Origin of the sequence: Massilia sp. IC2-278 (assembly GCF_020708045.1) — a bacterium.
GTDB lineage: Bacteria > Pseudomonadota > Gammaproteobacteria > Burkholderiales > Burkholderiaceae_D > Telluria.
On sequence record NZ_JAJFES010000001.1, the window covers coordinates 228,545 to 285,055 of the forward strand.

Here is a 56,511-nt window from a genome sequence, read left to right on the forward strand (position 1 = left end):
GGCATGTCGGCCGGCCCGGCGCAGGGCTCCCTCGTCGTGACGCGGCCCTTCGCGGCCCTGATGTTCGGCCTCGGCGTGATCCTGTACGCGATGACGGCGGTCGGCCAGTACCTGGCGCTGGAATTCGAACGCGCGCGCAGCCTCGAGCGGCGCGAACTCGAAATGAAGCTGGCGGCCCAGGAAGCCGAACTGCGCATGCTGCGCACCCAGATCGACCCGCACTTCCTGTTCAACAGCCTGAATTCGATCAGCGCCCTGACCTCGATCGATCCGCCGGCGGCGCGCAGCATGACGCTGCAGCTGTCGGACTTCTTCCGCCGCAGCCTGGGCATGGATGCCCAGCGCAAGGTGCCGCTGGCGCAGGAGATCGCGCTGGTGCAGGCCTTTTTGGCGGTGGAGGGGGTGCGCTTCGGGCCGCGTCTTGCGTTCGAGGACGACGTCGCCGGCGATGCGGCCGACTGCCTGGTGCCGCCGATGATCCTGCAGCCGCTGGTGGAAAACGCGGTCAAGCACGGGATCGGCCACCGGCTAGAAGGCGGCGCGATCCGGATCGTGGCGCGGCGCGCGGGCTCGCTGTTGCGCATCCGCGTCGAGAACGATGCCGACGACGAGGAAGCGGTGGCGCCGGTCGCCGGCTGCGGGATTGGTCTGGCGAACGTGCGCCAGCGCCTGGCGGCGACCTATGCGCACGAGGCCAGCATCCACTGGCTGCGCGAGCCAGGGCGTTTTTATGTCGACCTGACGCTGCCTGCGGCCGGCATGGCGCGGCACGCACCGGATACGAACTGAGGAGAGGGGCATGCGGGTCATTATCGTGGACGACGAACACCTGGCGCGGGCGCTGCTGCGCGAATTCCTGGGCGCCTGGCCCGACATCGAGATCGTGGCCGAATGCGCCAACGGCTTCGAGGCGGTCAAGGCGATCGGCGAGCTGCAGCCGGACCTGGTCTTCCTCGACATCCAGATGCCGAAGCTCGACGGCTTCGAGGTGGTGGAGCTGGCGCAGGCTGGTATTGCTGCAGGCAGCGTCGCGCGCACCCGCTACGTCTTCGTCACCGCCTACGACCAGTTCGCGCTGAAGGCCTTCGAAGTGCGCGCCGTCGACTACCTGCTGAAGCCCTTCAGCCGCGAACGCCTGGCCCAGGCCCTGGACAGCGTGCGTAGCCGCGCCGTGCAGCCGGAACAGGTGGACGCGCTGGTGCAGGAGGCAGCGAAGCGCAACGGTTTCATCGAACGCGTGCTGGTGCGCGACGGCGCGCGCGTGCACGTGGTGCCGGCGTCGACCATCGACTGGATCGAGGCCCAGGACGATTACGTGGCGATCAGCGCCGCCGGCAAGACGCATCTGAAGAACGGCCGCATGGCGGAACTCGAAGGCGGGCTGGACCCGGCGCTGTTCCTGCGCGTGCACCGCTCGTATATCGTGAACATCGGCGCCATCGCGCGCATCGAGGCGCCGACCCGCGACAGCTGGTGCGCGGTGCTGAAGGACGGCAAACGGGTGCCGATCAGCCGCAGCGGTTACGCGAAGCTTAAGGAGCTGATGCGCTGAGTGTGTCCACTTGCCACCAGCGTGGCAGCAGTTCGCGGACCGCGGGCTGGCCGAAGCGGTCGTCGATCAGGTAGACGGTGCCGCGGTCCTGCTCGGTGCGGATCACGCGCCCGGCCGCCTGCACCACCTTCTGCAGGCCCGGATACAGATAGGTGTAGTCGTAGCCGGCGCCGAACATGGCCTGCATGCGCGCGCGCAGCTGCTCGTTGACGGGATTGAGCTGCGGCAGGCCGAGCGTCGCCACGAATGCCCCGATCAGGCGTGCGCCCGGCAAATCGACGCCTTCGCCGAACGAGCCGCCCAGCACCGCGAAGCCGATGCCGCGGCCTTCGGGCTGGAAGCGGTCCAGAAAAGCTGCCCGTTCCGCTTCGCTCATGCGCCGCTCCTGGCGCCACACCGGCACGGCGGGATGCAGCCGGGTGAAGAGATCGGCGGCCTGCTCCAAATAGTCGAAACTGCTGAAGAAGGCGAGGTAGTTGCCGGGCGCCTGCGCGTACTGGTCCGCCATGAGTTGCGCGATCGGCGCCAGCGATGCCGCGCGGTGCTGGTAGCGTGTCGAGATGCGGCTGGCGATGTGCACCGCCAGCTGGCCGGCGGAGAAGGGCGACTCGACGTCGACCCAACCGGTGCTCTCCGGCAGGCCGAGCAGGTCGGCGAAATAATGCCAGGGGCTGAGCGTGGCCGAGAACAGCGTCACCGAATGCGCGCCCTCGAAGCGCGGCTTGAGGAAAGGCGCCGGCACGACATTGCGGATGCAGACCGTTGTGTCCTTGCCGTCACGCGTGATGTCGCACAGCGAATGCTCGCCGAAGGATTCGGCCAGGCGCCCAAAGCCCAGGGCGTCGAAATGAAAGCGCTGCAGGTCCGGGTCGAGCGGTACCGCCTGCTCGGCCAGGTAATCGTTGATGGTGCTGGTGGCGTTCTGCAGGGCCGACAGCAGCTTTTCCGGCGGCGCGGCCAATAGCTGGTAGGGCGCGGGTGCATGCGCATCCATCTCGCCCCAGGCACGCGCGACCTTGGTCAAGGCCTTCTTGACGGTCTCGGAAGGCGCGGCGGCGCGCGCCATGCGAAGAAGCGCGCGATCGAGTTCGCCCGAATACATCGAGCGCGCACGCGACACCATGTTGTGCGCTTCGTCGACCAGCACGCTGGCGCGCCAGCCCTGTTCCTGGGCCAGCGCGTAGAGCATGGCGCCGCCGTCGAAATAATAGTTGTAGTCGCCGACGATCACGTCGCTCCAGCGCGTCATCTCGCCCCCCAGGTAATAGGGGCAGACATCGTAGGCCAGGCCGACCTCGCGCAGGGCGGCGCGGTCGAGCACCGGCACCTCCAGCGCTGCGGCGCGCGCGGCCGGCAGGCGGTCGTAGAAACCCTTGGCCAGCGGGCAGGAAGCGCCCTGGCAGGCCTTGTCGGGATGCTCGCAGGCCTTGTCGCGTGCCGTCAGTTCCAGCACGCGCAAGGGCAGGCGCGGATCGGCGGCGCGGATGGTGGCGGCGGCGTCGAGGGCAAGCTGGCGGCCCGGCGTTTTCGCGGCCAGGAAGTAGACCTTGTCGATGCGCTGGCCCGGGGCCGCTTTGAGTACCGGGAACAGGCTGCCGACGGTCTTGCCGATGCCGGTCGGCGCCTGGGCCAGCAGGCAGCGCCCGGTGCTGTTGGCCTTGAACACGGTTTCGGCGAGCTGGCGCTGGCCGGGGCGAAAACTAGCGTGCGGAAAGCGCAGCGCAACCAGGGCCGCATCGCGCGCCTCGCGGTGGCGCAGTTCCTGTTCGGCCCAGGCGATGAAGCGGCGGCATTGGTCGTCGAACATCGCCTGCAGTTCGGCGGCGCTGCGGGTTTCGCGCAGCACCGTCTCATGGCCGCTGCCGATCTCGTAGTAGACCAGGGCCAGGTTGACGCTGTCGAGCCCGAACTGGGCGCACAGCAGGTGGCCATACACGCGCACCTGGGCCCAGTGCAGGTGGCGGTGATTCTCCGGCATCGAGGAAAGCTTGCCGCGGTAGGTCTTGATTTCTTCCAGCAGGTTCTCGCGGGCGTCGTAACCGTCGGCGCGGCCGCGCACGTGCAGCAGCGCATAGTCGCCCGAAAGGGACACTTCTGTCCGGTAACCGTCGCCGCGGCGCGCCGTCACCACGGCATGGCCGGCGATGCCTTCCTGGGCCGTGGGCGAGGGCGTGAAGCGCAGGTCGAGGTCGCCCTGCTTGGCCGTGAACTCGCACAGGGCGCGCACAGCCACGGTGTACTTCGCCGGCTCGCTCAAGCAGCCTGCTCCCACTGCAGGTAACACACCGAGACCGGCATGCCGTGGGTGGCGCAGTACTCGATCCAGCGCAGCTGGTTGTCCTGCAGGCGGTCGCCCGGCCCTTTTACTTCGATCATGTTGTAGCGCTTTTCATGCGGCCAGAACTGGATCAGGTCGGGGAAGCCGGTGCGGTTTTCCTTGACGTCGGCCAGGATGCGCTCGCACCACTTCTTCAGGTGGGCGGCAGGGATGCAGTCCAGGGCCAGTTCGAGCAGGCCGGCGTCCAGGTATTCCCAGGACACGAAGGGCGAGGAGATGCCGGCTTTTTCCGCGAAGTGCCCGAGGATGGTGGCGCGGTAGCGGCCATCGTCGCACTGGGCCAGGCAGTCGGCGAACTCATTCGCGCGGCGCTGGTGGAAGTCGGGGCTGTACAAATCGGCCGGGCCGCGGTGGAAGGGGTGGAAGAAGGCGCCCGGAATCGCGGCGAAGATCGCGCGCCAGCACAACAGCCCGAACAGGGCGTTGGCCAGCATGTTCTCGACGTAGAACACGGGTGCGTGTTCGCCGGCCAGGTGTTCGCGCACCACGCCCTCGACCCACCAGTCGCCCGAGGGCATGGGCAGGCAAAGGTCGAGGCGCACCGGGTCGGGCCGGCGCGCGATGGTCTTCGGGTGGCCGAGGCGGCGCGCCAGGCGCGGGCCGATGCGCAGCAGGTGCTGGCGCTCGGCGTCGTTCTCCGGCGCTTCGCGCGCCGCCAGCAGCAGTTCCCAGGCCTCGTCGTAGCGCTCGGCCTTTTCCAGCACGCGGATGGCGCGGCCGCGCGCGCCGGGGAAGCGGCAGCGCGTGTAGACGGCGTGGGCGTTCGGCCAGTCCTTCCCCTTCTCATAGTGCTGGCCCATCTGGAACAGCAGCTTTTCGCGCCGGCTTTCCAGCCAGTCGTTGTGGAAGGCGTGCTGCGGCACGTCGCGCACGATGTCCTCGAGCGGCTCCAGGCCCTCGGCGAAGCGCGCGCGGCAAGCGTGCAGGACGAGGTAGTGCTCGATGTCGCTGCGCTCGCGGAAACCGCGCGAGGCCGGCGAGAACTCGACCTGCTCGTAGCGGAACAGGCCCAGGTCGGACAGCACGAACTCGGTCCAGTCCTGGCGCAAATTGCCGAAGAAGATCAGGCGCAGGCGGTCGCACAGGGGCTTGACGTGGATGCGCAAGGCGAGGTCGCCGCTGTCCTGGAACCAGCTGGAGAAGGAGCGGACGGGAAGCGCGGCCTCGACGTCGCCGGATTGGTTGGCAACTTCGCCCGCCGCTTCGCCCGCGACTTCCCCCGCAGTCTGCTGCGCAGTCGCGCCCATGCTGGCGCGCAGGGCTGCGAGCTGCTCGGCCTTGCGTGCGTTCTTGTGCTGGAGGCGGTCGCCAAAGGCGAGGACGAGTTCGGGCTTCGAGAGCAGGTCGAACAGTTCGTCGAGGGTGAGGTCGGGGTCGCCAGAGACCCAGCCGGTCGGGAACAGGTGTTGCGCCGCTTCCACCGGGCAGCCGATTTCCGCATAACGCAGTTTGCTGGCGCGAAACAGCTCGCCCTTGCGCATGACCATGCGCACGAACAGGGCGCGCGCCGGCTGCGGCAGCGCCGGGAAGGCTGCAATGAAGGCCTGTTCTTCGTCGGTCAGCAAATCCGGGTAGCGCTGCGCGATCCAGTCCAGGACGGCCTGGAAGTTATCCAGGTAATAAAACTCGTTTTCCAGAACCCTGTTCATCTCGAGACGCCACTGTGCTTATGTACAGTATAGCCTCGGGCGCCGCCTTCATCCCAGCATTTTCAGGCGCCGGGATGCCTGGCCGTGGTTTTTTGCCACATCAGGGGCGGGGCGGAGGCGAGGGCTGCGGCGGGCATTTCGGCCCGGTGCAGGGCGCCGGCTGTTCGCGCTCGCCGCGATGGCGTTCGGAATGCGCGATGATGGCCGAGATCAGGGCGACGTCGGTATCGACCGCGGATTCGCCGGCGGCGGGCGACGCCGCCTTGTTCCGGGCACGCGCCGCCGCGCCGGACTTGGCGGCGGCCGGGCGCGCCGCCTTTGCCGTGCGCGGGGGCGCTTTCTCGGCTTTCTCGGCCTTCTCGGCCTTGTTGCTCCTGTCGGCCTTGGTCAGTGCAGCCGACCTGTCCGCTTTCGCGGGCCTGGCTTCGGGCGGCGGCGCCGGCCTGGCCGGGGTGGGCGCCATAGCAGCCTGGACCGGCGCGGTCTCCTTCGGCGGCGTGACCGGTTTGGCTTTTGCCGCCCCTTCCGGCGGCAGCATCACCAGCGGCGGCGGCGGGGCGGCCGGCATGCTCTGCGGCTGGTCGACGATCACGGCCGGCGCCGGGGCTGGGGCTGGGGCTGCCGGAGCCGGGGCCGGTGCATCCGCCAGGACCGGCGTCACGGTGTCCGCCTCGGCTACGCGCTCGGCCTGCACCTGGACCTGCATCGCAGTCGCCGTTTCGTGGTTGTCGTAGGCCAGCCACGCCACCGCACCGACCAGGATGCCGGAAAAGGCCGCCGCCGCGCAGTACCAGGCCAGGCGCGGGCTGGTCATGCGCGTGCCGCTGCGCCGTGCGGCATCGCGTTCCAGCATCGCCAGGATGTTTTCTTCACCGGCCCCGCGGCGCGACGACATCAAATTCGGTCGCGTCGAGGGCCCTTGATTTTCGTCTGTAGGGCGCACGGCATTACTCCTAAGATATTCGTTTCCAATCCGATTAGAAACAATCTGGGAAAAACCATGCTGATTTTTCTCGCACTTCTGTACTTTTGCGTCGCCTGCAGCCTGATCTGGCTGGCCTGTTTTCCAACCGGAAGGGCGATGCTGGGCCAATTCGTCTTCAGCCTGCGCAGCCGCATGAAGCGGCGCGATACCGAATGGCGCGGGGCGCCCGCACGCGAGCGCGGGGCGTTTAGGCGCGGCCTGGCCGGCGGGCTGGCGGCGGCCGTGAAGCTGGCGCGCCGCAACTGGATCGTGTTCGCCATCGGGGTGCCGGTGATTGCGATCCCCTCGCTGCTGGCCCTGGTGCTGCGCTCGCCCGCCATGCTGCCCGACTACGTGCCGACCGCCGCGCTGCCCGACGCCCAGATCGCCGCATTGCTGGAGGGCGAGCAGCTGGTGCCGCCGGTGGCGCCACCGCCGCTGGCCTTCACGACCCAGGAAGTGGTGCTGGTGCGGCCGATGCTGGTGAGCGCCAGCCGCAACTGGGGCCTGCTGCACCCGGACTTCAATGCGCGCCTGCTGCTCGCCTTCAAGATCATGAAGGAGCAGCACGGCTATGAAATGGCCTTGCTGGAAGGCTACCGCAGCCCGGCGCGCCAGGACCTGCTGGCGCAGATGGGCGGCACCGTCACCAATGCGCGCGCCTTCCAGAGCTGGCACCAGTACGGCCTGGCCGCCGACTGCGCATTCTGGCGCGACGGCAAGCTGGTCATTTCCGAGAAAGACCCCTGGGCCATGCGCGGCTACCGGCTGTACGGCGAGGTGGCCGAGCAGCTCGGCCTGACCTGGGGCGGACGCTGGAAAATGATGGACCTTGGGCATACGGAATTGCGCCTCCCGGGGGTGATGCGCCGCTAGCACACCTTCCCCCGGAGCTTGATATTGGTCAAATTTTGCCGGTAGGAATGGTGCGAGCATTGCCTGTCCGACTCTTTCCATAACCCACACAAGCTCCCGCCATGGCCCGTCTCTGGAAGTTCCTCACCGACAGCCGCGTGCTCGTCGTGATCGGCATTACCGCACTGCTTGGCTTCCTGCTGCTGGGGGCCGATACCTTCGAAATCGGCCTGATCTGGGCACTCATCGCGGCGCTCAGCCTGCTGGCGCTGTGGGGCATGTTCTGGGGCGCGCGCAAGCTGTGGCGCATCCGCGCCGCGAAACGCCTGACCGCCAGCCTGGCGGCCGGCGAAGCGGGCGCAGGCGCAGGTACCGACAGCGGCGGCAACGAAGTCGCGGTGCTGCGCAAGAACATGCTGGAGGCGATCAATACCATCAAGACCTCGAAGCTGGGCCTGACGCGCGGCGCCGAAGCCTTGTACGAGCTGCCCTGGTACATGATCATCGGGAACCCGGCGGCCGGCAAGAGCAGCGCCATCGCCCATTCCGGCCTGACGTTCCCGATCCCGGGCAGCAAGGCGGTGCAGGGCGTGGGCGGCACCCGCAACTGCGACTGGTTCTTCACCACCGACGGCATCCTGCTCGACACGGCAGGGCGCTATTCGGTGCAGGACGGCGACCGCGACGAGTGGTTCAGCTTCCTCGACCTGTTGAAAAAACACCGCCGCCGCGCGCCGATCAACGGCATCCTGATTGCGGTCAGCGTGGCCGAGCTCACGGGCGGGTCGGCCAGCGCCTCGATGGAACTGGCCAAGAGCCTGCGCACCCGGGTCCAGGAATTGACCGAACGCCTGGGCGTGTATGCGCCGGTGTATGTGATCTTCACCAAGGCCGATTTGATCGCGGGCTTTGCCGACTTCTTCCACGACAGCGAACGCAGCGAGCGCGACCGCGTGTGGGGCGCCACGCTGCGCTACAACCGCCGCAGCACGCCGCAGGACGTGCTGGCCTTCTTCGACCAGCACTTCGACGAACTGCACGACGGCTTGAAGGAACTCAGCCTGGCGAACATGGCCGGCAACCGCAGCACGCAGATGCGGCCCGGTGTGTTCACCTTCCCGCTCGAATTCGCGTCGGTCCGCAGCCCGCTGCGCGCCTTCCTGTCGACCCTGTTCGAAGAAAATACCTACCAGTTCAAGCCGGTGTTCCGTGGGTTTTACTTTACAAGCGCGCTGCAGGAAGGCGCGGTGCAGGACCTGGCCTCGAAGCGCGTCGCCAACCGCTTCGACCTGGAATTGCGCGAGGGCCGCGCCGTGGAAGGCGAGAACCCGGCGAAAGAAGGCGAGGGCAACGGCTACTTCCTGCTCGAGCTGTTCAGGAAGGTGATCTTCGCCGACCGCGAACTGGTCAAGCGCTACACGAATCCGGCCAGCGCGCGCCTGAAGTACGCGGCCTTCTTTGCCGCCACCATCGCCCTCGGCGCCGCACTGGGCGGCTGGAGCTGGTCCTACATGGGCAACAGCCAGCTGGTGGCGAATGTCCAGGCCGACCTAGACAAGGTGATGCGCATGCAGGACAAGCGCATCGATCTGCAGTCGCGCCTGGAAGCGCTCGACATCCTGCAGGACCGCATCGAGCAGCTCGACAAGTACAAGCAGGACCAGCCCTGGGCGCTGTCGTTCGGTTTGTACCAGGGCGAGAAGGTCGAGCGCAAGCTGCGCGACGAATACTTCGCCGGGGCGCGTGCGGTGATGGTGGAGCCAGTCGCCGCCGCGCTGGAGACCATGCTGGCCGAGGTGAACGCGAATGCGGCGGCGCTCGATTCAAATGCACAGGCGCCGAATACACAGGTGCAGGACGTGCAGGCCGCGCCCGCCGTCAAAACCGGCCAGCCTTACCAGGACGTCTCGCCGACCAACGTGGCCGACGCCTATAACGCGCTGAAGACTTACCTGATGCTGGGCGATAAAAGCCATGCCGAGCCGGGCCACCTGAATGACCAGTTGACCCGCTACTGGCGCACCTGGCTGGAAGCGAACCGCGGCGCCATGCCGCGCGAGCAGATGATCCGCAGCGCCGAGCGCCTGCTGAGCTTTCACCTGGCCCAGATCAACGACCAGGCCTGGCCGCAGGTAACGCTCAAGCTCGGCCTGCTCGACGGCGTGCGCGAGAACCTGCGCCGCGTGGTGCGCGGCACGCCGGCGCGCGAACGCGTGTATGCCGACATCAAGACCCGCGCCGCCACGCGCTTCCCGGCAGTGACGGTGGCGCGCATCGTCGGCGAGCATGGCGATGGCCAGGACCGCGGCCTGCTCGCCGGCAGCCATGCGGTCAGCGGCGCATTCACCCGCGACGCCTGGGACAAGTACGTGCAGGGCGCGATCCGCGAAGCGTCGAACCGCGAGCTGTCGAGCACCGACTGGGTCCTGAAGACCGTGGCCAAGGACGACCTGACGCTCGAGGGCAGCCCCGAGCAGATCCAGAAGACCCTGGTCGACATGTACAAGGCCGAGTATGCAAAGGAGTGGGGCCGCTTCGTGCAGGGCGTGACGGTGGCCGACCTGAAGGGTTTCGAGGCCAGCGTGCAGGCCATGAACCGGCTCGGCGACCCGCAGAATTCGCCGCTGGCACGCCTGCTGAAGACGATCTACGACGAGACCTCCTGGGACAATCCCGGCGCCGTGCGCGCGAACCTGAGCAAGACCGAGCGCGGCGTGATCGGCTGGTTCAAGGAAGTGGTGCTGCGCCGCGCGCCGTCGGATGCGCGCACTCTGGCCGATGCCGTCGGGCCGCTGGCCCCTGGCGCTGCCGGCACCCCGGGCGCCATGGGTGTCATCGCCCGCGAGTTCGCCGGCGTGGCGCGCCTGGTCGGGCCGCGCGAGCAGCAAGCCTCGCTGATGAGCGGCTACCTGGATGCATTGTCGCGCCTGCGCACCCGCTTGAACCAGCTGAAGAACCAGGGCGACCCCGGTCCCGGCGCCAAGCAGTTCATGCAGCAGACCCTGGAGGGCAGCGGCTCGGAACTGGCCGACGCCCTGAAGTACGTCGACGAGCAGATGCTGACCGGGATGAGCGAGCCGCAAAAGGCTGCCCTGCGTCCGCTGCTGGTGCGCCCGCTGATCCAGACCTTCGCCATGATCGTCCAGCCGTCCGAGTCCGAGATCAACAAGACCTGGCAGGCGCAGGTGGTCGAGCCCTTCCAGAAGACCCTGGCCGACAAGTACCCGTTCGCGCCGGGCAGCAAGATCGAAGCCACCGGCACCGAGATCGGCCAGGTGTTCGGCCCGGAGGGCGCGGTGGCGAAGTTCGTGAACGCCTCGATGGGGCCGCTGGTGGTGCGGCGCGGCGACGTGCTCTCGCCGCGCACCTGGGCCGACATCGGCATCACGCTGGCGCCGGCGGCGGTGCAGTCCTTCCCCGGCTGGGTGGCGCCGTTATCGAGCAACGGCGTGGCCTCGCCCACGTCGTCCGGACCGCAGACGGTGTTCCAGCTGCAGGCCACGCCGGCGCCCGGCACCACCGAATACACGATCGAGATCGACGGCCAGCAGCTGCGCTACCGGAACACGCCGCCGGTGTGGTTCAACATGGTCCATCCGGGGCCAGGCACCTCGGGGGCGCGCATCACGGCCGTCACCTTCGACGGGCGCACGGTGGAGCTGTTCAACGAGCCCGGCCAGTTCGGCCTGAAGCGCATGATCGAGGCGGCGGCCAAGAAGCGCAAGGATGGCGGCGTGCACGAGCTGCGCTGGAGCGGGCCTGGGGGCGCGGTGTCGGTGGCGGTCGACCTGAAGATTACCAGCAGCGCCGAAGCGAATGCCGGCGGCTCGGCCGCCGGCGGCCAGGGCTTCAAGGGCATGCGCCTGCCGCCGGCCATCGTCGGCCGTGCGCTCGAGCACCGGACCGAAACCCCGGTCATGGCCGCCGCCGGAGGTGTGCAATGATGCGTGCGGCATCGAGCCGGATCGGCTACTTCGGCAAGATCCCGGCGCGCAGCGACTTCGTCAAGCTGGCCCACGACGCCGCGGCCATCAGCATGCTCGACGACTGGCTGGCCGCCGTCATGCAGCGCCTGCCCTCCAACGCGCGCTGGAAGATCGACTACGACGCCATGGCGCCGGTCAGCTTTGCCTTTGTCGGTCCGGCGCGCCGCCACGCCGTGGCCGGGCACCTGGTGGCCAGCCACGATGCGCCGGGACGGCGTTTCCCTTTTCTCACCATGCGCACGCTGGACGTGGCCGATCCGCCGGCCTTCCTGTCGCGCTGCGTGCTGGCCTTTGCGCCGCTCTGGACCTTCCTCGAAGCTGCGGCGCCGCAGGTACTGGCGGCCTGCGATCCGGCGCCGCACCTGCAGGGCATCAGCGAAGCGGCGATCGCGCTGGGCGAAACCGACGCCGCCTTGTCCGGCTTCCTCGCCGGCGCCACCGTCGGCTCGCTGTCGGACCTGCTGGGCGGCCTGGACGCCAGCCGCACCATCCTCGCGCTCGGCCTGCTGCTGCAGCCGGTCATGCACAGCAAACCGGCCCAGGTGGACAAGAGCCTGGTGCTGCCGCTGCCTGCAGACGCGGCCCTGCGCCCCCAGGTCGCCGCCTTCTGGCTGGAGCTGGTCGCGCCTTTCGTGCGCCGCACCGGCTTCGACCTGGCGCTGTTCCTCACCTGCCTGGACGGCCGGCCGGTGCTGGTGATCGGCTTTTGCGGGGCCGCCGCCCAGACCCTGCGCGCAATCGTCGACCCGCTGGCCGGCGCCGAGCAGCAGGTGCGTTTTGCCGACCTGGGCTGGATCGACGAACAGCTCGGCCTGGACGTCGACGTGCGCGCCCTGGCCAGCTACCTCGACCAGCCGCAGCTGCCGCTGAAAATGGCGCGCGAGCTGTTCCTGAAGACTTTCATTGGAGGCGCAGCGTGAAACTATCCTTGATCAGCATGGCGGCGCTGCTCGCCGCCGGGGCCGCAGCGGCCCAGGCGCCTGCCGGCGCGTCCGCTTCTGCAACGGCGCCGGTGCAGGGCGCAGCAGCGAACGCACCGATCGTCGTTGCCGGCACCGTTGCCGACGAAGCCAGCAAGGCGGCGCTGCTGGCGCGCCTGCGCGCGGTGTACGGCGCCGAACGCGTGATCGACCAGCTCGCGGTCGGCACCGTGGCCACGCCGGCCAACTGGAACGACTACGTGCAGCGCCTGATCGGCCCGAACCTGAAGATGATCAGCCGCGGCCAGCTGAAAATCGACGGCAACAACGTCAGCCTGCGCGGCGACGTCGCCAACGAGGCCCAGCGCCAGCAGATCGCCGGCGACATCGCCGGCACCCTGAACCCGACCTACACGGTGAACAACGGCCTGCGCGTGGCGGCGACCCAGCAGGGCGAGCTCGATGCCGTGCTGGCCAACCGCATCATCGAATTCGAGTCGGGCAAGGCGGCGCTCGCGCCCTCGGGCATGGAGATCCTCGACCAGATGAGCCAGGCGCTGAAAAAACTGGGCGGCGTCAAGGTCGAGGTGATCGGCCACACCGACAACGCCGGCTCGCGCGCCGGCAATCTGTCGCTGAGCCAGGCGCGCGCGGAAGCGGTGAAGACCTACGTGGCGTCGCGCGGTGTGAATCCCGAGCTGATCGCGGTGTCGGGCGAGGGACCGGACCGGCCGGTGGCGGATAATCGTACAATCGAGGGCCGCGCGCGCAATCGCCGCATCGAGTTCAAGGTTGTCCAGTGACCGCAGACCCCGCCAAACGCCACCTCCTTCCGCTCCTGATCCCCTTCCTCCTTGCCGCGCCGGTGCAGGCCAGCACTTGCTACGGCCGCCCCGGCGCCGGCAGCATCGCCGGCGCCGTCGCGCTGCCGGCGGACGGCGCCAACTTCGAAGCCTACAGCCGCCTTGGCGTGCAGATGGGACGCACCCATGTCCATGCCCACGTGCGCGAGGTCGTGCTCGATGCCTACGCGGCGCTGGCGCGTAGCGCGCCGGGCACGCAGTTCGTGTACGGCGAAACCGGTTTGAAGGAGGGCGGCAGGATGCGGCCGCATCGCACCCACCAGAACGGCCTGTCAATCGACTTCATGGTGCCGGTACTGGATGCGCGAGGGCGCTCGGTGCCGCTGCCGTCCTCGCCGCTGAACAAGTTCGGCTACGGTCTGGAGTTCGATACAGGCGGCAAGGCAGGCGAGCTGCGTATCGACTACCCGGCGCTGGCCGAGCACCTGTACGCACTGAAGGAAGCGGCAAAGAGGCACGAGGTCGGCATCGCACTCGTGATCTTCGACCCGGCCTTGATGCCGGCGCTCCTGAAGACGGCGCGCGGGAAGGAGTTGGAGGGCTTGCCCTTCATGAAGGGCAAGCCCTGGATACGGCACGACGAACATTATCACGTGGACTTCGACGTGCCCTGCCAACCGGTGAAGATCAAGGCAAGGTGATGGTCACGTTCGCCGCGCGCGGCGGCAGTTTCACCAGGTCGTTGTAGCTGGCCAGCGTGGTCTCGGTGTCGTGCGAGAGCTTGGCCCGAAAGCCCACGTAGGCCGCCAGCCCGGCCAGCGCGAACACGGCCGACAGCACCCACAACGACAGATCGCTGCGCAGGGTGTTGACGACCTGGTCCGGCCGCTCGGCATGCGGCGCAAAGCCGCGGCTTTTCCCGCGCATGCGCGCGATCTCGTCGCCGAGGCGCGCCACCAGGTAATTCAGCTTGTCCTGGCCATCGAGCGCGTAGCGGCCCTGGAAGCCGAGCAGCAGGCACATATGAAAGACTTCCAGTGCCTGCAGGTGCACGCTGCCTTTCGCGCGCAAATCCTCCAGCCGATGGAAGAAGTGTTCGCCGGCCAGCTGGTCGCCGAACACGCGCAGCTGCAGCGGCCGCGTTTCCCAGGCTTCGCGCACCTCGAAGTTCGAGCGCAGGATGATCTCGTCCACCGCCGAACAAAAGGCGTATTTGGCGGCGGTGACGTCTTCGGCCGCCACGCCGAGCGCCTTGGCGTTGCGGTCGACGTCGCCGAGGAAGGCCGTCATGTGGTCGGCAAAGGCGGTCTTGTCGTGCGGGCCGCAGCCGTTCTTCAGCAGGAACAAGGCATAGAAGCCTTCGTACATCAGGTCCACCAGGTTCTGAGGCGTGCTGCCTGCCGCCCCGCGGTTGCCGGCTTGTGGCGCGGCGCGCCGTTCGACGTGGCCGCTCATGCCGCCACCGCGATCAGGTCGAGCTGCAGGTCGCGGATCCCGTTCGGCACATAGATCGAGATGGCCTGCGCCTTGAGCATGTTGTCGTACAGCGTGCCGCGGTTTTCCAGCGCAAAGTAATAGGTATCGGGCCGCACCGGCAAGGCCGCCGGCACCTGCGGCGCGTGCACCAGGCGTACGCCGGGCATGGCCGAGAGCACGAACTTGTCGACGTCTTGGGGTGCGCCGAGCTTGAAGCGCAGCGGCACGATGTCGACCAGCTGCAGGGCCGGCATGTCGGCCGATACCGCCAGGTACAGCGTGGTCTGGCCGTTGATCTTGCCCGAGTCGAGGGCGCCCAGGTGGTAGGACGGGCGGTCGTTCGACAGCGGGATCGAGAAGTATTTCGAGGACACCACGGTGTCGAGCAAATCGCGCAGGATGTCGACCAGGCGCGCGAATGCCGGTCCCGGATCGAGGTGGGAATAGGCGGGCAGGTCTTCCAGCTTGTAGCTGCGCGAATAGGCCATCAGGCCGCCGGCGAGCGACAGCAGGTCGCCGAACAGGCGTTCCGGATGCAGCTCGGGGTGGTGCAGGTAATGCGACAGGGCGGCGTAGCCGGTGCTGGCCGTGTGCAGCAGCCAGAACGAGGACATGTCGCCGCCGCGGATTTCGACCACGTTGCGGCTTGGCTCGCGCATGTGGCCATATAAGGCGTTGACCTTGGCCAGCAGCTTTTCCATCAGGCGCGCCACCGCGTTGTGCAGGCCGGGCGCGCCCTCGATCGACACGCTCGGCGGCGTGAACGAGGGGTCGACTTCGAAGCCGCCGGTCGCCACGCGGCGCAGGCGCAGCAGCGGGAAGCTGTCGAAGGCTTCCAGCGCATCCAGGTCGGGCACCAGGCGCACGGTCTTGCGCAGGTAGACCACCGGCGCGTCAGCCGCGTGCGTGAACAGGTCCTGGGTGTCGCGCTCGTGCTGGGCGAAGCGGGCTTCGGCGGCGTCTTCGTCGGGCTCGGCGCAGTTGTCGCCGTGGGGTTTCAGCGCGGGCAGGGCGGCGTGGAAGGTGATGGTCTGGGTATTCGGAGGCAGCTCGCCGAGGCGCACCTGCAGCGGTAGCGGATCAGATTCCGGTGCGCGGTACAACTCGCCGTCGGGGAAGACCAGCGACAGCGCGTCGATGCGCAGCGTGTCGGACTTCAGGGCCTCGTGGTCGACGGCGATGCGCCGCACGCCCCAGCAATACGGATGCAGGGCGCGCGCGGTCTGGTTCAGGCGCGCCTCGTGGTAGCGGTCTTGCTGCTGGAAATGTTGGGGGCGCAGGAACAGGCCTTCGCCCCACAGCAATTTCGATGGCATGGTCACGATGTACCTCGCAGAAATTGATCCAAGAAAATATCGAGCTTGATGGAATGCCGCGCCCGCTTATTGACACCGCGCAGGGCCGAGGGGCTTGACATCCGCAAGCGTCGGGCTGGCACCGGCCCCGGCGGACAGGGCGCAGGCATGCAAGCCCACCGTCAGCCCGGCTTTCTCGGCCTCGGCCGCGGAGAAAGCCAGGCGCCAACGCCCTGGCGCGGGCGAGTGGAACAGCGCGACCACGCCCACGTAGCCGGCTTCGCGCGTCACCTTTTCCAGGGTTTCGTAGTGCCGGCCCGGCACCAGGGTCACGTCCTTGACCTCGACCAGGTCGGCACCGAAGGCTTCCTTCTCGGCGCCGGGCGTGAGGAAGGCGGAATAGGGCGCCGCTTCGAAGGCGGCGTTCTGGCGCAGCTTGTACACGCGCGCCACCAGGGCCAGCGGGCGCCCCTTGGCGTCGACGTTCAGCTTGGGCGCGGCATGCAGGCGGACCATCACATTGCGCGGCGGCTTTTGCGATTCAGGAATCTCGGGCGCCTTGCCGGCGATGGCGGCAAGGCCGCCGCAGCCGGCCAGCGGTGCTGCAAGGCTGAGAAAGATCAGGCAGCGAAGCGAAGGAATCGAGTGCATGGCGTTCTTGCCTTTCGTAAATAAAACCACCGCTCATTTAACAGCAGCGCCGTGCAGGACGGCTGCGGCAGCGCAAGCGGTGGCGACTTAATGCGCGGCGCCACAGAAGCGACCGCTAGTTGACTCGGCGCAACTCTTGCGAAATCGCTTCCCGAATAATGGCGGCTGGTTCAACGTACTGGAGAACGAGATGATGTTGAAACGATTGATTCCGGCCATCGCCTGCGCCGCCCTGCTGGCGGCCTGCGCCAGCACTGGCGACGGAAGCAGTGCGGCCAGGCCGGCCACGGTGGCTGCCGCCGTGGCCGAAGCCGACGCCGCCGTGGCCGCCGGACAGCGCGACAAGGCCTTTGCCCTGTTGAAGACCGCCAGCCTGGCTTTCCCGACCGACAAGACACCGCTGGTACGCATGGCGCAGATGCGCTTCGACGCCAACGACTACGGCGAGGCCATCGTCCATGCGCAGGACGCGCTGGAGCGCGATCCCGACGACCTGCTTGCCAACAGCATCGCCGCCGTCAGCGGCCTGCGCGTGAGCAGCAAGGCGCTGGGCGAGCTGACGCGCAAGAGCAAGCTCAATGGCGACGTCAAGTCCGAGGCGGAAGGCCTGGCCAAGCTGCTGCGCGCCAGCCTGGGCGAGGAGGTGCTGGTGCCCAATAAACCGAAGTCCCCGCCAAGGCCGGCGCCGAAACCGCCGGCCTCGAATACGTCAAAGACCGCGTCTTCCTCATCGAGCGACCCGTTCGGCGCACTCAAGTAAATCCCCGTGGACCGGCCCGCGCCGGTCCGTCTTCCCCACCCTGGAGTCGACATGTCAAAAAATGAAAGCGTACAAAAACGCCTGCAAAAGGTGCGTGCGCCGCGCGTGCAGATGACCTATGACGTCGAGATCGGCGACGCCATCGAAAACAAGGAGCTGCCCTTCGTGGTCGGCGTGATCGGCGATTTCGGCGCCGACCCCGAGGCCGAGAAGAAGCGCATCAAGGACCGCAAGTTCGTGAACGTCGACGCCGGCAACTTCGACGAGGTGCTGGGCGCGGTGGCCCCGGCGACCCAGTTCCGCGTGGAGAATCACCTGAGCGAGGAAGGCGGCCAGTTCGGCGTGCAGCTGCAGTTCCGCGAGATGGCCGACTTCCGCCCCGAAGCCGTGGTGCAGCAGGTCGCACCTTTGAAGGGCCTGCTGGAAGCGCGCACCAAGCTGGCCGATTTGCGCAACAAGCTGGCCGGGAACGACAAGCTCGACGACATCCTGAGCGAAGTGCTGGGCAATACCGAAAAACTCGACAGTCTGCGCAAGACGGAGGACAAATAAATGGCGGCCATTCTCGAACAAGCCGCCAAGCCGGCGGCCGTAGAACTGGACAACTCGCTGCTCGACCAGATCGTCGAGCAAAGCCGCGTGGCCTCGTCAAGCAGCGAACATGCGCGCGCGCGCGACCTGATCTCGGAGCTGGTGACCCAGGTGATGTCGGGCACGATGGTGGTGTCGAACAATCTGTCGGCGATGATCGATGCGCGCCTTGCGGAACTGGACCGCATGATCTCGAGCCAGCTGTCCGCCATCATGCACGCGCCGGAATTCCAGAAGCTCGAACGCAGCTGGACCGGCCTGCAATACCTGGTCAAGAACTCGTCGACGAGCGCCGGCCTGCAGATCCGCATGCTCAACGCCAGCAAGCGCGAACTGGTGAAGGACTTCCAGGCCGCCCTCGAATTCGACCAGAGCTCGCTCTTCAAGAAGATCTACGAAGAAGAATTCGGCACCTTCGGCGGCGCGCCCTACGGCGCCCTGATCGGCGACTTCGAGATGAGCCGCCAGCCCGAGGACATGTACTTCCTCGAGCAGATGTCGCACGTGGCCGCCGCCGCCCACGCACCCTTCATCGCATCGGCCGCGCCCGACATGTTCGGCGTCGAGAGCTTTGGCGACCTGGGCAAACCACGCGACCTGGCCAAGGTCTTCGACACCGTCGAATACGCCAAGTGGAAGGCGTTCCGCGAGTCCGAGGATTCGCGCTACGTCGGCCTGACCCTGCCGCGCTTCCTTGGCCGCCTGCCTTTCAATCCGGTCGACGGCCAGACCACCGAAGGCTTCAACTACGTCGAAGACGTCGACGGCACCGACCACAACAAGTACCTGTGGTGCAACGCCTCGTATGCCTTTGCGGCGAAATTGACGCGCGCTTTCGAGGACTATGGCTGGTGCGCGGCGATCCGCGGCGTCGAGGGCGGCGGCCTGGTCGAGAACCTGCCGACCCACACCTTCAAGACCGACGAGGGTGAAGTTGCGCTGAAATGCCCGACCGAGGTGGCGATCACCGACCGACGCGAAAAGGAGCTGTCGGACCTGGGCTTCATCTCGCTGGTCCACTGCAAGAACACCTCGTACGCCGCCTTCTTCGGCGCCCAGTCGGCGCAAAAGGCGAAGAAGTACAACAACGAGGCGGCCAATGCCAACGCCATGCTGTCGTCGCAGCTGCAGTACATCTTCGCCGTCTCGCGCATCGCCCACTACATGAAGTCCATGATGCGCGACAAGATCGGCAGCTTCGCCGCCGCCTCGAATGTCGAGGATTACCTGAACCGCTGGCTGACGCAGTACGTGCTCCTCGACGACAACGCCAGCCAGGAGCAAAAGGCGCAGTTCCCGCTGCGCGAAGCGAGCGTGCAGGTGTCGGAAGTGCCGGGCCGGCCGGGATGCTACCGCGCCGTGTCTTTCCTGCGCCCGCACTTCCAGCTCGACGAACTCTCTGTTTCTCTCCGACTGGTCGCGGAGTTGCCGCAGTCGACCAAAAGCTGATCCACCATTAACCTGAACCTGGAGTAAACAAAAATGGCAATTGACGTGTACCTGCAGATCGACGGCATCAAGGGCGAGTCGATGGACGACAAGCACAAGGACTGGATCGAGTGCACCTCGGTGACCTGGGGCGTGAAGCAACCACGCTCGGCCACCGCGTCCACCGGCGGCGGCCACACCGCCGAACGCTGCGAGCACGAGGAAGTCGTGATCGACAAGCTGGCCGACCTGGCCTCGCCGATCCTGCTGCAAACCTGCTCGGCCGGCAAGACGATCCCGAAAGCCAAGCTCGAATTCATGCGCGCCGATGGCCAGGGCGACCGCATCAAGTATTTCGAGATCGAACTCGAGAACGTGCTGATCGGCGCCATCAAGCCGAAGGTGGAAGAGGGCGCGATCATCCAGGAAAAGGTTGGCCTGAAGTTCTCGAAGATCAAGTGGAAGTACACCCAGCAAAAGGTGACCGGCGGCGCCGGCGGCAATACCTCGGGCGGCTGGGACCTGGCGACCAACAAGGTCGTCTGACCTGCGGGGGCAGCTCCGCTGTTTGCGGCACACGGGCCGGCGTCCTGCCGGTCCTTCTTTTCCATCAAGGTTCGACATGAGCGGTTTCATCCCCGGCGTGCTGGATCGCCTGATGGACGAGCGCGCGGAAGGAAGCGCCCAGCTGTCGGTCGAACAGATCAAGGACCTGGTAGCGCGCGACCTCGAAGCGCTGCTCAATACCCGCGTGGCGCTGCCCGCCAGCGCTTTTGCCGGCCATCCGCTGGCCGGGGCCTCGATCCTGAACTACGGCCTGCTCGACTTCGCCGCCTTCTGCCTCACGAGTGCGGAAGACCGCGCCGCGATCTGCGCCAGCATCAAGTCCGCCATCGAAACCCACGAGCCGCGACTGAAGGAGGTCAGCGCCAGCCTGGTGCCGCTGGCCGGCAGCGTCAACCGGCTCGACTTCGTCATCCACGCGCGCCTCGCTCTGCTCGATAGCGGCGACGCGGTGAATTTCAGCGCGGTGCTGCAGCCATCGTCGCTGCATTACGCGGTGCGGCGCACGACGCGTCCACGCTAGTTTCCTCTATCGATATCAAGGACCCGACATCCATGGACATCAACCTCAAGACCCTGATCGGCAAACTGAACGACGCCTCGCGCACCGCGGCCACGCGCGCCGCCAACATCTGCGTCGGGCTGGGCCAGTACGAAGTCGACGTCGAGCACGTGTTCCTGGCGCTGCTCGAACAGCCCGACTGCGACTTTGTGGTGGCGGCGCGCGCCTGCGGCATCAGCCTCACCGCGCTGGAAAACGATCTGCGGCGCGAGGTGGCGCGCTTTGCCACCGGCAGCGCGCGCACGCCGGTGTTCTCGAAACACCTGCCGATGCTGTTCGAGCACGCCTGGCTGATCGCCTCGCTCGGCAACGGCCAGCCGAACATGATCAGGAGTGGCCACCTGCTGCTGGCCCTGCTCACCGAGCCCGGCCTGGCCCAGCTGGCGCGGCGCGGCTCGCCGCTGTTCGCCGAATTCCCGCTCGACCGCCTGAAGCACGACTTCGACAAGCTCACGCGCGGCTCGAGCGAAGCGACGGCCGCATCCGGCGCACCGGCGATGGCGGGCGGCGACCCGGTCGGCGAACTCGAAGCGCAGGCGCCCGGCAAGACGCCGGCGCTGGACCAGTTCACCACCTGCCTGACCGAACGCGCGCGGGGCGGCAAGGTCGATCCGGTGATCGGGCGCGACCCCGAGATCCGCCAGGCCATCGACATCCTGATGCGCCGGCGCCAGAACAACCCCATTCTCACCGGCGAGGCCGGCGTCGGCAAGACCGCGGTGGTCGAGGGGCTGGCGCTGCGCATCGCCCAGGGCGACGTGCCGGAAGTGCTGCGCGGGGTCGAGATCCACACCCTGGACATGGGCCTGCTGCAGGCCGGCGCCAGCGTCAAGGGCGAGTTCGAGAACCGCCTGAAGAACGTGATCGACGAAGTAAAACGCAGTCCGCACGCGATCATCCTCTTCATCGACGAAGCGCATACGATGATCGGCGCCGGCGGCACGGCCGGCCAGAACGATGCGGCGAATTTGCTGAAACCGGCCCTGGCGCGCGGCGAACTGCGCACCATCGCGGCGACGACCTGGAGCGAATACAAGAAATACTTCGAGAAGGACGCGGCGCTGGCCCGGCGCTTCCAGGTGATCAAGGTCGAGGAGCCCGACGAAGCCACCGCCTGCGCCATGCTGCGCGCAATGGCGCCGCTGATGGAACAGCATTTCAAGGTGCGCGTGTTCGACGAGGCGATTTCGGAAGCCGTGCGCCTCTCGCACCGCTACATCAGCGGACGCCAGCTGCCCGACAAGGCAATCAGCGTGCTGGACACGGCGTGCGCCAAGGTCGCGCTGGGCCAGAGCGCCACGCCGGCCCTGCTGGAAACCTGCACCCGCGCCATCGAGCAGCTCGACGCCCAGGCCGCGGCGCTGGGCCGTGAACAAAGCGCGGGCCTGGACCATGGCGCGATGCTGGCCCAGCTGCGCGACGAACGCGCGCTGCAGGCCGCCGAGCAGGAACGCCTGCAGGCACGCTGGGAGCGCGAGCGCACGCTAGCCGACGAGATCGCGGCGATGCGCGGCGAACTCGAGGCCGGGCGCGGCGACGGCCCTGCCTTGAGAAGCATGATGGAGCAGCTGCACACGCTGCAGGGCGAAGCGCCGCTGGTGCCGGTACAGGTCGATGGGAATACCGTGGCGGCCATCGTCGCCAGCTGGACCGGCATCCCGCTCGGGCGCATGGTGAAGGACGAGATCAAGACCGTTCTGCAGCTGCAGCCGCTGCTGGAAGAGCGCATCCTCGGGCAGTCGCATGCGATCGGCGTGGTGGCGCAGCGGGTGCGCACCGCGCGCGCAAACCTGGACGACCCGAACAAGCCGAAGGGCGTGTTCCTGTTCGTCGGCACCTCGGGCGTGGGCAAGACGGAAACCGCGCTGGCGCTGGCCGATCTGCTGTACGGCGGCGAGCGCAAACTCGTCACCATCAACATGAGCGAATACCAGGAGGCGCACAGCGTCTCGGGGCTGAAGGGTTCGCCGCCGGGCTACGTCGGCTACGGCGAAGGCGGCGTGCTGACCGAGGCCGTGCGCCGCAATCCCTACAGCGTGGTGCTGCTCGACGAGGTGGAAAAGGCGCATCCGGACGTGCTCGAACTCTTCTTCCAGGTCTTCGACAAGGGCGTGCTGGACGATGCCGAAGGGCGCCAGATCGACTTCCGCAATACCATCATCATCCTCACCTCGAACACCGCGTCGAGTACGATGATGGGCGCCTGCCTGAACAAGAGCGCGGCCGAGATGCCCAAGCCCGAGCAGCTCGCGGAGCTGATCCGCCCGCAGTTGATGAAGCAGTTCAAGCCGGCTTTCCTGGGCCGCCTGACGACCGTGCCCTTTTATCCGATCGGTGACGAGGTGCTGGCCAACATCATCCGCCTGAAACTCGACCGCATCGGCAAGCGCGTGCGCGACAACCACCAGGCTGCGTTCGAGTACGACGACGCGCTGGTGAACGCGGTGCTGGCGCGCTGCACCGAAGTCGATTCCGGCGCGCGCAACGTCGACACCATCCTGAACGGCACCTTGCTGCCCGAGATCGCCGACACCGTGCTGGCGCGCATGGCCGAGGGCGGGGCGATCGCGCGCATCAAGGTGAGCGCCACCAAGGCGGGGCGCTTCAAGTACACGATCGAGCCGGCATAAGGAGGCGTCATGAGCACGCTCGAACAACTCCTCACACCGATCAGCGAGGCGGCGCCCTGCGGCGAGAGCCTGGCGTTCACGCCCGAGCTCGATGCGATTGCCCAGGCGCGCAAGGCCGACGACCCGTCGCTGGAGCAGGGCGCCTGGGTCACCACACTGAAGGAAGCCGACTGGAAGTTCGTCTCGAAACGCTGCGCGCTCCTCATCGAGACGCGCAGCAAGGACCTGCAACTGGCAGTATGGCTGGCCGAGGCGAACGCCAGGACCGCCGGCCTGCGCGGCCTGGGCGACGCGCTGCAGCTGATCGGCGCGCTGTGCGAACGTTACTGGGACGGCCTGTATCCGCTGCCCGATGAAGACGGCTTCGAGCAGCGCATCGGTAACCTGAGCTGGATCGCGGCGCGCGTGCCGCAGCTGGTGACGGAATGCCCGGTGACCGAAGGCGCGGGCTTTTCGATGCGCGACATCGAGGCCGCCCGCACGCACGGGGCCGACGCGATTGCCGATGTCGAAACGGCGCGCAGCCGTACCTCGAAAGCCTTTTCCGACAAGCTGCTGGGCGATGGCGAGCATTGCCTGGCGATGCTGGCGGAGATGGAAGCAGCCATCGACAGCCTGCTGGGGAGCGATGGTCCGAGCTTCAGCAATGCGAAGACGGCGTTACAGAACCTGATCCATTTCGTGACGCCGGCGGCCGGCAAGGCGGCTGCAACTGCGACGCCATCATCGGCGGTGCAGGCGGGTGCGCAAGCGTCGGTCCCGCTTCCGCCGGCGGCATCGGGCGCGGTGGCATCCGGGCCGCTGCAAAGCCGCGCCCAGGCCCTGGCCCAGCTGCGCGCAGTGGCCGAGTTCTTCCGCCACACCGAGCCCCACAGCCCGGTCGCCTACCTGGCCGACAAGGCGGCCAGCTGGGGCGAGCAGCCGCTGCACGTGTGGCTCAAGTCGGTGGTCAAGGATGCGGCGGCGCTGGCCCATGTCGACGAATTGCTGGGCGTGAGACGGGAAGGGGAAAAGGAAGAGTGAAATAATCTTTCATGGAATGCTTCCAGGTGAAAGAATATTTCAGGGCGGCCGCAGTGGCCGCCCTGTTTGTTGGCCGACGCTTATTCGACCGGCTGGTCGCCCGGCGCAGCCGGCTTGTTCATGCCGGGATTGACCATCGACGAAGCCTTGGCGATCTGCTCCTCGACGTTCTGTACCGCCTGGCGCGTGGCTTGCGTCACCTGCTCGTAGCCCTTGAAGGCGTTGTCGATGGCGGCCTTGATGATCTCGACCGCGTTCTCCGAACCCGGCTTCACGTTCTGCGTGACGTCGTAGATCAGGGCCGACAGCGTGCTTTTCGCTTCCGCCACGTGCACGTCGGCCGCGCGCCGGAACTCGCTCTGCATCTCGTCGATGATGGTCTTCAGCTGGGCGCGGTATTCGGCGCTGTCGGTGGCGCCCGGCGCCATGCGGGCCGACAGGGCATCGAAGGCGGCGCGGGCGTCGCGCGCCTGGCTCAGGTCCCGGCTGGCGGCCAGGGTCTGGTCCATCGTGTTGCGGGCGGTTGCCATGTTCAGCGCGACGACCTGCTCCAGACCCTTGACCGTTTTACTGGCAAGCATGTCGAAGGTCTGCATCTGCAGGTCGAACAGGGTTTTGGTGGCGCTGGCGAATTGCTCGGGGCTCGTGAACATCAATGTCTCCTCGGTATAAGTATGGAACGACGGACGACGTGCTGGCACACATGCTGGCTCAGTTGTAGAACGAGCAGCCTATTATTTAGCAACGATGAGCTTTTCGCAACGGGCGTCCCGATACGGACCGGCGGCGCGTTCCCAGCCCGGGCCGAGCGGGGTTTGCGAGCAGGCCAGCGAACCGTCGGCCTTGCTGCGCCACTGGAACCAGGGCGCGGGCCTGGCGAGGGCGCCCGCACAGACGGTTGCGATGATGAAGCCGCTGACAAAGGTGGAGAGTTTCATGTGAGGCCGAGCATAGCACAGGCGGGGGGGCGCAATCCGGTCTTGTGCTTCCCATGATGGGAAGGTGTATGCTTTTCGCTCGACTGGAGAACAATAGAATGGACAGCATGAATATCGGCGACGCCGCCCGCGCCTCGGGCGTATCGGCCAAGATGATCCGCCATTACGAATCGATCGGCCTGATTGGCGCCGCGCGCCGCACCGATGCCGGGTATCGCGTGTATGCAAGCCAGGACGTGCAGGTGCTGCAATTCATCCACCGCGCCCGCGCGCTCGGCTTTTCGCTGGACCAGATCCGCGATTTATTGGCGCTTTGGCAGGACAAGGGTCGCGCAAGTGCCGACGTGCGGGCGTTGGCCCGCGAGCATATCGATGAATTGAACCGCAAGATCGCGGAAATGGAGGCGATGCGGCGCACGCTCGAGCAATTGGCAGCGTCATGCCATGGGGATAGCCGTTCGGATTGCCCGATCCTGGATGACCTGGCTGCGCAATAGGGGAGTAGAAATGAAAAACGCCGCAAACCTTGGATAAGGATTGCGGCGTTTTGCACCGGATAACCGGGAAAAGCCTTTGGTGCCCACGGAGGGACTCGAACCCCCACACCTCGCGGCACATGGACCTGAACCATGCGCGTCTACCAATTCCGCCACGTGGGCACTGCTGGGTACTGCTAACACAACGATACTACTGACTACTGCGGATTACACTTCCGGTAGAGTGGTGCCCACGGAGGGACTCGAACCCCCACACCTCGCGGCACATGGACCTGAACCATGCGCGTCTACCAATTCCGCCACGTGGGCACTGATGCTGCTAACTTCATTTTTGCGTTACCTTGACGGTATCGCGGTACAACAAACTGCGGAGTACTGCCAGTAGTTGGTGCCCACGGAGGGACTCGAACCCCCACACCTCGCGGCACATGGACCTGAACCATGCGCGTCTACCAATTCCGCCACGTGGGCCTTATTTACTGCTCTTGCTGCTTGCTGCTCATTTACTGCTTTACTGCTGAAGCTGATACAATATCAGGCTTTCCTATTTTTCGCTAGATCAACTTTCGCTGTCTTACGTAGAACTTCCTGATCCTGCTGCTTCTTTTTCTTTCGCTTCAACATGTGTCGTTGCGAGAGAGCCGAGATTATAGCGGAAGGATTGCAAAAGTCAAAGACTCTCCTGCAAGGGCATAACGGACCCTGCAGCACATCGAAATGACCGCACCGAAATGCCCGGCAAGGTGCCAGCCTATTTCCATCGCTAATCGGCCCCACGTTTCAATTCGCTCTATATAGCGCCACGCAGCACGCTTCGTTAGGCGAATCGCCCGGTCCTCCGTTACACTACGCCTGTCAAGGTGTCAATCCAACCATGGTGCCGGCCGCTCCGGCGCTACTATAGAAGAATTCAAGAAACCGATTTGAAGCAACCTACTCATACCATTCCTAGCCGCGAGGAAATCCTCGGCGTCTTCCGCGATGCCGGTACCCCACTCGACGCGGCCACTCTCGCACGTGCCTTGAAGGTCAAGCCAGCTGCCCAGGAAGTCCTGGGCCGCCGCCTGAACGCCATGCAGCGCGACGGACAAATCACTGCCGGCGACGACGGCGTCTATGCGCTGGCCGATAGCGGCGACTTCATTGCCGGCCGTATCGCCGCCCACCGCGACGGTTTCGGCTTCGTGATCCCCGACGCGCCAGGTCCGGACCTGTTCCTGAACGACAAGGAAATGCAGAAGGTCCTGCATGGCGACCGCGTGCTGGCCAAGGTCACCGGCCTGGATCGCCGCGGCCGTCCGGAAGGCACCATCGTCGAAGTCGTGGAACGCGCGAACACCCACATCATCGGCCGCCTGCTCAATGAAGGCGGCGTCTGGATCGTCGCGCCCGAAGACCAGCGCATGAACCAGGACGTGCTGGTTGCCGGCGGCCCGGGCAAGGCGAAAGCCGGCCAGGTCGTGAGCGTGGAACTGATCGAACAGCCGGCGCGCTTCCAGCAGCCGACGGGCCGCATCGTCGAAGTGCTCGGCGAGCTGGACGACCCGGGCATGGAAATCGAAATCGCCGTGCGCAAGTTCGGCGTGCCGCACGTGTTCTCGCCGAACGCGCTCAAGCAAGCGAATAAACTGCCGAACGAAGTGCACGATCCCGACCTGGTCGACCGCGTCGACCTGCGCGACGTACCTTTGGTGACCATCGACGGCGAAGACGCACGCGACTTCGACGACGCCGTCTACTGCGAACCGGTGAAGCTCGGCCGCGAGCGCGGCTACCGCCTGCTGGTGGCGATCGCCGACGTCAGCCACTATGTGAAGCCGAACGATTCGCTGGATGCCGACGCGATCGAGCGCAGCACCTCGGTCTACTTCCCGCGCCGCGTGATCCCGATGCTGCCCGAGAAGCTGTCGAACGGCCTGTGCTCGCTGAACCCGGCCGTCGACCGCCTGACCCTGGTCTGCGACATGGTCGTGACGAGCAAAGGCGAAGTCACCGCTTACCAGTTCTACCCGGCCGTGATCCACTCGGCCGCGCGCCTGACCTATAACCAGGTCGCTGCCGTGCTGGCCGATCCGAAGGGCGAGGAAGCGCAAGCGCGTCCGGCCATCGTGCCGCACCTGCTGAACCTGAACGAGGTCTTCCACGCCCTGCTGGGCGCGCGCCAGGAACGCGGCGCCATCGATTTCGAGACGACCGAAACCTACATCGTCTGCAACCCGATGGGCAAGATCGAGAAGATCATCCCGCGTACCCGCAACGATGCGCACCGCCTGATCGAGGAGTGCATGCTGGCTGCCAACGTCTGCGCCGCCGACCTCCTGATCCGCCACAAGCACCCGGGCACCTTCCGCATCCACGCGGTGCCGACCGAGGAAAAGCTGAACCAGCTGCGCACCTTCCTCAAGCAGACCGGCCTGAACCTCGGCGGCGGCAACAAGCCGAGCGCCTCGGACTACGCTGCCGTCATGCGCGAGATCAAGGAGCGCCCGGACGCTGCGCTGCTGCAGACCATGCTGCTGCGCTCGATGCAGCAGGCCGTCTACAGCCCGGACAACGTCGGCCACTTCGGCCTGGCCTACGAGGCCTATGCCCACTTCACCAGCCCGATCCGCCGCTATCCCGACTTGCTCACGCACCGCGCAATCAAGGCGATCCTGCTGGGCAAGCGCTACGAGCCGAAAGGCCTGGACGTGTCGAAACTGAACACGACCGTCTCGAACGCCACCCGCAAGCAGGCCGCGAAAGACAAGGCTGAAGGCAAGGCGAAGAACGAAAAAGACCTGACCATCTGGGACGCCCTGGGCGTGCACTGCTCGGCCAACGAGCGCCGTGCCGACGAAGCCTCGCGCGACGTCGAGAACTGGCTGAAGTGCTACTTCATGCAGGACAAGCTGGGCGAGTCGTTTACCGGCACCGTGGCCGGCGTGACCACCTTCGGCATCTTCGTGCAGCTCGACGAGCTGTACGTCGAGGGCCTGGTGCACGTCACCGGCCTGGGCCAGGATTACTTCCAGTACGACGAAGCGCGTCACCTGCTGCGCGGCGAGCGCACCGGCAAGACCTTCGGCCTGACCGACCGCGTGACGGTGCAGGTGGCCAAGGTCGACCTGGAAGCGCGCAAGATCGACCTGGTACTGGCCGACGGCGAAGGCGCCGTGGCTGCGCCGGCGCAGGAACGCCAGCCGTCCCGTGCCGACGAGGGCAGGGGCAAGGCCAAGGCCGCGAATGGCCGCGATGCCAAGCCGGTCCAGGCGAACGGCACTGCGTCGCTGCTGAACTTCGACGACATCGTCGAGGCCAAGCCGTCCGGTAAATCGAAGCGTTCGCGCCGCGCCCGCAAGGAAGCGGCGGAACTGGCGCGCCAGCAGGCGAACGGCGTGCGCGCTCCAGAGCCGCAGGCCGATACCGAAGCCGAGACCGCGCCTGCCGAAAGCACCGGCAAGAGCAAGAACAAGCGTTCGCGCAGCGCACGCCGCAGGGCCGCGGCCGAACGCCAGGCAGCAAGTGCGCAGGCGGCGAACGTGCAGCCAGTGAATGTGCAGCCATCGAATGAGCAGCCAGCAGGTGCGCAGCCGGTGAATGCGCAGCCATCGAATGCGCAGCCATCGAATCCGCAGCCGGCCCAGGACGCGCAGGTGTACAAGGTCGAGGCAACGCAAGCGCAGGCGCAGCCGGAGGTGCTTGCACAGCCGGTAGCCAAGCCGGCGCGCAAGGCGAAAGCCAAGCCAGTCGCGGCAGCGCCGGTGGAAGCGGCCGCTCCTGCCGAAGCCCCAGCCAAGCCGGCACGCAAGCGCAAGGCCGCCGCCGCACCGGCCCCGGCCGAGCAGGAAGCCGTACGCGAGCCGGTCGCCGCCGCAGCGCCGCAGCCAGTCGAGGCCCCGGTGGCCCCGGCACCGAAGCGCACCCGCGCCGCCAAGGCCGTCAAGGCTGTGCTGGAAACCCCGGCCCCGGCACCGCAAGCCGAGACCGTGGCCGAGGCCGCACCGGTGGCCGCCAAGCGCGCACGCCGCACCAAGGCAGCTGACGTGGCTGCGCAGGTCGCCGAGGCCGCGCCGAGCGCGTCGCCTAGCGTTGCAGAAGCCATCGCCGCCGTCGAAGTCCCGGCCAAGCCACGCCGTACGCGTGCCGCGAAAGCCGTGGCAGACGTGACGCCAGTGGCCGCACCTATCGCCGAAGCTGCGGCAGCACCGGCAGCACCGGCAGCAAAGCGCGCAACGAAAGCCGCGACCAAGACCGCAGCGAAAGCCGCAGTCCCGGCAGCGGCAGCAGTAGAAACCCCTAGCGCCGCCGCCAAGAGCAGCGCCAAGAAGAAGCCGGCCGCCGAGGCCGGCACCGCATCCAAAACGAGCAAGAAAAGAAGTAAAGCATGAAGAATAAAATGATTTTCGGTTTCCACGCGGTGACGTCGCGCCTGCGCCACGAAGCCCAGTCGGTGGAAGAAATCTTCGTCGACGCCGAGCGTAACGACGCCCGCATGAAGGCCCTGGTCGCCAACGCCAAGGAAGCCGGCGTGCGCGTGATGCCGGTCGAGGCAGCCCGTCTCGACAAGATCGTCGGGACCCGTCGCCACCAGGGCGTGATCGCCTTTGCCAGCCAGCTGGCGCTGGCGCGCAACCTCGACGAGCTGCTGGACGCCATCGACGGCCCGCCGCTGCTGCTGATCCTGGACGGCATCACCGATCCGCACAACCTGGGCGCCTGCCTGCGCGTGGCCGACGGTGTCGGCGCGCACGCGGTCATCGTGCCGAAGGACCGTGCGGTCGGCCTGAACGCCACCGCGGCCAAGGTCGCCAGCGGCGCCGCCGAGACCGTCCCCTACATCACGGTGACGAACCTGGCGCGCACCATGCGCGACCTCAAGGAACGCGGCATCTGGCTGATCGGCACCTCCGACGACGCCGACAAGGGCCTGTACGAAGCCGACTTCACCGGCCCGACCGCGCTGGTGATGGGTTCGGAAGGCGAGGGCATGCGCCGCCTGACCCGCGAAACCTGCGACCTGCTGGTCAGCATCCCGATGTTCGGCTCGGTCGAGAGCCTGAACGTGTCGGTGGCTTCCGGCGTCTGCCTGTACGAAGCGCGGCGCCAGCGCGGCGCCTGATCCAATAGGCTTCGTTCCCGACAGCTTGCTGCCTGTCATAAGCGCCCTTCGCGGGCGCTTTTTTATTGTCTCATGGCAACTTAGATGACGCTCCGCTACGCATAATGGCTCGTCCGATCGACGATCCATCGACTGTATTTCATTGGAGCCGGCCATGAACACCACGTGCTATCAACCGTCAGGCAGGGTGCCTGTCGCCCTTTTGCCGATGTCCCTGCTGGGACTGCTGGCAGTCCTTCCCTGTGGCTGGATCTATGCCTGGGCCATCGGCAAGGTTCCCCTGGTGATCGGCGCATTTCTCGCCTTTGGCTACTCGGCCGTGCTGGGGCTGATCGTCAGCCTGGTGGCCGTCGGCGCCAAGGTGCGCAATCCCGGCTGGATGAGCAAGGTCGGTGTCGTGTTTGCCCTGGCCGGCTGGTACTGCCAATGGGTGTTCTGGCTCACGCTGCTGATGACCAGCAAGACCGAGGCGCTCGGTGCCGGCGAGCCGCTGCAGGTGGCGATCCGCGTGGCGGCGGACCCTGTCGGCATGTTCCTGGCGGCCTCCGACATCGCCACGAGCGGCGGCGTGACGATCAGCAAGGCGGTGGTGCCGGCCTTTATCGTTGCCCTGTTCTGGCTGGGCGAACTCGCCATGCACCTGATGCTGCCGTCTTTCATGGGCCGCCTGCGCGCCTGCGAACCGTTCTGCGAAGCCTCGCTCAGCTGGGCCAGGAAGCAAGTCGTGGAGTGCCGGTTCGCCTTGCTGGGGAGCGAAGATGTCGAGCGCCTGGCCGCCGACCCATCGCTGCTGCCGTCGTTGCTGGTGCCGCTGGCACCTGATGCGCCCGATTACGCCGAAGTCACCCTCTACCGCTGCCGGGCCTCCGACGCCTATGTCTCGCTGGTGAACGTCACCTCGCACCCGGGCGACAGCGGCCGGCCCGAGAAAAAGCAGGAACTGCTGGTCGATTACCTGCGCCTGCCCGGCATCGACGTGGATACGCTGATCCGGCAACTGACGCAGAAACAGCGTATTGTCGCCCAAGACGAAGATGCCGGGCGCCCGGTCGCCCCCGAGCTGGCGCCGGCCCTGGCCTTCCTGCAGGACGGCGCACACGAGCAGGCCTGCACCGCGGCGGCTGCCCGCTTGAGTTCGGATAATCCGGCAGTGCAAGCCGACGCCCTGCGCATCTGCGCGCTCGCCTGTTCCGGCCTCGAACGCTGGCTTGACGCCCGCTACTATTGGCAGGCGCTGTTCGACCACGAACCGAGCGCGCACAACGCGCTCCAGGCCGCGACGACGTCGGTAATGGCGGGCGCCACGGCGCAGGGAGTCGACTGGGTCGAGCAGGCGGCGGCGCTGAACCTGCGCTCGCGCGAGCTGCCGATGCTGCAGGTCTGGATCGGCTTCGTCACCGCGCTTGGCCGCACGGGGCAGGAGCGGGCGGCGCTGCCCTACCTGGAAAAGATCCGCCAGGTGTACGCCGAACTCGGCACCACCGATGCGACGGTGCTGTACGCCCAGCGCATTCCCTTCTTCGGCGCCTTCCTCGACAACACCCGCCCGCTGGTGCGCGCCGCGCTCGACGACGAGCAGGGCCGGCGCTGGTACGCGTCGCTGCTGCCGAGCCTGGACGACAGGGGCAGGCAGGAGCTCAATGCCTGGCTCGACGAGAGCTTTGGCGACAGCGCCTGCCAGCAGCCGGCAGTATAAACATCGATGCAATAGGCGAGGCAGGAGAAAACAAGGAGGGAGCCGGAAAGCGGCCAAAACCGGGGCCTCCCAAGCAGCCGGCAGCCGGATAAGCTACCATTGCCGCTGTTTTGCTTTTGTACTCATTATGTTTGCCTCCCTGCGCGAAGATATTCGCAACATCATCGAACGCGACCCGGCCGCCCGCAACGGCTGGGAAGTGCTCACGTGCTATCCCGGCCTGCACGCCATCGTCCTGCACCGCTGGGCCCATGCCTGCTGGCGCCTGAACCTGAAATGGCTGGGCCGCTTCGTCTCGCACATCGCGCGCATCTTTACCGGCATCGAAATCCACCCCGGCGCCACCATCGGCCGCCGCGTTTTCATCGACCACGGCTTCGGCGTCGTGATCGGCGAGACGGCCGTGGTCGGCGACGACTGCACCATCTACCAGGGCGTGACCCTGGGCGGCACGACGCTGGTGGCCGGCACCAAGCGCCACCCGACCCTGGAGCGCGGTGTGATCGTCGGCGCCGGCGCGCAGGTGCTGGGCGCGTTCACGGTCGGCGAATTCGCCAAGATCGGCTCGAACGCGGTGGTGGTCAAACCGGTGCCGGCCGGCGCCACCGCGGTCGGCAATCCGGCCCACATCATGCGCAAGGAAGACCAGTCGCGCAGCGCCCGCATGTTCGCCGCCTATGGCGTCACGCCAAACGGCGACGACCCCTTGAGCAAGGCCCTGCGCGGCCTGATCGACCACGTGGCGCGCCAGGACGAGCAGCTCGAACGCCTGACGGCAACCATCAAGGCGGCCGGCATCGCCTGTCCGAACGTGCGCGAGGGTGATAAACTCGATTCGGCCGAACTGAACCGGCTGGTCGACTGAGGAACCGATGACTGAAGAAACCAAGGATGTACTGGATCCGTTCGAGATCCGCGTGCTGGCCGTGCTCGCCGAAAAAGAAGCGCTCACGCCCGATAACTACCCGATGTCGCTGAACGCCATCACCAACGGCTGCAACCAGTTGTCGAGCCGCGATCCGGTGATGCAGCTGTCCGAAGACACCGTCCAGGACACCCTGCAGCGCCTGATCGAACGGCGCCTAGTGAACGGCATCACCCAGGCCGGCGCGCGCGTCACCAAGTACGAACATCGCATGCGCATCAAGTGGACGCTCGAGCAGGACAAGGTCGCCGTGCTGACCGTGCTGATGCTGCGCGGCCTGCAGACCGCCGGCGAAATCCGCACCCGCACCGGGCGCCTGCACGAATTCAAGAGCGTGGGCGAGGCCGAAAGCGCGCTCCAGTTCCTGATCGATAAATACCCGCCGCTGGTGGCCAAGCTGGAACGCGCGCCCGGCACCAAGGAATCGCGCTACGGCCAGCTGCTGGGCGGCGAGATTTCGGCCGCGCGCGACGATTCGGCCTTTGGCGCCGCTGCCGGCCAGGCAGCGCCCGCTGGCAGCCGCATCGGCCAGCTGGAAGCGGAAGTGGCCGCCCTGCGCGACGAAGTGGCCGACCTGAAGGCCCAGTTCGAGGCCTTCCGCCAGCAGTTCCAGTGACCTTCGCGTAAGACGTCAGCGCTGCGCCTGCAGCGCCGGCGCCCCCGCGGCCCCGTCGGCCGCGGCAATCACCTTCTTCACGGCCGCAATCACCAGCTCGGGTTCCTCGAGCTGGATGTTGTGGCCGCTCTTGCTGGTGACCACCTGCGAGCCATCCCGGAACTGGCGCACGAAGTCCGCATGCAGCTGCTGCTTGATGGCCACCGCCTGCGGCGTCTCCAAGAAGAATTCCGGCTTTTCCGCCTGCTGGTTCGAGGTCAGCACCACGGTCGGCACGTCGGGCAGCTTGCCGGCAAAGGGCAGCTTGCCGCTGTCGAGCACCGGCTGCAAGAGCTTCAGTTCGGGCTGGAACTTGGGCGGCACGATGGCGGCAAAGGCGCGGTCGTCGTTCGCTGCGCGCCCGGCGTCAAGCTGGCGCAGGGCCGGATTGAAACGCTCGTCGCTCGGATCGACCAGCACCATGCCGGCCACCTGGTCCGGATGACGCGCTGCGAACGAGCGCATCAATAACGCGCCGTAGGAATGCCCGACCAGCACGAAGGGCGGCGCCAGCTTCGCGCCCGCAATCAGTTCTTCCAGTTCGACCGTGCTCTGCTCGATGGTGCGCGCTTCGGGGCGCGGCTCGGACTGGCCGTGGCCGGCGCGCGAATACGTCACGGCGCGCGCCGATTTCGCCACTTCCGGCGCCACCTTGCGCCAGGCGCGCAAATCGGTGCCGAAGCCGGACTCGAAGATCACGGTGTAGCGCCCGCTGCCGAGGCTGGCCATCTGCATCGCATACGGCCTGGCGCCGACGGCAATTTGTTCGCTGGGGAGGGCGGCCGGCGCTTGCGCCTGCGCCAGGGTGCAGCAAGCCAGTGCCAGGGCCGACATCGTGGTACGCAATAACTTGTTCTTCATCTTGGTCTCGTTATCGTTATGGTTATGGGTTTGCCGGCGCGGGCGCGAACTCCAGCTCGATCAGCGCATCGTCGCCCCAGGACGTGTCGCCCAGCGCCACGCTGAAGCGGTCGCCGTCGGTCTTCAGCAGCTTGCTGCGGTTACCTTCCTGCAGGATCGCCCCGACGATCGGCACATCGCTGTCGAAGCCCCAGTCCGGCATCGCTTCCTTGTGCGTGAAGTTGCACCAGTCGCGGGTCAGCAGCAGTCCATTGATCGCCACCACCCAGAACAGCGGAATCTCTTCCTTGGCGATGGCAATCATCGTCTTGCACTCCAGCCGCAGGTCGCCCAGGCGGCGCACGTTGGCCGGCAGGCCCGGGGTGCGCACGTCGGGGTGGATGCGGTAGAGCTTGCGCTTCTGGTTCAGCACCACTTCGCCGTTCTCATCCTCGGCCGCCTCGCTGCGCGGCACGCTGAAGCGATTGGCGGCGTCCAGGTCCAGCGGCAGGATGAAGTCGTGGTCGTCCTCGATCCGCACGCGCGGCTGCTCGGGCAGCCCGGCGCCGCCGCGCGGCCGGATACGGAAGCGCAGTTCCGGCACCTTCGGCGCCAGAGCGTGGTACTCCTCGAAGCTGTCCAGCCCGGCCAGCACGGCCTTGTAAGTATGGATCTCCGGGTTGCGGATCGCGTTCACTTTCACGGTATCCGGCTCGTCGACGCCCGGCACGGCGGCGGCCGGCCTGGCCAGGAGCAGGGCGCCGAGGGCGCAGGCAAGCATGATGGTGCGCATGAAGGGCTCCCCTCAGCCTTCGTCGCGCCAGCGGCGCAGGCGGATGGCGGCGGCGATCATCGCCACGCCGCCTGCCGCGCCGACCCAGGCTTCCGGCCGCGCCAGGCTACCCCAGGAGGCGCTCAGCAGCGACAGCATGTCGGCGCCGTGCTGGGCACGCACCGGCAGGGCGGTGCCGCCGTCCATGAACCAGGCGCCGGGAACCAGGCCCAGCAGCAGGGTCTCGAGCACGTTGTTGATGATCCAGTCGGCGTTGATGGTGGTGCCGTACAGGACCAGCATGTAATCGAGCCACTTCAGCAGGACCGCGGCGATCAGCGGCACGCCCACGGCCCACAGGAAGACCTTCGAGCGCGCCCAGCTCGACACCAGCAGCAGCCAGCCGGCGGTCGGCAACGCCCACAGCACGTAGACCGGAATCATGGCCAGCAGGTACACCGGCGACAGGTACAAGTTGATGTTGCTGAGCACCGGCGCGAACAGATTCACGCCCTGGGCGCTGACGGCGACCCCGGCGAGTATCAGGATCACGAAGGCGGCGGCGCTGGCGATGCCGATGGTGATCGCCGGCGCCAGCACCAGCGCCGTCAGCAGCTTCGACAGCACGGTGGTGGTGTCGGAAATCGGCAGCGACTTCCAGAACAGGATGCTGCGGTCGCGGCGGTCGTCGTAGAGCGCGGCCAGGCAGTAGAAGAAGGCCACCACCGGCAGCACCAGGAAGATCGGCGCGCCGACGGCCAAGTAGTTGTTTGCCGCCACGTTCGCCATCTCGGTGCGGGTGTGGCCCGTGGCCAGCACCGACATCTGCGTACGGTGCACTTCCTCGCCGTCGACCCGCAGCGTGATGCTGTCGTTCTGGAACTTGTCGGCGCCGACGCCGTAGCCGACCACGCCCGCCACCAGCACCACCATGATCGCCGCTGCGATCAGCGGCGCCCACACGAAGCCGCCCTTGTGTTCCCAGAACTCGCGGCGCAGCAGCCATTTCATCGTATTCATGCGTAGGTTCCTTTCATCGTTGCCACGAACAGGTCGGCCACGCTCGGATTGCGCGTTTCGCCGAGGGCGGACAGCTGGGCGCGCGAGACGCCGTCGAACAGCATCACCGACTTGCCGAACACGGTGCGCTGGTCGATCGGCTGCAGCGCGTTCGCCGCATTCACCTTGTCGGCCGGGACCATGACTTCGACATAGCGCTCGCCGACTTCGTCCATCGAGGCGGCCAGCACGATCTTGCCGTCGCGGATGAACATCAGGTCGGTGAGGATGTGCTCGACTTCCTCGACCTGGTGGGTAGTGATGACGATGGTCTTGTTTTCGTCAAAATAGTCTTCCAGCAGGTTCTGGTAGAACTGCTTGCGGTACAGGATGTCCAGGCCCAAGGTGGGTTCGTCGAGCACGAGCAGCTTGGCGTCGATGGCCATCACCAGCGCCAGGTGCAGCTGGACGATCATGCCCTTCGACATCTGCTTGACCTTCATGGACGGGGTCAGGCGGGTATTCGCGATGTAGCGCTCGGCGCGGGCACGGTCGAAGCGCGGGTGGATGCCGGCCACGAAGTCGATGGCGTCGCGCACCCGCAGCCAGCGCGGCAGGATCGCCACGTCGGCGATGAAGCAGACGTCCTGCATCAGGGCGTCGCGCTGGGTGCGCGGGTCCAGGCCCATCACCCGCAGTTCGCCGTCGAACGGGATCAGGCCCAGGGCCGCCTTCAGCGTGGTGGTCTTGCCCGAGCCGTTGGGGCCGATCAGGCCGACGATGCGGCCGGCGGGAATCTCGAAGTCGATGCCGTCGATCGCCGTCTGCTTGCCGTATTTCTTGCTCAAATTCTTGGCGGAGATGACGGCGCTCATGCTGTGCCTCCCGGCTGTGCGGTGTGCAGCAATTGCTCGACATTCAGGCCGAGCTGGCGGATGCGCTCGACCATGGCCGGCCATTCCTCGCTCAGGAAGCGCTCGCGCTCGCTGGCCAGCAGTTTCTCGCTTGCTCCTTCAGTAACGTACATGCCAATTCCCCTTCGTTTTTCTACTAGGTTTTCGTCGACCAGCTCCTGGTAAGCCTTGGAGACGGTGATCGGGTTGAGTTGGTATTCGGCCGCGATCTGGCGGACCGAGGGCAGGGCGTCGCCGGCTTTCAGGACCCCGTCGAGCATCATGCCGATGACGCGGTCCTTCAGTTGGCGGTAGATCGGTGCGTTGTCGTTCCAGCCGATGTTCATGTCCGGCCTCCCTGTCGCGCTGGTGTTGCCACATGTTCCTGCATGTCTGGCTCCTGTGGATGAATGCGTTGGTGTTGTAGTGGAGTATGACACCAGCATTCCGGTCAACCACCGGGTTGCGATGGGCTGCAGGAAAACGGGAATAAACGGCAGGAAAGGCGCGCTGGACCGGAGGAAAGCCCGGCTGTTCATCAAGACCGAACAATGGTGTGGACACGACAAAACCTCTTGCAAGCGCTGTGGAATCAGCGGGCAATGATAGAGGATTTGTTTGTGAGAAAACTAACGAATTATTGCCGGCGGCAAGTTAATTCAGGCTGGGAGTGGCTGGCCGTCGAGTCCGGTGCGCACGATCTTGCCGGTACCGTCGACGGCGACCCAGCCGCCGCGCGCCGGCTCGGCATCGAGCTCCCAGTCCGGCAGCACGTAGCGCAAACGCGCGCCGTGCCGGTGAACGGCGGGCCGGTGGGTATGGCCGTGGATCAGCACCTGCGCGCCGGTGGCGTCGAGCAGGGCGTCGATGGCGTCTGGCGTGACGTCCATGATCTCGTAGGATTTCGTCGTGTGCGCTTCGCGGCTGCCTTCGCGCAGGCCGGCGATGATGGCCTTGCGCTGGGCCAGCGGCATGGCCAGGAACTGCGTTTGCCAGGCCGGCTGGCGCACCATGGCGCGAAATTCCATGTACTTGGTGTCGAGCGTGCATTCGGCGTCGCCGTGCACCAGGGCGATGCGCTGGCCTTTGACGTCGATGACATGCGGCTCCTGCAGCAGCGTCAGCCCTGCCGCATCGGCAAAGCCCTGGCCGACCAAAAAGTCGCGGTTGCCGGCCATCCAGAACAGTTCGACGCCGCCGTCGGCGAGCGTACGCAGGGCGGCAACGATGCGGGCGTGGAAGGGCGTATCGAGGTCGTCGTCGCCGGCCCAGTATTCGAAGATGTCGCCGAGCAGATAGAGCTGGCGGGTATGACGTGCGTGTTCTTCCAGGAAGCGGAAGAAAGCATCGAGGGTGCGCGGATGGGATTCCTGCAGGTGCAGGTCGGAAATGAAAAGCGCGAGCGTGCGCGCGGGAGTGGACATGGTGGTGCTGGTGTTCTCGTTCCCGCGCGCCTTTACTTGACTAGCTGATTACTGGACGACTTCGATCTTCTCGATGATGACCGGCTCGGCAGGCACGTCGGAGTGCATGCCCGAACGCGAGGTGGCGACGGTGTTGATCGCGTCGACGACTTCGGTGCCCTGGGTGACCTTGCCGAACACGGCGTAGCCCCAGCCGTCCTGGCCCGGGTAGTTCAGGAAGTCGTTGTTCTTGGTGTTGATGAAGAACTGGGCCGATGCCGAGTGCGGCGCCGAGGTACGGGCCATGGCGATGGTGTACTTGTCGTTCTTCAGGCCGTTCTTGCCTTCGTTCTCGACGGTGGCGTCGGTGGCCTTCTGCTTCATGCCCGGCTCGAAACCGCCGCCCTGGATCATGAAGTCCTTGATCACGCGGTGGAAGATCGTGTTGGTGAAGTGACCCTGTTCGACGTATGCCAGGAAGTTGGCAACGGTCTTCGGCGCCTTTTCAGCGTCCAGCTCGACGGTGATGTTGCCCTTGTTGGTGGTCATGAGTACGGAGGTCATGTGAGTTCCTTTTTGTTGAAATTCGTGTACGAATGCGAAATGTGCAAGCGTTATTTTACAAGCTTATCGCCCGACAGGATGGTCGCGTTCTGAATCACGACCGGCGTCACGGGCACATTCTGCATGCCGCGCACGTCGTCGACCATCACGTTCTTGATCTTGTCGACCGTTTCCTGGCCCTTCACCACGCGGCCGAAAACGGCATAGCCGTGGCCATCCATGCCCGGATAATCGAGGCCGGCATTGTCGTTGGTGTTGATGAAGAATTGCGAGGTGGCCGAGTTCGGATTCTCGGTGCGCGCCATCGCCACGGTATAGGGCTTGTTCGACAGGCCGTTCTGGGCTTCGCTCGGGATGGGTTTGCGCACGCCCGGCTTGTCGATCAGTTTCTCGGTGTAGCCGCCGGCCTGGATCATGAAGTCGCTGATCACGCGGTGGAAGACCGTGCCTTTATAAAAGCCGGCCTTGACGTATTGCAGGAAATTCGCCGTGCTTTTCGGCGCTTTTTCCTGGTCGAGCTCGATGACGATCTCGCCCATCGTGGTCTTCAGGGACACCTGCGGATTCTCGAAGGCGAGGGCAGCGCCGGAGACCAGCAGGGCGGCGCCGGCGGCGGCCAGGCGCATCATCAGGCGGCGGGTCGGGTATGCGGTGGTGTGCTTCAAGGGCTCTCCTCGGTGGACGTGGCGCAAGGCCGTGTCAAGTCTTTTACAGAAAAATAAACCTGAGCCGTAGGCGGCCAGTCGGGATTTTATCAATGCTATACTTTGCGCAGAACGTCCCATTCTATCAAGAAGAACAACAACGAGGGTCTCGACGATCTCGACGCAAAGCATCATCTCCCGGCGCGCGCCCCTTTTGGCGCCGTGCCCGGCATTCGCTTGCTCGGGCGTCCCGTCCCCTCAGTTTCATCATCACCAATGAGCCAATTAAAGATCTACAACACGCTGGCGCGCGAAAAACAGGTATTTGTCCCGATGGAGGCCGGCAAGGTCGGCATGTACGTATGCGGCATGACCGTCTACGACTACTGCCACGTCGGCCACGCGCGCATGATGATGGCCTTCGACGTCATCTACCGCTGGCTCATGGCGTCGGGCTACGAAGTCAAGTACGTCCGCAACATCACCGACATCGAAGACAAGATCATCAAGCGTGCCGCCGAAAACGGCGAAACCATGTCCTCGCTGGTGAACCGCTTCACCAAATACATGGACGAAGATACCGAGGCGCTGGGCATCCTGCCGCCGAACTTCGTGCCGCGCGCCACCGAACACGTGCCGGGCATGCTGTCGATCATCGACATGCTCGAAGCGAAAGGCCTGGCCTACCGCAGCGAAGATGGCGACGTGAACTTCGCCGTGCGCGATTTCGAAGGCTACGGCAAGCTGTCGGGCAAGTCGCTCGACGACCTGCGCGCCGGCGAGCGCGTCGACATCAACACCGGCAAGCGCGACCCGCTCGACTTCGTGCTCTGGAAAGCCGCCAAGGAATCCGAACCCGACGAAGCGAAATGGGATTCGAAATGGGGCCGCGGCCGCCCGGGCTGGCACATCGAGTGCTCGGCCATGTCGTGCGCGCTGCTGGGCGAACACTTCGACATCCACGGCGGCGGCCAGGATCTGCAGTTCCCGCACCATGAAAACGAGATCGCCCAGAGCGAAGGCGCCTTCGGCGGCCCGATGGTGAACTACTGGATCCACAACGGTTTCGTGCGCGTGGATAACGAAAAGATGTCCAAGTCCCTGGGCAACTTCTTCACCATCCGCGACGTGCTCAAGAAATACGACGCCGAGGTCGTGCGCTTCTTCATCCTGCGCTCGCACTACCGCAGCCCGCTGAATTACTCGGACGTGCACATCGACGACGCCAAAGCCGCCCTGACGCGCCTGTACACGGCGCTCGCCGACATCCACCTGGGCGATGAGGCCGCGGTCGACTGGAACGAGGAACACGCCGTACGCTTCCGCGAAGCGATGGACGACGATTTCAACACGCCGCTGGCCGTGGCCGAACTGTTCGACCTGGCAAGCGAAGTCAATCGCACGGAATCGGTGGCCACCGCGCGCCAGCTGAAAGCCCTTGCCGGCGTACTCGGCCTGCTCGAGCGCGCGCCGCAGGACTTCCTGCAAGCCGGCGTGGGCGCAGGCGAGGGCGGCCTCGATGAAACGCAGATCGCGTCGCTGATCGAGCAACGCGCCGCCGCCAAGAAGGCGCGCAATTTTGCGGAGGCCGACCGCATCCGCACCGAACTGACTGCCGCCGGGATCATCCTCGAAGACAAGCCGGACGGTACGACGAATTGGCGCCGCGCATAATGGCAGCCGAACAGGACAAGGCCGGCCCAGGGACGGCGGCGCCGGAACTCGACGTTCCCGCCTACTGGGCCGAGGCCAAGGCGGAACTGATGCGGCGCGACCGCATCATGAAGCGCCTGATTCCGCAGATCGGCGACATGCACCTGAAGGGCCACCCGGACCCGTTCACGACGCTGGCCCGTTCCATCGTTGGCCAGCAGGTCACGCCGAAAGCCGCCGACGCCGCCTGGACCAAGCTCGGACTGGCCTGCCCGAAACTGACCCCGGCGCAAGTGATCAAGCTCGGCGGCGAGGGGCTGGCCGCCTGCGGCCTGTCGAAGCGCAAGACCGAATACATCCTCGACCTGGCCGACCACTTCAAGGCCAAGCGCGTGCACGCGAATCTGTGGTCGCAGATGGATGACGAGGCCGTGATTGCCGAGCTGGTCCGGATTCGCGGCATCAGCCGCTGGACAGCCGAGATGTTTTTGATATTTAATCTGCTGCGGCCGAACGTCCTGCCCCTGGACGACGCCGGCCTGATCCAGGGCATCAGCCAGAATTATTTTTCCGGCGAGCCGGTGTCGCGCAGCGATGCACGCGAAGTCGCGGCGAACTGGGAACCCTGGCGCACCGTCGCCACCTGGTATTTGTGGCGCAGTCTCGACCCTGCAAATGGGTCTGATGGCGCGTCCGATACGGTCTAGGCTGCGGTAGAATAGCGCCGAATCAGGTCCGCCGGCCCCGCGCCGGCGCGGCCACAGAACAACCCCGGAGGTACAATGACTAAAACAACTTTCCTCAGCTTCGAGCAGCCGATTGCCGAGCTCGATTCGAAAATCGAAGAGCTCCGCTTCGTCCAGGACGATTCGGCCGTCGATATTTCGGAAGAAATCGACCGCCTGGCCAAGAAGAGCCAGCAGCTGACCAAGGATATCTACGCCAAGCTCACCCCATGGCAAGTGTCGCAGATCGCGCGCCACCCGCAGCGTCCCTACACCATGGACTACGTGAACGCGATCTTCACCGACTTCCACGAGCTGCACGGCGACCGTACCTTCGCCGACGACCAGTCGATCATCGGCGGCCTGGCCCGCTTCAACGGCCAGGCCTGCATGGTCATCGGCCACCAGAAGGGCCGCGACACGAAGGAACGCGCGATGCGCAACTTCGGCATGCCGAAGCCCGAAGGCTACCGCAAGGCCATGCGCCTGATGAAGCTGGCGGAAAAGTTCAACCTGCCGATCTTCACCTTCGTCGATACGCCAGGCGCCTTCCCCGGCATCGACGCCGAAGAGCGCGGCCAGTCGGAGGCGATCGGCCATAACCTGTACGTCATGGCCGAGCTGAAAGTGCCGCTGATCGCCACCATCATCGGCGAAGGCGGCTCCGGCGGCGCGCTGGCGATTGCCGTCGGCGACGCGGTGCTGATGCTGCAATACGCGACCTACTCGGTGATCTCGCCGGAAGGCTGCGCCTCGATCCTGTGGAAGACCTCGGAGCGCGCCTCCGATGCGGCCGACGCCCTAGGCCTGACCGCGCACCGCCTGAAGGCGATGGGCGTGATCGACAAGATCATCACCGAACCGCTGGGCGGCGCCCACCGCGATCCGAAAGGCATGGCGCAGATGCTGAAACGCGCGCTGGCCGACACCCTGCGCCAGTTCCAGGGCATGAAGACCAAGGACCTGCTCGAAGCCCGTCACCAGAAGCTGATGGCCTACGGCAAGTTCAAGGAAACCCTGCCGACCGAAGAGTAAGTTCTTCCTTCATTCGAGATGTTCAGTGAGTAGTCCTTCAGCCGGGCAAGTCCCGGCCATTTTCGCGCGCGCCCTCGCGGCGCTGCGCGAGCAAGTCCCTTCTTCCTCCCTTGCCATTGCCTGTAGCGGCGGCCTCGATTCGATGGTCCTGCTGCATCTGGCGTCCGGCTGGTGCCGCCAGCATGGCGTGTCCCTGTTTGCCTTCCACGTCCATCATGGCCTGAGCCCGAACGCCGATGCCTGGCTGGCGCACGTCGAGGCATCCGCCGCCGCACTTGGCGCCACTGTCGACCATCGCCGGGTGGCGGTGGAGCAGGGCGGTGCCGGCATCGAGGCGGCGGCGCGCAAACTTCGCTACCGCGCGCTCGGCGAGCTGTGCCGCGAACACGGCGCCGGCCTGCTGCTGACCGCCCACCATCTCGACGACCAGGCCGAGACCGTGCTGCTGCAATTGCTGCGCGGCTCGGGACCGGCCGGTTTGTCGGGCATGGATGCGGCCAACAGCGCCCCCGAACTGCTGGGCAACCCCAGCCTGGTGATGGCGCGCCCGCTGCTGCCGCTGGCGCGCGCCGAACTCGAAGCCTACGCCAACGAACACGGTCTGGCCTGGGTCGAGGACGAATCGAACCGCGATCCGCGCCATGCCCGGAATGCCTTGCGCCACACGGTGATGCCGGCGCTGGCCCAGGCCTTCCCCGGCTTCCAGCAGCGCTTCGCGCGCAGCGCCGCGCATGCGCAATCGGCCCAGCGCCTGCTCGACGAGCTGGCGGCGCAGGACCTGGCGGCCAGCCTGGCCGACGGCGCCGTGGATGTCGCACGCCTGCGCGCCATGTCGCTCGACCGCGCCTACAACATGCTGCGCCACTGGTTCCGCCAGCAAGGCCTGGCGATGCCGTCCACAGCCTGGCTGGTGGAAATGGTGGCGCAGCTGGTCGAGGCACGCCACGACGCCCAGTTGCTGGTGACGCACCCGGCCTGCCACATCCGGCGCCACCGCGACCGCCTGTACATTACGCCGAAACTGGCCGATCTGGCCGGCATGCGCGACCCGGACGACGAAGGCGTGATCGAGAAGCTGGGCGAAGGTTTTACTTGGCAGGGCGAAGCCTCGCTGGCCTTCCCGGCCTACGGCGGCGTGCTGCATTTCGAGCAGGCCGAGGTCGGCTTCGATGCAGCCTGGCTGCGTGCCCAATCCTTGCTCATCGATTTCCGCAAGGGCGGCGAGCGCCTGAAGCTGGCGCCGAACCGTCCGACGCGCGGCTTGAAGGCGCACTACCAGGCAGCCGACGTGCCGGCCTGGGAGCGCGCGCGTCTGCCCATCGTCAGCAGCGGTGCGGACCTGCTGTACGCGGCCGGGCTGGGCATGGATTGCCACCACTTCAGCCAGGACGCCGGCGAGCGCATCGCCCTGCGTTGGGAGTCCAGGATGGAAAGTTGTAATACGTAAAACGTATTACTTTATTTTGATTCCGTATAGCTTTTCGGACTTCCCTCTCTTGTGATTTTGCGATGCAGCATGCTAGAGTGATTATCCCCTTTTATCATTTTCAAGCTGGGAAGCTCCTTTTATGGCTTTAATTGTCCACAAATACGGTGGTACGTCGATGGGTTCGACGGACCGTATCAAGAACGTTGCGGCCCGCGTCGCCAAGTGGCATGACGCGGGGCACCAGATCGTCGTGGTGCCGTCGGCGATGTCGGGCGAAACCAACCGCCTGATCGGCCTGGCCAAGGCCATCATGGATCAGCCGGACCCGCGCGAACTGGACATGATCGCCTCGACCGGCGAGCAGGTGTCGGTCGGCCTGCTGGCGATGGCGCTGCTGGCCATCGGCAAGGACGCCGTCTCCTATACCGGCTGGCAGGTCGGCATCCGCACCGATTCCTCGTTCACCAAGGCACGCATCCAGTCGATCGACGACTCGCGCGTGCGTAGCGACCTCGAGGCGGGTAAGATCGTCATCATCACCGGTTTCCAGGGCGTGGACGAGCAGGGCAACATCTCGACCCTGGGCCGCGGCGGTTCCGACACCTCGGCCGTGGCGATCGCCGCCGCGCTGAAGGCCGACGAATGCCTGATCTACACCGACGTCGACGGCGTCTACACGACCGACCCGCGCGTGGTCGACGAGGCGCGCCGCCTGGAAAAGATCACGTTTGAAGAAATGCTGGAACTGGCCTCGCTCGGATCGAAAGTGCTGCAGACGCGCTCGGTCGAGTTCGCCGGTAACTACCAGGTCCCGACGCGCGTGCTGTCGTCGCTGACCGATCCCCTGATGCCATTGGCCGAGGAAGCCAATTCGGGCACCCTGATTTCGTTTGAGGAAGAAACCAACATGGAACAAGCCGTCATCTCCGGTATCGCTTTTCACCGTGATGAAGCCAAGATCACCGTCCTCGGCGTGCCGGACAAGCCCGGCGTCGCCTTCCACATCCTGGGCCCGGTGTCGGACGCCAACATCGAAGTGGACATGATCATCCAGAACCAGTCGGTGGACGGCAAGACCGACTTCACCTTCACCGTCTCGCGCGGCGACTACCAGCGCGCCCTGGCGGTGCTGGAAAGCCAGAAAGACGTGCTCGGCTACACCCGCGTCGTCGGCGACGCCAAGGTATCGAAGGTCTCGGCGGTGGGCGTGGGCATGCGCAGCCACGTCGGCGTTGCTTCGCAGATGTTCCGCACCCTGGCCGACGAGAACATCAACATCATGATGATCTCGACTTCCGAGATCAAGATTTCGGTGCTGATCGACGAAAAATACATGGAGCTGGCCGTCCGTGCCCTGCATAAAGCTTTTGATCTGGAGAAAGCTTAACTTTTTTCATATTTTTGGCCGTGCTTCCTTGACCAAACGGGGCGTGGCCATTAATATGCCTGCACTCAGCGACAACGAGCAACATTGTTAAGAGCTGATTGGAGACGTGGCCGAGTGGCCGAAGGCACATCCCTGCTAAGGATGCATACGGCTTATACCCGTATCGTGGGTTCGAATCCCACCGTCTCCGCCAAAGTTTCAAAGAGAAAAGCCACCGCAAGGTGGCTTTTTTCTTTCCCGCTTCCTATTCCTATTCCTGTACGTCTTTCTCTTCGATTCCTGCTTTCGCTTTCGGCCCCGTGTTATTCCTCATGACGGTGTCCGCATCCGCAACCGTGCGTGTGCTGGTGAAGATGTGGTGCGAGTGTGACCGTACGGACCTTTTCGCCGGCAGGACCCAGGGCAAGGATGTAATGCTGTTGCGCTACCGCGAGTAGCGGCGTTGCCCCGCGCTTGAATATTGCGTGGATATTGCGCGCCGCCTCAGGGGCAAGACGCAGGCAGCCCGATTTTCCGGTTCGTCCTTGCGCGATGCCGGCCAACTCTTCCGTCTCGTCGTCCCCGGTGTCCGGGTCGTTCAACGCATGAATCCGCCAGGCATGGGCACGGCCGCTCTCCAGTTCGGGCACGCAAATGGTCCGCGCCAGCGGCTCCTTCAAGGACGGCCCATCTTCGGCGTTGCGCGCAAACGTCTCCAGGTAATCCAGGCGCGCGGCGGCGTCAAAGGCCTCGCGCTGCTCGTCGGGGTGGAGCCGCATCAGCGCGTCCAGTGCCTGCTTGACCTTGCTCCGGTCGGTCGTGTCGCGGGCCGCCGCTTCCCAATACCCGGTCAGCCAGGACGACGCGCGCGTACTGCCGGCGGCGACGGCCTTTTCGTACCATTCCCGGGCCCGCTCCTGGTTCGCCGGCACGCCTTCGCCGGCCGCGTACAGGGCGCCCAGCTGTTCGCTGGACTTCACATAACCACCGCCGGCGCCGCGCTCCAGCCATGCGAGCATGGCCGGGTTGTCGCCGACCATGGCTGCCAGGCGCGCCCGTGCGTGCGTGGCAGACAGGCTGCCCGCGCTTGCGCCGCGTTCCGAGAGGGCGATTGCATCGGCGCAGGCGTTCGGTGGCGGCAGTTCGAACTGTCCCGACGCGCCACGGCTGGGGCGCGCGGCATGTTCGCAGTTGGCTGCCAGGGCATCGAGCGCTTTGGCGAGCGCATCGTCGGCGCGGGTACGTTCCCATTCGGCCTGGTAAGCCTGGGCCGCATGCGTGCACGCGCCGGGGTTACGTTCCTCGGTGCATGACATCCAGCGTGCGATATCGAGATCGGTGCTGGCCAGGTCGGCGCCGCCCATCTTCATCGCGCGCTGGAACAGCGCTGCCGCCTGGCCGGGTTGTTCGGCCTCGTGCAGGAAGAGGCGGCCAAGCTGATTCATGGCCCGAGCGTGGCCATTCCTTGCGGCCTTTTCATACAGTTCGAGGGCACGTCCTGCGTCCTCGTCCACGCCCTTGCCGCCGTGGTAGGCCTGGGCCAGGTAGAACTGCGCTTCGGCGTTGCCGGTTGCAGCAAGGCGCTCGGCCATCGGTATGAATTCTTCGTAGCGTGCCTTCTCAAATAAATCCTTCAGCGCGGCGCCTGGCGGATCGGCGGCGACGGACGAGCTGGTCCAGGCCAACAGTACCAGAATACCCAGGTATTTCATTGCAAGACTCCTTGGTGAAGGGCGACGGCAGCGAAGCCGGCCCGATGATGAAGAGGTAGATGCGCTGACGAGCTGGAAGAGGTCGGGACGCGAACTGCGCCGTCCCGAGAGGCATCCCGTATCGCAGTCCCGACGCTTCCAGGTCGGGACATGTCGCCATCCGGGCCGCCACGCCGCACCTGCCCGGCTGCAGAAGAAGCCTACCCAGGCTGCGCATCGGCATGGTGTGCGGGCGTAAAGGTTGCACCAAGGAAACCATGTGCTTTGTGCCTGCTCAGCGTTTTCGACAAGGATGGGAAATAAACGGCAGCGTTGGGCCGGGCCGATGTGCGACAGCCGCCGTTCGACACCTGAGCGCCGTCAATGCCGGCCTAGCGCCCCGATGGGAGCATGCATCTTGGTCTTCAGCAATTTTGCGGAGAGCACATGGATGAGCTTCTGCGGTATTTCGAGGAAGAGCTGGGCCTGTTCGGGGAATTCGCGCGCGAGTTTGCGCGGCGCTATCCGAAGCCGGCCGGCGCCCTGCACCTGGCCGGCGACAGCATCGAAGACCCCGGCGTGGCGTGCCTGATCCAGTCGGTGGCGCTGCTCAGCGCGCGCATCCACAAGCGGCTCGACGACGACTACCCGAAGTTCACCGAGTCGCTGCTCGAAAGCCTGTATCCGCACTACCTGCGGCCCTTGCCCTCGTATTCGGTCGCCCGGCTGGCCCATGACGGCGCCGGCGACAGCGGCGAATTCGCCGAACTGGCGCGCGGCACGGCCCTGCGCAGCGTGCCGGTCGAAGGCACGATCTGCCACTTCCGCACCGTCTACCCGGTCCTGGCCGGGCCGCTGCGTGTCTTGCGCGCTTCCTTTACGGCGCCGTTCGCCGCCGCGCGGGCGCCGGGTGCGGCGCGCCTGCCGCGCGGGGTGGGCGCCTGCATCGCCATCGAGTTCGGCGTGCGCGGTTCGCTCGGCGCGCTGTGCGCGCGCGGGATCGGGCGCGTGCGCCTGTTCGTCGATGCCGACGCCTCGCTGCGCGCGGCCCTGCTCGACGCCCTGTTCATCCACGCGGCAGGGGCCTGGGTCCAGGCTGCGGACGGCGCCTGGCAGGCGCTCGAGCGCGTGCCGCTGCAGTTGGCCGGCCTGGCGCCGGAAGACGCCATCCTGCCCGACAGCGGCCGCTCGCATCCGGCCTTTCGCCTGCTCACCGAGTACTTCAGCTATCCGGAAAAATTCGCCTTCGTCGAAGTCGACCTCGCGGCCATGGCGCGCGTGCTGCCGGCCGGCTGCGTGCGCTTCACGCTGCACCTGCCGCTGCGCGCGCCGGCCGCCGACACACCCGAGGCACGCCTGCTGGCGCCGCTGTCGCCGCAGCACCTGCTGCCGGGCTGCACGCCGGTGGTGAACCTGTTCCGCAAGGGCGGCGATCCGATCCAGCTGTCCCACACCCGGACCGACTATCCGCTGGCAGCCGATTCGGCGCACGCGGCCTCCTACGAAATCCACAGCATCGACCGGGTGCGCCTGGTGCGCGAAGCGCGCGCAGGAAATGGCGCGAGCGGCATCACCGAGTTCGCGCCGCTGTACGCCGTGGGCCACGATACGCCAGGGACCGGCGGCGCGCACTTCTGGGTCGCGCGGCGCGACGAGACGCTGGCCCAGGTCAGTCCCGGGCACGAGGTCCGGCTGGCGCTGGTCGACGCCGATTTCCGGCCCAGCGAGGCGGCCGGGGCGACCGTGTCGACCGAGCTCACCTGCAGCAACCGCGACCTGCCGGCGCAGCTGGGGGCGGGCGGCCCGGGCGCCGTCCTGATCGCCGAATCGGCGTCGAACAGCGCGCCCTGGCGCTTGCTGCGCACGCCAACGCCGAGCCGGCGCTTCGAGGGCAAGGGCGCGCACTGGCGCCTGATCGCCCATCTCTCGCTGAACCATGCCGGATTGACCGAGGCCGGGCTGGGCGACCTGCAGAAGATGCTGACCCTGTACGACTTGCCGAAGTCGGCCGGCGCGCGGCGCCAGATCGGCGGCATCCTCAAGCTGGAACACGGCAGCATGCGCGCCTGGATCCGCACCCGGCCGGTGTCGACCCTGATGCCCGGCATCGGCATCCGCATGACGCTCGACGAGGACGCCTTTGCCGGCGCCAGCCTGTACGTGTTCGCCCAGGTGATGGACCGCTACTTTGCCCTGAACAGCCAGCTCAACTGCTTCACCCGGCTCGAGATCGTCTCTGCCCGCAGCGGCCAGGAAATCCTCGCATGCGCCCCACGCAGCACCGAAGCGACGTGAGCGGACTGGGCGGCTTGAGCGCCCTCGAACGCCTGCTGGCGGCGCCGCAGTCCTTCGCGTTCGTCCAGGCGGTGACGATCCTGCTGCGCTGGCTGGAAGAGCGGGGCGTGCCCGGCGAGCAGGCCTGGCGCGCGCACTTGCGTTTCGCGAACAGCCTGCGCCTGGGTTTCCCGGCGGGCGAGATCGAAGACCTGCGCGTGCTCGAAACGGATGCGACGCAGGCGCCGCAGTTTCTGCTCACGCCAGGCTTCATGGGCCTGCTTGGCGTCCATGGCGCGCTGCCCCTGCACGACACCGAGCGCATCCAGCAATGGCAATCGGTACACGGGGACGAGGCGCCGCGCGCCTTTCTCGACATCCTGTCCGGGCGCATGCTGGCCCTGTACTACGGGGCCTGGCGCAAGCACCGCGTCGAACGCGACCTGGCGCACGGGCCCGACCGCTTCATGCCGCGCCTGCTCGCCCTGGCCGGGGCCGCCGGCGGTGGCGCGGCAACCGAAGCGGCAACCCGCGTGCCGGCGGCGTCGCTGGCCTACTTCGCGGGTTTGCTGCACCAGCGCCCGCGCTCGGCGGCCGTGCTGCGCAGCCTGCTGGCGGGCTACTTCGGCGTGCCGGTGGCGCTGCAGGAAACGGTCGGGCACTGGAGCCGCCTCGCCGCCCATGAACAGAGTGCGCTCGGCGCCGCCTGCCTCGGCGACAACACGGTGCTCGGTGCGCGCAGCTGGCGTCCCGACCTGCGGGTGCGCCTGCGCATTGGGCCGCTGGACCGCTCCCGCTTCGGGCGTTTCCTGCCCAGCGGCGACATGGCGGCCGCCCTGCACCAGCTGCTGGCCCAGTTCGCGGTGCCGGGTATCGAGTTCGAAGTGCAACTCATCCTGCGCGCGGCTGACGTCCGGCCGAGCCGGCTTGGCGGTGCAGACGCAATGCCGGCGCCGCCGCGGCTGGGCCGCGACAGCTTCGTGGTGACGGCGCCGGTCAGCGCGGACCGGGCGGACATGCGTTACCTGGTCCGCCCGATGGCGCCGTTGCCACCTGCGTCCACCCCGCGCCGCTAGCACTGCCGGCGCCGTGGCTGCGGCCTTGCGTCCGCGCCTTATTTCAGCACAATGCCCGTGAACGCGATGGGCTGGGCAATGAACATCGTTGCGCAGTTCAAGGTCGGGTACTCGTAGTCGAAGGCGATCTGGCCGCTGCTGCTGATTGCGCGCAGCTTGCTGCGCGTGCGGCCTGCCGTCGCCGCGTACCCGATCAGGTAGTTGCCGGGCGTGGTTTCATAGGTGCTGGAACAGATGTCCGAATAGATCGGCGGCTCGGGAGCGTAGGTCCAGACCTCGGCAGCGGTGCGCTTCTTCTCGTCGATTGCGTAGCGCGAGGGTGTGCTGAAGTCGCGCGTGACCCCGGGTGCGGTGCCCGCCGGCTGGTTCAGGCTGCCCAGACCGTTATTGAAGAGCAGCAGTTCGCCGTTCGGGGTGACCGACAGCGTATGCTGGCCGATCGGCGCCTTGCCCGAGGTGAGTTCGAGCGCCAGTGCGCGCAGCGAGGGATAATCGACGTACCAGTGCTTGGTGGTGTCGCCGAACAGCCACTTGATCTTGCCTGTCTGGTAGTCGAGCTTGACGACGAAGTTTTCGCGGCTGGAAATCAGCAGCGAATCGTCGGCCGCCACGTAGATGGCGGAATTCATGTGGAACCAGTCGGTACCGTCGCGCACGAAGTTCGACGGATCGTCGCCGCCGGCTTGCATCGCTTCGCGGAAGATCGGTCCGAGGTCCCATTCCTTCAGGATGGCGCCGTCGGTGCCGATTTCGGCCAGGATCGACTCGATCTTCGGCACCCCGCCATCGTTCGCGTCGAGTTCAGCCAGCAAGCCCTTCTTGCCGGCCGACAGGTCGTGGTGGAAGTTGGTATAGCGCGTAGAGGCGAGCGGAACGTTGGTAAAGGCGCCGGTCAGGTCGAAGCGGCGCAGTTCCGGCGCGGCGGCGTTGCCGACATAAAAGGCGTCGCCGCTGAACCAGGTCGAGGGCGAGGAGTAGGGTTCGGCGCCCAGCCAGCGGAAATTGCCATCGGTGTCGAGCACGACAGGCGCATGGTCGCTGCTCTTGATGAGCATGTAGTCGAAGCCGGGCGCCGCCGCGGCGCTGCGCGCGGTCCTGACGTCGGGCGTGTTGTAGACTGCGGCCTGCCCTGTATACGCCGGCGTGGACACGCTCACCTGCTCGTCGTCGGTCGACTTGTCCTCGAACGCCGCGCTGACCGTGACGCCGTTGGCATACCCAGCATACAGCCCGAACACCGGAATGACCAGGCGCCGGTCGGCCGCGCGCCAGGCGCCGGTGCGCTCGATCCAGGCGCGGGTGAAGGTGGTGCTCATCGGCTTCGAAAAGGTGCCGGGCCGGGCGGCGATGGTGTACGACACGCTCGACAGGTGGGAAAAGTCGTCGAGCGAGAGGGTCAGGTTGGCGACGAAGGGCGTGGGGCCCGGCGCCTGGCCGACCACCTGCAGGCGCGCCTCCTCGGCCTGGGAGTCGTCGTCGGAATGGCTGCAGGCTGCCAGCAGCAGGCAGGGTGAAACGAGCAATACGGTACGCAATGCGGTCTTCATGCATCCTCCAGGAAATGGGATACTGACGAGTTACAGCTTCGACGCCGCCTCTGCCGTAAAGTTCTGGCAGAACGGCGATGCCACCGACCGGCTCAATCGTCTTCGCCATGCTGCCCGGCAGCGGCGCTTGACCTTCCCACGATGGGAAGCAATATGCTGTGGGTATCGGAAGGAGATGAACCATGAACAACAGCCTCGAACAGCATGCCAAGCCCGGCGCGGCAAGCTTTGATATTTCCGGTATGACATGCGCATCCTGCGTGGCGCGTGTGGAGAAGGCGCTACGCGCAGTGCCCGGGGTGGAAGAGGCCAGCGTCAACCTGGCCCTCGAGCGCGCCAGCGTGCGCGGCGCGGCGGACAGCGCCGCCATCGTCGAGGCCGTGCGCAGGGCCGGCTACGAGGCCGCTGCGATCGAGGCCGCGCCGCTGCACACCTCCGCGCCTGCGCGCGCCCTGCCGGCCTGGTGGCCGGTGGCCGCCGCCGCGCTGCTGAGCGCGCCGCTGATGCTGCCGATGCTCGGCCAGCTGGCCGGCGCCGATTGGACGCTGCCGGGCTGGCTGCAATGGCTGCTGGCCACCCCGGTGCAGTTCTGGCTCGGCGCGCGCTTCTACCGCGCCGGCTGGAAGGCGCTGCGCGCCGGCGCCGGCAACATGGACCTGCTGGTCGCGCTCGGCACCAGCGCCGCCTACGGCCTGTCGGTCTACCTGCTGCTGGCAGGCGGGCACGGCGCCGTCCACCTGTATTTCGAATCCTCGGCGGTCGTCATCACTCTGGTCCTGCTCGGCAAGTGGCTGGAAGCGCGCGCCCGGCGCCAGACCCTGGAAGCGATCGGCGCGCTGGAATCGCTGCGCGCCACCGAGGCCCTGGTGCGGCGCGGCGGCCAGGACAGCCTGATCGACGCCAGCGCGCTAGGCGTCGGCGACCTGCTGGTGGTACGGCCGGGCGAGCGCGTCGCCGCCGACGGCGTGGTGGAAGAGGGCAGCAGCCACCTCGACGAATCGCTGCTCACCGGCGAGAGCCTGCCGCTGGCCAAGGGGCCGGGCCAGCGCGTCACCGGCGGCGCCGTGAACGGTGAAGGCCTGCTGCTGGTGCGCGTGACGGCGGTCGGCGTGGCGACCCTGCTGTCACAGATCATCCGCCAGGTGGAAGACGCGCAGGCGGTCAAGGCGCCGGTCCAGCGCCTGGTCGACCGCGTCAGCGCGGTGTTCGTGCCGGCCGTGCTGATGATTTCCGCGCTCACCTTTGTCGGCTGGTGGCTGGCCACCGGCGACTGGCAGGGCGCGCTGCTGAACGCAGTGGCGGTACAGGTGATCGCCTGCCCCTGCGCGCTGGGTCTGGCGACGCCGACCGCGATCATGGTCGGCACCGGCGTGGCGGCGCGCCACGGCATCCTGATCCGCGACGCCGAGGCGCTGGAAACCGCGCACGCGGTCGATACCGTGGTGTTCGACAAGACCGGCACCCTGACCGAGGGCCGGCCGGTCGTTGCCGCGATCGAGAGCGGGCAGCCCGAACTGGTGCTGGCGCTGGCGGCCGCCGTGCAGCAGACCAGCAGCCATCCGCTGGCGCACGCCGTGGGCGAACTGGCACGGCAGCGCGGCCTGGTCCTGCAGCCGGCCGGCACGGCCCAGGCCCTGCCGGGGCGCGGCGTGCAGGCGAGCGTGGACGGCATGCGCGTCTTGCTGGGCAACGCACGCCTGGCCGGGGAACTCGGCGCCGCGCTTGGGCCGTGGCAGGAGGCGGCGGCGCGCCACGAAGCCAAAGGCCGCACCGTATCCTGGCTGCTGCGCGAGCAAGGCGGCCAGCCTGAGGTGCTGGGCCTGCTCGCCTTTGGCGACCGCGTGCGCGCCACGGCGCCGGCCGCGGTGGCGCGCCTGCAGGCGATGGGTGTGCGCACCAGCATGCTGACCGGCGATAACCAGGGCGCGGCGCGCGCGGTGGCGGCGGCGGTCGGCATCGAGGAGTTCGCTGCCGGGGTCCTGCCGGGCGAAAAGGCCGAGCACGTACAGCGCGCGCTCGCGGCCGGGCGCAGGGTGGCGATGGTCGGCGACGGCATCAACGATGCGCCGGCCCTGGCCGCGGCGGGCGTCGGCATCGCCATGGCCGGCGGCACCGACGTCGCCATGCATACCGCCGGCATCACGCTGATGCGCGCCGATCCGGCCCTGGTGGCGGACGCCATCGCGGTGTCGCAGCGCACCTACCGCAAGATCCGCCAGAACCTGGGCTGGGCCTTTGCCTACAACGTGGTCGGTATTCCGCTGGCCGCCTTCGGCCTGCTGAACCCGATGCTGGCCGGCGCCGCCATGGCGCTCAGCTCGGTGAGCGTGGTCAGCAATGCGCTGCTGCTGCGGCGCTGGCAGCCGGCCGCGCCGCATCGGGCGGCGCCTGCACCATCGGGCATGCATCCCGTAAGCATGCCATCATCAACGGGCGGGACCAGCCTGCCCCCATCGAAAGGAGAACACACCATGTACGAACTGACTGTCGAAGGCATGAGCTGCGGCCATTGCGTGGGCCGCGTGACTAAAACGGTGCAGGGCATCGACGCCGCCGCCAAAGTCGAGATCGACCTGCCGACGGGGAAGGTGAAAATCGACAGCAACGCCGACCTGGACCGGATTGCGGCGGCGATCGACGACGCCGGCTATCCGGTGACGGCGCGCGCGGCGGCCTGACGCGCCAGGAGACGATCCCGGGCAGCATTCTCAGGCTGCGATCCCGGGCTGCGATCTTAGGCCGCAATCTCAGGCCGCAATCTCGGGCAGCGACGTCAGTCCGCGCCCGATCTTTTCGCAATCCTCGGCCGTCGGCTTGCGGTCCTGGCTGATGCCCAGGCTGCCGGCGGTCCAGGCTTGTAGCCGCTGCTGCTCGTCGCGCACCACTGCGCTGGCGGCGGCGGCATCGCTGCGGCTGGAACGCGCCATCATCACCACGGCCGCCTGGTCGAGCGCCGGCTTGTGCGCCGCCTGCCATGCGCCGTAGGCATCCTGCACGCCTGGTCCGGCGGCGGGAAAGGCGCGCGCGCAGAACGACACGATCCCGCCGAGCAGGTCCTTGCGGGCCATGAGCCGCGTCAGGCGTTCTTCTTCGGCGGAGAGCGGCGCAGCGGGGACCACCGGCGCCGCAGGGGCGGGGACGGCTGCCTGTAGGTCGCGGTAGAAATCCTTCGGGTCTTTCGGGTTGGCCTGGATCTGCGCCACCTTGGCGAGGAAACCGCTGCTGTCCTCGAGCCTGCCGCCGACGGTCCCGATCGCCGTACCGCGCCGGAACACCATCTGCTCGGGCAGGCCGATCGGCTTGGTGAGCTTGCCGAAATCCGGAAACTTGTGCCACACCGGCCATTGCACGCGCACGTACCTGACCCTGGCATCGCGTGCCGGCGCGACGGCCTTGTCGAAGGCGCTGTCGGCGCCGATGCAGTAGCGGCACTTGGGGTCGGGCGAGGTGAACTGCACCACGACGGTGTCGTTCCTGGCCAGGAAGGCGGGCAGGTCCTGCATGCGCACTTCCTGCACGCGGGCAGCATGGGCGGGAAGGGCGGTAGCGCCCGCCAGGACAGCGGCAAGAATACATCCGGTACGAGAGAGGGTCATGGAAAGAAAGGCTGGAAGTCGACAGTTCGATTGTCGATTATTCAAGCCTTTCCTTCAATGCGGCATGCATGGGTGCGCCGAAAAACGCCTCAATGCCCGTGCTGCTGCGGCTTGCGCGCCGATGCCGCGCCCTGCGCGGGAGCGG

Annotated in this window: 48 protein-coding genes, 4 tRNA genes and 1 pseudogene (2 of these 53 only partly in view); 30 read left to right on the forward strand and 23 right to left on the reverse strand. The window is 66.6% G+C overall.

Annotation, left to right across the window (positions count from 1 at the left end; genetic code table 11):
• Both LK540_RS01015 and LK540_RS01020 read left to right on the forward strand, forming a co-directional pair.
• Nucleotides 1-789 carry the 3' portion of a sensor histidine kinase gene (locus LK540_RS01015; protein ID WP_229435128.1) on the forward strand. The gene continues 297 nt to the left of window position 1, outside the view, so the window shows 789 of its 1,086 coding nt (coding positions 298-1,086); its start codon lies off the left edge, out of view; it ends in the stop codon at nucleotides 787-789.
• A gap of 10 nt (nucleotides 790-799) precedes the next feature.
• On the forward strand, nucleotides 800-1,552 hold the full coding sequence (locus tag LK540_RS01020) for a LytTR family DNA-binding domain-containing protein (protein ID WP_229435129.1): 753 nt from the start codon (nucleotides 800-802) through the stop codon (nucleotides 1,550-1,552).
• Here LK540_RS01020 and LK540_RS01025 read toward each other — a convergent pair.
• The 3 genes from LK540_RS01025 to LK540_RS01035 all read right to left on the reverse strand — a co-directional run bounded on the left by LK540_RS01025 (nucleotide 1,533) and on the right by LK540_RS01035 (nucleotide 6,434).
• Nucleotides 1,533-3,809 carry an ATP-dependent DNA helicase gene (locus LK540_RS01025; RefSeq protein WP_229435130.1) on the reverse strand — a complete coding sequence of 759 codons (2,277 nt, stop codon included), beginning with the start codon at nucleotides 3,807-3,809 and terminating at the stop codon, nucleotides 1,533-1,535. The two genes, LK540_RS01020 and LK540_RS01025, sit on opposite strands and share 20 nt — an antisense overlap.
• A complete protein-coding gene (locus LK540_RS01030) occupies nucleotides 3,806-5,539 on the reverse strand; it encodes a VRR-NUC domain-containing protein (protein WP_229435131.1) in 1,734 nt (577 codons plus the stop codon). The genes LK540_RS01025 and LK540_RS01030 overlap by 4 nt, the downstream gene beginning before the upstream one ends.
• Before the next feature lie 100 nt (nucleotides 5,540-5,639).
• A complete protein-coding gene (locus LK540_RS01035; RefSeq protein ID WP_229435132.1) occupies nucleotides 5,640-6,434 on the reverse strand; it encodes a hypothetical protein in 795 nt (264 codons plus the stop codon).
• Between the two features lie 105 nt (nucleotides 6,435-6,539).
• On the opposite strand from LK540_RS01035, the gene LK540_RS01040 reads away from it, so the two are divergent.
• The 5 genes from LK540_RS01040 (at nucleotide 6,540) to LK540_RS01060 (ending at nucleotide 13,768) form a co-directional block, all read left to right on the forward strand.
• Entirely contained in the window at nucleotides 6,540-7,379 is an 840-nt protein-coding gene (locus tag LK540_RS01040; protein ID WP_229435133.1) for a M15 family metallopeptidase, read from the forward strand.
• 101 nt (nucleotides 7,380-7,480) lie between these two features.
• Complete coding sequence (tssM, locus tag LK540_RS01045; RefSeq protein WP_229435134.1) at nucleotides 7,481-11,302, forward strand: type VI secretion system membrane subunit TssM; 3,822 nt, start codon at nucleotides 7,481-7,483, stop codon at nucleotides 11,300-11,302.
• Nucleotides 11,299-12,264, forward strand: a complete 966-nt coding sequence (gene tagF / locus LK540_RS01050; RefSeq protein WP_229435135.1) for a type VI secretion system-associated protein TagF — start codon at nucleotides 11,299-11,301, stop codon at nucleotides 12,262-12,264. Before tssM ends, tagF begins: the two co-directional genes overlap by 4 nt.
• Nucleotides 12,261-13,067, forward strand: coding sequence for an OmpA family protein (locus LK540_RS01055; protein WP_229435136.1), 807 nt, complete (start codon nucleotides 12,261-12,263; stop codon nucleotides 13,065-13,067). The genes tagF and LK540_RS01055 overlap by 4 nt, the downstream gene beginning before the upstream one ends.
• On the forward strand, nucleotides 13,064-13,768 hold the full coding sequence (locus LK540_RS01060; RefSeq protein ID WP_229435137.1) for a penicillin-insensitive murein endopeptidase: 705 nt from the start codon (nucleotides 13,064-13,066) through the stop codon (nucleotides 13,766-13,768). Before LK540_RS01055 ends, LK540_RS01060 begins: the two co-directional genes overlap by 4 nt.
• On the opposite strand, the gene icmH is transcribed toward LK540_RS01060, so the two are convergent.
• From icmH to tssJ, 3 genes are all read right to left on the reverse strand, one after another.
• Entirely contained in the window at nucleotides 13,755-14,522 is a 768-nt protein-coding gene (icmH, locus tag LK540_RS01065; RefSeq protein WP_229435139.1) for a type IVB secretion system protein IcmH/DotU, read from the reverse strand. The two genes, LK540_RS01060 and icmH, sit on opposite strands and share 14 nt — an antisense overlap.
• Nucleotides 14,519-15,859, reverse strand: a complete 1,341-nt coding sequence (gene tssK / locus LK540_RS01070; protein WP_229435141.1) for a type VI secretion system baseplate subunit TssK — start codon at nucleotides 15,857-15,859, stop codon at nucleotides 14,519-14,521. The genes icmH and tssK overlap by 4 nt, the downstream gene beginning before the upstream one ends.
• Nucleotides 15,860-15,925: 66 nt before the next feature.
• Nucleotides 15,926-16,489, reverse strand: a complete 564-nt coding sequence (gene tssJ / locus LK540_RS01075; RefSeq protein ID WP_229435143.1) for a type VI secretion system lipoprotein TssJ — start codon at nucleotides 16,487-16,489, stop codon at nucleotides 15,926-15,928.
• 190 nt (nucleotides 16,490-16,679) lie between these two features.
• Between tssJ and LK540_RS01080 the strand changes: the two genes are divergently transcribed.
• The 7 genes from LK540_RS01080 (at nucleotide 16,680) to tssA (ending at nucleotide 24,047) form a co-directional block, all read left to right on the forward strand.
• The gene (locus tag LK540_RS01080) at nucleotides 16,680-17,249 is read left to right on the forward strand and encodes a hypothetical protein (RefSeq protein WP_229435145.1); all 570 of its coding nucleotides are present in this window, start codon (nucleotides 16,680-16,682) and stop codon (nucleotides 17,247-17,249) included.
• A gap of 51 nt (nucleotides 17,250-17,300) precedes the next feature.
• Entirely contained in the window at nucleotides 17,301-17,801 is a 501-nt protein-coding gene (gene tssB, locus LK540_RS01085) for a type VI secretion system contractile sheath small subunit (RefSeq protein ID WP_229435147.1), read from the forward strand.
• Nucleotides 17,802-19,289 carry a type VI secretion system contractile sheath large subunit gene (gene tssC / locus LK540_RS01090; RefSeq protein ID WP_229435149.1) on the forward strand — a complete coding sequence of 496 codons (1,488 nt, stop codon included), beginning with the start codon at nucleotides 17,802-17,804 and terminating at the stop codon, nucleotides 19,287-19,289.
• Between the two features lie 33 nt (nucleotides 19,290-19,322).
• The gene (locus LK540_RS01095; protein ID WP_229435151.1) at nucleotides 19,323-19,814 is read left to right on the forward strand and encodes a type VI secretion system tube protein Hcp; all 492 of its coding nucleotides are present in this window, start codon (nucleotides 19,323-19,325) and stop codon (nucleotides 19,812-19,814) included.
• Nucleotides 19,815-19,890: 76 nt separating this feature from the next.
• Nucleotides 19,891-20,355, forward strand: a complete 465-nt coding sequence (gene tssE, locus LK540_RS01100) for a type VI secretion system baseplate subunit TssE (RefSeq protein WP_229435153.1) — start codon at nucleotides 19,891-19,893, stop codon at nucleotides 20,353-20,355.
• Nucleotides 20,356-20,387: 32 nt separating this feature from the next.
• On the forward strand, nucleotides 20,388-23,024 hold the full coding sequence (gene tssH / locus LK540_RS01105) for a type VI secretion system ATPase TssH (RefSeq protein WP_229435155.1): 2,637 nt from the start codon (nucleotides 20,388-20,390) through the stop codon (nucleotides 23,022-23,024).
• Between the two features lie 9 nt (nucleotides 23,025-23,033).
• A complete protein-coding gene (gene tssA / locus LK540_RS01110) occupies nucleotides 23,034-24,047 on the forward strand; it encodes a type VI secretion system protein TssA (RefSeq protein ID WP_229435157.1) in 1,014 nt (337 codons plus the stop codon).
• 80 nt (nucleotides 24,048-24,127) lie between these two features.
• On the opposite strand, the gene phaP is transcribed toward tssA, so the two are convergent.
• Together phaP and LK540_RS01120 are read right to left on the reverse strand one after the other, a co-directional pair.
• Nucleotides 24,128-24,700, reverse strand: a complete 573-nt coding sequence (gene phaP / locus LK540_RS01115; protein ID WP_229435159.1) for a TIGR01841 family phasin — start codon at nucleotides 24,698-24,700, stop codon at nucleotides 24,128-24,130.
• 81 nt (nucleotides 24,701-24,781) lie between these two features.
• On the reverse strand, nucleotides 24,782-24,985 hold the full coding sequence (locus tag LK540_RS01120; RefSeq protein ID WP_229435161.1) for a hypothetical protein: 204 nt from the start codon (nucleotides 24,983-24,985) through the stop codon (nucleotides 24,782-24,784).
• Between the two features lie 107 nt (nucleotides 24,986-25,092).
• Between LK540_RS01120 and cueR the strand changes: the two genes are divergently transcribed.
• Complete coding sequence (gene cueR / locus LK540_RS01125) at nucleotides 25,093-25,482, forward strand: Cu(I)-responsive transcriptional regulator (protein ID WP_229435907.1); 390 nt, start codon at nucleotides 25,093-25,095, stop codon at nucleotides 25,480-25,482.
• A 77-nt stretch (nucleotides 25,483-25,559) separates the two neighbouring features.
• Here the strand turns inward: cueR and LK540_RS01130 are convergent.
• From LK540_RS01130 to LK540_RS01140, 3 genes are all read right to left on the reverse strand, one after another.
• Nucleotides 25,560-25,644, reverse strand: a tRNA-Leu gene (locus LK540_RS01130).
• A gap of 62 nt (nucleotides 25,645-25,706) precedes the next feature.
• Nucleotides 25,707-25,791: transfer RNA gene (locus tag LK540_RS01135), tRNA-Leu, on the reverse strand.
• A 77-nt stretch (nucleotides 25,792-25,868) separates the two neighbouring features.
• Nucleotides 25,869-25,953: transfer RNA gene (locus LK540_RS01140), tRNA-Leu, on the reverse strand.
• Nucleotides 25,954-26,405: 452 nt separating this feature from the next.
• Here LK540_RS01140 and rnr point away from each other — a divergent pair.
• From rnr to LK540_RS01165, 5 genes and pseudogenes are all read left to right on the forward strand, one after another.
• A pseudogene (rnr, locus tag LK540_RS01145) lies at nucleotides 26,406-28,620 on the forward strand (ribonuclease R); the annotation flags it as partial.
• A gap of 1,228 nt (nucleotides 28,621-29,848) precedes the next feature.
• Nucleotides 29,849-30,583 (forward strand): 23S rRNA (guanosine(2251)-2'-O)-methyltransferase RlmB, encoded by a 735-nt coding sequence (rlmB, locus tag LK540_RS01150; protein WP_229435163.1) that lies wholly within the window; start codon nucleotides 29,849-29,851, stop codon nucleotides 30,581-30,583.
• A 154-nt stretch (nucleotides 30,584-30,737) separates the two neighbouring features.
• Nucleotides 30,738-32,279, forward strand: coding sequence for a hypothetical protein (locus tag LK540_RS01155; RefSeq protein ID WP_229435165.1), 1,542 nt, complete (start codon nucleotides 30,738-30,740; stop codon nucleotides 32,277-32,279).
• Nucleotides 32,280-32,406: 127 nt separating this feature from the next.
• Nucleotides 32,407-33,144 carry a serine O-acetyltransferase gene (gene cysE / locus LK540_RS01160; RefSeq protein ID WP_229435167.1) on the forward strand — a complete coding sequence of 246 codons (738 nt, stop codon included), beginning with the start codon at nucleotides 32,407-32,409 and terminating at the stop codon, nucleotides 33,142-33,144.
• A gap of 7 nt (nucleotides 33,145-33,151) precedes the next feature.
• On the forward strand, nucleotides 33,152-33,820 hold the full coding sequence (locus LK540_RS01165) for a YceH family protein (protein ID WP_229435169.1): 669 nt from the start codon (nucleotides 33,152-33,154) through the stop codon (nucleotides 33,818-33,820).
• Between the two features lie 15 nt (nucleotides 33,821-33,835).
• Here LK540_RS01165 and LK540_RS01170 read toward each other — a convergent pair whose 3' ends face one another.
• The 5 genes from LK540_RS01170 to LK540_RS01190 are packed head-to-tail and all read right to left on the reverse strand — an operon-like array spanning nucleotide 33,836 to nucleotide 37,710.
• Nucleotides 33,836-34,720 carry an alpha/beta fold hydrolase gene (locus LK540_RS01170; RefSeq protein ID WP_229435171.1) on the reverse strand — a complete coding sequence of 295 codons (885 nt, stop codon included), beginning with the start codon at nucleotides 34,718-34,720 and terminating at the stop codon, nucleotides 33,836-33,838.
• Between the two features lie 22 nt (nucleotides 34,721-34,742).
• Nucleotides 34,743-35,492, reverse strand: coding sequence for a hypothetical protein (locus LK540_RS01175; protein ID WP_229435173.1), 750 nt, complete (start codon nucleotides 35,490-35,492; stop codon nucleotides 34,743-34,745).
• Between the two features lie 12 nt (nucleotides 35,493-35,504).
• Complete coding sequence (locus LK540_RS01180) at nucleotides 35,505-36,491, reverse strand: hypothetical protein (protein ID WP_229435175.1); 987 nt, start codon at nucleotides 36,489-36,491, stop codon at nucleotides 35,505-35,507.
• Entirely contained in the window at nucleotides 36,488-37,345 is an 858-nt protein-coding gene (locus tag LK540_RS01185; protein ID WP_229435177.1) for an ABC transporter ATP-binding protein, read from the reverse strand. The genes LK540_RS01180 and LK540_RS01185 overlap by 4 nt, the downstream gene beginning before the upstream one ends.
• Nucleotides 37,342-37,710, reverse strand: coding sequence for a GntR family transcriptional regulator (locus tag LK540_RS01190; RefSeq protein WP_229435179.1), 369 nt, complete (start codon nucleotides 37,708-37,710; stop codon nucleotides 37,342-37,344). The genes LK540_RS01185 and LK540_RS01190 overlap by 4 nt, the downstream gene beginning before the upstream one ends.
• Here LK540_RS01190 and LK540_RS01195 point away from each other — a divergent pair.
• Complete coding sequence (locus tag LK540_RS01195) at nucleotides 37,709-37,969, forward strand: hypothetical protein (RefSeq protein ID WP_229435181.1); 261 nt, start codon at nucleotides 37,709-37,711, stop codon at nucleotides 37,967-37,969. The genes LK540_RS01190 and LK540_RS01195 overlap by 2 nt on opposite strands.
• A 53-nt stretch (nucleotides 37,970-38,022) precedes the next feature.
• Here the strand turns inward: LK540_RS01195 and LK540_RS01200 are convergent, their stop codons facing one another.
• From LK540_RS01200 to LK540_RS01210, 3 genes are read right to left on the reverse strand one after another with little or no spacing between them, the layout of a single operon-like run.
• Nucleotides 38,023-38,787, reverse strand: a complete 765-nt coding sequence (locus LK540_RS01200) for a UDP-2,3-diacylglucosamine diphosphatase (RefSeq protein ID WP_229435183.1) — start codon at nucleotides 38,785-38,787, stop codon at nucleotides 38,023-38,025.
• 48 nt (nucleotides 38,788-38,835) lie between these two features.
• Nucleotides 38,836-39,330 (reverse strand): peptidylprolyl isomerase, encoded by a 495-nt coding sequence (locus tag LK540_RS01205; protein WP_229435185.1) that lies wholly within the window; start codon nucleotides 39,328-39,330, stop codon nucleotides 38,836-38,838.
• Between the two features lie 50 nt (nucleotides 39,331-39,380).
• Entirely contained in the window at nucleotides 39,381-39,956 is a 576-nt protein-coding gene (locus tag LK540_RS01210) for a peptidylprolyl isomerase (RefSeq protein WP_374041320.1), read from the reverse strand.
• Between the two features lie 294 nt (nucleotides 39,957-40,250).
• On the opposite strand from LK540_RS01210, the gene cysS reads away from it, so the two are divergent.
• The 6 genes from cysS to LK540_RS01240 all read left to right on the forward strand — a co-directional run bounded on the left by cysS (nucleotide 40,251) and on the right by LK540_RS01240 (nucleotide 46,396).
• Nucleotides 40,251-41,648 (forward strand): cysteine--tRNA ligase, encoded by a 1,398-nt coding sequence (cysS, locus tag LK540_RS01215; RefSeq protein ID WP_229435189.1) that lies wholly within the window; start codon nucleotides 40,251-40,253, stop codon nucleotides 41,646-41,648.
• Nucleotides 41,648-42,334 (forward strand): DNA-3-methyladenine glycosylase, encoded by a 687-nt coding sequence (locus LK540_RS01220; RefSeq protein WP_229435191.1) that lies wholly within the window; start codon nucleotides 41,648-41,650, stop codon nucleotides 42,332-42,334. The genes cysS and LK540_RS01220 overlap by 1 nt, the downstream gene beginning before the upstream one ends.
• A gap of 75 nt (nucleotides 42,335-42,409) precedes the next feature.
• Nucleotides 42,410-43,387 carry an acetyl-CoA carboxylase carboxyltransferase subunit alpha gene (locus tag LK540_RS01225; RefSeq protein WP_229435192.1) on the forward strand — a complete coding sequence of 326 codons (978 nt, stop codon included), beginning with the start codon at nucleotides 42,410-42,412 and terminating at the stop codon, nucleotides 43,385-43,387.
• A gap of 25 nt (nucleotides 43,388-43,412) precedes the next feature.
• Complete coding sequence (tilS, locus tag LK540_RS01230) at nucleotides 43,413-44,834, forward strand: tRNA lysidine(34) synthetase TilS (protein WP_229435194.1); 1,422 nt, start codon at nucleotides 43,413-43,415, stop codon at nucleotides 44,832-44,834.
• A gap of 121 nt (nucleotides 44,835-44,955) precedes the next feature.
• A complete protein-coding gene (locus LK540_RS01235) occupies nucleotides 44,956-46,203 on the forward strand; it encodes an aspartate kinase (RefSeq protein WP_229435196.1) in 1,248 nt (415 codons plus the stop codon).
• 100 nt (nucleotides 46,204-46,303) lie between these two features.
• A tRNA-Ser gene (locus LK540_RS01240) sits at nucleotides 46,304-46,396 on the forward strand.
• Nucleotides 46,397-46,505: 109 nt separating this feature from the next.
• On the opposite strand, the gene LK540_RS01245 is transcribed toward LK540_RS01240, so the two are convergent.
• On the reverse strand, nucleotides 46,506-47,894 hold the full coding sequence (locus LK540_RS01245; protein ID WP_229435198.1) for a tetratricopeptide repeat protein: 1,389 nt from the start codon (nucleotides 47,892-47,894) through the stop codon (nucleotides 46,506-46,508).
• Nucleotides 47,895-48,320: 426 nt separating this feature from the next.
• Here LK540_RS01245 and tssF point away from each other — a divergent pair, with 426 nt between their 5' ends.
• Entirely contained in the window at nucleotides 48,321-50,168 is a 1,848-nt protein-coding gene (gene tssF, locus LK540_RS01250; protein WP_229435200.1) for a type VI secretion system baseplate subunit TssF, read from the forward strand.
• Entirely contained in the window at nucleotides 50,138-51,223 is a 1,086-nt protein-coding gene (tssG, locus tag LK540_RS01255) for a type VI secretion system baseplate subunit TssG (protein WP_229435202.1), read from the forward strand. Before tssF ends, tssG begins: the two co-directional genes overlap by 31 nt.
• Before the next feature lie 38 nt (nucleotides 51,224-51,261).
• Here tssG and LK540_RS01260 read toward each other — a convergent pair whose 3' ends face one another.
• Nucleotides 51,262-52,770 (reverse strand): aryl-sulfate sulfotransferase, encoded by a 1,509-nt coding sequence (locus tag LK540_RS01260; protein ID WP_229435203.1) that lies wholly within the window; start codon nucleotides 52,768-52,770, stop codon nucleotides 51,262-51,264.
• Between the two features lie 182 nt (nucleotides 52,771-52,952).
• On the opposite strand from LK540_RS01260, the gene LK540_RS01265 reads away from it, so the two are divergent.
• Nucleotides 52,953-55,448: a heavy metal translocating P-type ATPase gene (locus tag LK540_RS01265; protein ID WP_229435205.1), complete on the forward strand. Its 2,496-nt coding sequence runs from the start codon at nucleotides 52,953-52,955 to the stop codon at nucleotides 55,446-55,448.
• 69 nt (nucleotides 55,449-55,517) lie between these two features.
• Here the strand turns inward: LK540_RS01265 and LK540_RS01270 are convergent, their stop codons facing one another.
• Nucleotides 55,518-56,273, reverse strand: coding sequence for a hypothetical protein (locus tag LK540_RS01270; protein WP_229435207.1), 756 nt, complete (start codon nucleotides 56,271-56,273; stop codon nucleotides 55,518-55,520).
• A 182-nt stretch (nucleotides 56,274-56,455) separates the two neighbouring features.
• Nucleotides 56,456-56,511, reverse strand: the end of a protein-coding gene (locus LK540_RS01275; RefSeq protein WP_229435209.1) for a multicopper oxidase family protein. The gene runs 1,336 nt beyond the window's last position; only the last 56 of its 1,392 coding nucleotides appear in the window; the start codon falls outside the window, past its right edge; its stop codon occupies nucleotides 56,456-56,458.

Bases quoted from the DNA above. Each gene is read 5' to 3' on its own strand.
- LK540_RS01225 (WP_229435192.1), top strand. From the start codon at position 42,410: ATGACTAAAACAACTTTCCTCAGCTTCGAGCAGCCGATTGCCGAGCTC.
- LK540_RS01195 (WP_229435181.1), top strand. From the start codon at position 37,709: ATGTCCGGCCTCCCTGTCGCGCTGGTGTTGCCACATGTTCCTGCATGT.
- LK540_RS01270 (WP_229435207.1), bottom strand. From the start codon at position 56,273: ATGCAGGACCTGCCCGCCTTCCTGGCCAGGAACGACACCGTCGTGGTG.
- phaP (WP_229435159.1), bottom strand. From the start codon at position 24,700: ATGTTCACGAGCCCCGAGCAATTCGCCAGCGCCACCAAAACCCTGTTC.
- cysS (WP_229435189.1), top strand. From the start codon at position 40,251: ATGAGCCAATTAAAGATCTACAACACGCTGGCGCGCGAAAAACAGGTA.
- tssJ (WP_229435143.1), bottom strand. From the start codon at position 16,489: ATGCACTCGATTCCTTCGCTTCGCTGCCTGATCTTTCTCAGCCTTGCA.
- LK540_RS01170 (WP_229435171.1), bottom strand. From the start codon at position 34,720: ATGAAGAACAAGTTATTGCGTACCACGATGTCGGCCCTGGCACTGGCT.
- LK540_RS01165 (WP_229435169.1), top strand. From the start codon at position 33,152: ATGACTGAAGAAACCAAGGATGTACTGGATCCGTTCGAGATCCGCGTG.
- LK540_RS01120 (WP_229435161.1), bottom strand. From the start codon at position 24,985: ATGAAACTCTCCACCTTTGTCAGCGGCTTCATCATCGCAACCGTCTGT.
- LK540_RS01080 (WP_229435145.1), top strand. From the start codon at position 16,680: ATGATGTTGAAACGATTGATTCCGGCCATCGCCTGCGCCGCCCTGCTG.
- cueR (WP_229435907.1), top strand. From the start codon at position 25,093: ATGAATATCGGCGACGCCGCCCGCGCCTCGGGCGTATCGGCCAAGATG.
- LK540_RS01175 (WP_229435173.1), bottom strand. From the start codon at position 35,492: ATGCGCACCATCATGCTTGCCTGCGCCCTCGGCGCCCTGCTCCTGGCC.
- LK540_RS01190 (WP_229435179.1), bottom strand. From the start codon at position 37,710: ATGAACATCGGCTGGAACGACAACGCACCGATCTACCGCCAACTGAAG.
- LK540_RS01245 (WP_229435198.1), bottom strand. From the start codon at position 47,894: ATGAAATACCTGGGTATTCTGGTACTGTTGGCCTGGACCAGCTCGTCC.
- LK540_RS01035 (WP_229435132.1), bottom strand. From the start codon at position 6,434: ATGTCGTCGCGCCGCGGGGCCGGTGAAGAAAACATCCTGGCGATGCTG.
- tssE (WP_229435153.1), top strand. From the start codon at position 19,891: ATGAGCGGTTTCATCCCCGGCGTGCTGGATCGCCTGATGGACGAGCGC.
- LK540_RS01265 (WP_229435205.1), top strand. From the start codon at position 52,953: ATGAACAACAGCCTCGAACAGCATGCCAAGCCCGGCGCGGCAAGCTTT.
- tssB (WP_229435147.1), top strand. From the start codon at position 17,301: ATGTCAAAAAATGAAAGCGTACAAAAACGCCTGCAAAAGGTGCGTGCG.
- tssM (WP_229435134.1), top strand. From the start codon at position 7,481: ATGGCCCGTCTCTGGAAGTTCCTCACCGACAGCCGCGTGCTCGTCGTG.
- LK540_RS01205 (WP_229435185.1), bottom strand. From the start codon at position 39,330: ATGACCTCCGTACTCATGACCACCAACAAGGGCAACATCACCGTCGAG.
- LK540_RS01180 (WP_229435175.1), bottom strand. From the start codon at position 36,491: ATGAATACGATGAAATGGCTGCTGCGCCGCGAGTTCTGGGAACACAAG.
- LK540_RS01210 (WP_374041320.1), bottom strand. From the start codon at position 39,956: ATGCGCCTGGCCGCCGCCGGCGCCGCCCTGCTGGTCTCCGGCGCTGCC.
- LK540_RS01030 (WP_229435131.1), bottom strand. From the start codon at position 5,539: ATGAACAGGGTTCTGGAAAACGAGTTTTATTACCTGGATAACTTCCAG.
- tssH (WP_229435155.1), top strand. From the start codon at position 20,388: ATGGACATCAACCTCAAGACCCTGATCGGCAAACTGAACGACGCCTCG.
- LK540_RS01155 (WP_229435165.1), top strand. From the start codon at position 30,738: ATGAACACCACGTGCTATCAACCGTCAGGCAGGGTGCCTGTCGCCCTT.
- LK540_RS01235 (WP_229435196.1), top strand. From the start codon at position 44,956: ATGGCTTTAATTGTCCACAAATACGGTGGTACGTCGATGGGTTCGACG.
- LK540_RS01220 (WP_229435191.1), top strand. From the start codon at position 41,648: ATGGCAGCCGAACAGGACAAGGCCGGCCCAGGGACGGCGGCGCCGGAA.
- tssF (WP_229435200.1), top strand. From the start codon at position 48,321: ATGGATGAGCTTCTGCGGTATTTCGAGGAAGAGCTGGGCCTGTTCGGG.
- rlmB (WP_229435163.1), top strand. From the start codon at position 29,849: ATGAAGAATAAAATGATTTTCGGTTTCCACGCGGTGACGTCGCGCCTG.
- LK540_RS01260 (WP_229435203.1), bottom strand. From the start codon at position 52,770: ATGAAGACCGCATTGCGTACCGTATTGCTCGTTTCACCCTGCCTGCTG.
- cysE (WP_229435167.1), top strand. From the start codon at position 32,407: ATGTTTGCCTCCCTGCGCGAAGATATTCGCAACATCATCGAACGCGAC.
- LK540_RS01095 (WP_229435151.1), top strand. From the start codon at position 19,323: ATGGCAATTGACGTGTACCTGCAGATCGACGGCATCAAGGGCGAGTCG.
- tssA (WP_229435157.1), top strand. From the start codon at position 23,034: ATGAGCACGCTCGAACAACTCCTCACACCGATCAGCGAGGCGGCGCCC.
- LK540_RS01200 (WP_229435183.1), bottom strand. From the start codon at position 38,787: ATGTCCACTCCCGCGCGCACGCTCGCGCTTTTCATTTCCGACCTGCAC.
- LK540_RS01185 (WP_229435177.1), bottom strand. From the start codon at position 37,345: ATGAGCGCCGTCATCTCCGCCAAGAATTTGAGCAAGAAATACGGCAAG.
- LK540_RS01040 (WP_229435133.1), top strand. From the start codon at position 6,540: ATGCTGATTTTTCTCGCACTTCTGTACTTTTGCGTCGCCTGCAGCCTG.
- LK540_RS01020 (WP_229435129.1), top strand. From the start codon at position 800: ATGCGGGTCATTATCGTGGACGACGAACACCTGGCGCGGGCGCTGCTG.
- tssK (WP_229435141.1), bottom strand. From the start codon at position 15,859: ATGCCATCGAAATTGCTGTGGGGCGAAGGCCTGTTCCTGCGCCCCCAA.
- icmH (WP_229435139.1), bottom strand. From the start codon at position 14,522: ATGAGCGGCCACGTCGAACGGCGCGCCGCGCCACAAGCCGGCAACCGC.
- tssC (WP_229435149.1), top strand. From the start codon at position 17,802: ATGGCGGCCATTCTCGAACAAGCCGCCAAGCCGGCGGCCGTAGAACTG.
- tssG (WP_229435202.1), top strand. From the start codon at position 50,138: ATGCGCCCCACGCAGCACCGAAGCGACGTGAGCGGACTGGGCGGCTTG.
- tagF (WP_229435135.1), top strand. From the start codon at position 11,299: ATGATGCGTGCGGCATCGAGCCGGATCGGCTACTTCGGCAAGATCCCG.